Annotated in this window: 44 protein-coding genes, 1 tRNA gene and 2 pseudogenes (1 of these 47 running past the window's edge); 31 read left to right on the top strand and 16 right to left on the bottom strand. The window is 61.3% G+C overall.

Annotated elements, in window-relative coordinates:
* A protein-coding gene (pgaC, locus tag RGM2987_RS15405) for a poly-beta-1,6-N-acetyl-D-glucosamine synthase (protein WP_245142680.1) crosses the window boundary here: on the top strand, positions 1-972 show its 3' portion. It extends 384 nt beyond the left edge of the window; the window shows 972 of its 1,356 coding nt (coding positions 385-1,356); its start codon lies beyond the left edge, outside the window; the stop codon is at positions 970-972.
* On the top strand, positions 969-1,466 hold the full coding sequence (gene pgaD / locus RGM2987_RS15400; protein WP_245142677.1) for a poly-beta-1,6-N-acetyl-D-glucosamine biosynthesis protein PgaD: 498 nt from the start codon (positions 969-971) through the stop codon (positions 1,464-1,466). The genes pgaC and pgaD overlap by 4 nt, the downstream gene beginning before the upstream one ends.
* Positions 1,467-1,646: 180 nt before the next feature.
* Here pgaD and RGM2987_RS15395 read toward each other — a convergent pair whose 3' ends face one another.
* Positions 1,647-3,182, bottom strand: coding sequence for an FAD-dependent oxidoreductase (locus RGM2987_RS15395; RefSeq protein WP_245142675.1), 1,536 nt, complete (start codon positions 3,180-3,182; stop codon positions 1,647-1,649).
* Between the two features lie 138 nt (positions 3,183-3,320).
* Here RGM2987_RS15395 and RGM2987_RS15390 point away from each other — a divergent pair, with 138 nt between their 5' ends.
* The 9 genes from RGM2987_RS15390 (at position 3,321) to RGM2987_RS15350 (ending at position 11,466) form a co-directional block, all read left to right on the top strand.
* Positions 3,321-3,881, top strand: coding sequence for a YbhB/YbcL family Raf kinase inhibitor-like protein (locus RGM2987_RS15390; RefSeq protein ID WP_245142673.1), 561 nt, complete (start codon positions 3,321-3,323; stop codon positions 3,879-3,881).
* Positions 3,882-4,048: 167 nt separating this feature from the next.
* The gene (locus RGM2987_RS15385) at positions 4,049-4,222 is read left to right on the top strand and encodes a hypothetical protein (RefSeq protein WP_245142671.1); all 174 of its coding nucleotides are present in this window, start codon (positions 4,049-4,051) and stop codon (positions 4,220-4,222) included.
* A gap of 38 nt (positions 4,223-4,260) precedes the next feature.
* Entirely contained in the window at positions 4,261-5,574 is a 1,314-nt protein-coding gene (locus tag RGM2987_RS15380) for an MFS transporter (RefSeq protein WP_245142668.1), read from the top strand.
* A 563-nt stretch (positions 5,575-6,137) separates the two neighbouring features.
* Positions 6,138-6,584 carry an RDD family protein gene (locus RGM2987_RS15375; protein WP_245142665.1) on the top strand — a complete coding sequence of 149 codons (447 nt, stop codon included), beginning with the start codon at positions 6,138-6,140 and terminating at the stop codon, positions 6,582-6,584.
* Positions 6,585-6,927: 343 nt separating this feature from the next.
* Positions 6,928-8,598, top strand: coding sequence for a VWA domain-containing protein (locus RGM2987_RS15370; RefSeq protein WP_245142663.1), 1,671 nt, complete (start codon positions 6,928-6,930; stop codon positions 8,596-8,598).
* Between the two features lie 167 nt (positions 8,599-8,765).
* The gene (locus tag RGM2987_RS15365; RefSeq protein WP_245142661.1) at positions 8,766-9,338 is read left to right on the top strand and encodes an RNA polymerase sigma factor; all 573 of its coding nucleotides are present in this window, start codon (positions 8,766-8,768) and stop codon (positions 9,336-9,338) included.
* The gene (locus tag RGM2987_RS15360) at positions 9,335-9,970 is read left to right on the top strand and encodes a hypothetical protein (protein WP_245142659.1); all 636 of its coding nucleotides are present in this window, start codon (positions 9,335-9,337) and stop codon (positions 9,968-9,970) included. Before RGM2987_RS15365 ends, RGM2987_RS15360 begins: the two co-directional genes overlap by 4 nt.
* A gap of 260 nt (positions 9,971-10,230) precedes the next feature.
* On the top strand, positions 10,231-10,941 hold the full coding sequence (locus RGM2987_RS15355; RefSeq protein ID WP_245142656.1) for a hypothetical protein: 711 nt from the start codon (positions 10,231-10,233) through the stop codon (positions 10,939-10,941).
* Positions 10,942-11,100: 159 nt separating this feature from the next.
* Positions 11,101-11,466: a hypothetical protein gene (locus RGM2987_RS15350; protein WP_245142654.1), complete on the top strand. Its 366-nt coding sequence runs from the start codon at positions 11,101-11,103 to the stop codon at positions 11,464-11,466.
* A gap of 109 nt (positions 11,467-11,575) precedes the next feature.
* On the opposite strand, the gene RGM2987_RS15345 is transcribed toward RGM2987_RS15350, so the two are convergent.
* Positions 11,576-11,652, bottom strand: a tRNA-Arg gene (locus tag RGM2987_RS15345).
* Between the two features lie 350 nt (positions 11,653-12,002).
* Between RGM2987_RS15345 and gabD the strand changes: the two genes are divergently transcribed.
* The 3 genes from gabD (at position 12,003) to RGM2987_RS15330 (ending at position 16,248) form a co-directional block, all read left to right on the top strand.
* Positions 12,003-13,445, top strand: coding sequence for an NADP-dependent succinate-semialdehyde dehydrogenase (gene gabD, locus RGM2987_RS15340; RefSeq protein WP_245142651.1), 1,443 nt, complete (start codon positions 12,003-12,005; stop codon positions 13,443-13,445).
* Positions 13,446-13,619: 174 nt separating this feature from the next.
* Entirely contained in the window at positions 13,620-14,897 is a 1,278-nt protein-coding gene (gabT, locus tag RGM2987_RS15335) for a 4-aminobutyrate--2-oxoglutarate transaminase (protein WP_245142648.1), read from the top strand.
* Between the two features lie 133 nt (positions 14,898-15,030).
* Positions 15,031-16,248, top strand: coding sequence for an HDOD domain-containing protein (locus RGM2987_RS15330; protein WP_245142646.1), 1,218 nt, complete (start codon positions 15,031-15,033; stop codon positions 16,246-16,248).
* A gap of 49 nt (positions 16,249-16,297) precedes the next feature.
* Here the strand turns inward: RGM2987_RS15330 and RGM2987_RS15325 are convergent, their stop codons facing one another.
* Complete coding sequence (locus RGM2987_RS15325) at positions 16,298-17,287, bottom strand: sensor domain-containing diguanylate cyclase (RefSeq protein ID WP_245142643.1); 990 nt, start codon at positions 17,285-17,287, stop codon at positions 16,298-16,300.
* 328 nt (positions 17,288-17,615) lie between these two features.
* Positions 17,616-18,800 carry a delta-9 fatty acid desaturase DesA gene (gene desA, locus RGM2987_RS15320; protein WP_245142640.1) on the bottom strand — a complete coding sequence of 395 codons (1,185 nt, stop codon included), beginning with the start codon at positions 18,798-18,800 and terminating at the stop codon, positions 17,616-17,618.
* A gap of 145 nt (positions 18,801-18,945) precedes the next feature.
* Here desA and dibA point away from each other — a divergent pair, with 145 nt between their 5' ends.
* Positions 18,946-20,853 carry a phosphodiesterase DibA gene (gene dibA, locus RGM2987_RS15315; protein ID WP_245142637.1) on the top strand — a complete coding sequence of 636 codons (1,908 nt, stop codon included), beginning with the start codon at positions 18,946-18,948 and terminating at the stop codon, positions 20,851-20,853.
* A gap of 384 nt (positions 20,854-21,237) precedes the next feature.
* Here the strand turns inward: dibA and RGM2987_RS15310 are convergent, their stop codons facing one another.
* From RGM2987_RS15310 to RGM2987_RS15300, 3 genes are all read right to left on the bottom strand, one after another.
* Positions 21,238-22,656: a PAAR domain-containing protein gene (locus RGM2987_RS15310; protein WP_245142634.1), complete on the bottom strand. Its 1,419-nt coding sequence runs from the start codon at positions 22,654-22,656 to the stop codon at positions 21,238-21,240.
* On the bottom strand, positions 22,653-23,186 hold the full coding sequence (locus RGM2987_RS15305; protein ID WP_245142632.1) for a hypothetical protein: 534 nt from the start codon (positions 23,184-23,186) through the stop codon (positions 22,653-22,655). Before RGM2987_RS15305 ends, RGM2987_RS15310 begins: the two co-directional genes overlap by 4 nt.
* 384 nt (positions 23,187-23,570) lie before the next feature.
* Positions 23,571-23,954: a DUF6124 family protein gene (locus RGM2987_RS15300; protein ID WP_245142629.1), complete on the bottom strand. Its 384-nt coding sequence runs from the start codon at positions 23,952-23,954 to the stop codon at positions 23,571-23,573.
* Between the two features lie 492 nt (positions 23,955-24,446).
* Here RGM2987_RS15300 and oscA point away from each other — a divergent pair, with 492 nt between their 5' ends.
* The 8 genes from oscA to RGM2987_RS15260 all read left to right on the top strand — a co-directional run bounded on the left by oscA (position 24,447) and on the right by RGM2987_RS15260 (position 33,060).
* Positions 24,447-24,629, top strand: a complete 183-nt coding sequence (oscA, locus tag RGM2987_RS15295; RefSeq protein ID WP_042732574.1) for a sulfur starvation response protein OscA — start codon at positions 24,447-24,449, stop codon at positions 24,627-24,629.
* A gap of 125 nt (positions 24,630-24,754) precedes the next feature.
* A complete protein-coding gene (locus RGM2987_RS15290; RefSeq protein ID WP_245142626.1) occupies positions 24,755-25,768 on the top strand; it encodes a sulfate ABC transporter substrate-binding protein in 1,014 nt (337 codons plus the stop codon).
* A gap of 212 nt (positions 25,769-25,980) precedes the next feature.
* A complete protein-coding gene (gene cysT / locus RGM2987_RS15285; protein WP_013692011.1) occupies positions 25,981-26,799 on the top strand; it encodes a sulfate ABC transporter permease subunit CysT in 819 nt (272 codons plus the stop codon).
* 13 nt (positions 26,800-26,812) lie between these two features.
* Complete coding sequence (gene cysW / locus RGM2987_RS15280; RefSeq protein WP_245142624.1) at positions 26,813-27,682, top strand: sulfate ABC transporter permease subunit CysW; 870 nt, start codon at positions 26,813-26,815, stop codon at positions 27,680-27,682.
* A gap of 3 nt (positions 27,683-27,685) precedes the next feature.
* A complete protein-coding gene (locus RGM2987_RS15275; RefSeq protein WP_245142622.1) occupies positions 27,686-28,675 on the top strand; it encodes a sulfate ABC transporter ATP-binding protein in 990 nt (329 codons plus the stop codon).
* Between the two features lie 298 nt (positions 28,676-28,973).
* Positions 28,974-30,335 (top strand): cytochrome C, encoded by a 1,362-nt coding sequence (locus tag RGM2987_RS15270; protein ID WP_245142620.1) that lies wholly within the window; start codon positions 28,974-28,976, stop codon positions 30,333-30,335.
* On the top strand, positions 30,332-30,844 hold the full coding sequence (locus tag RGM2987_RS15265; RefSeq protein ID WP_245142617.1) for a sorbitol dehydrogenase: 513 nt from the start codon (positions 30,332-30,334) through the stop codon (positions 30,842-30,844). The genes RGM2987_RS15270 and RGM2987_RS15265 overlap by 4 nt, the downstream gene beginning before the upstream one ends.
* Positions 30,841-33,060, top strand: a complete 2,220-nt coding sequence (locus RGM2987_RS15260; protein WP_245142615.1) for a GMC family oxidoreductase — start codon at positions 30,841-30,843, stop codon at positions 33,058-33,060. The genes RGM2987_RS15265 and RGM2987_RS15260 overlap by 4 nt, the downstream gene beginning before the upstream one ends.
* Positions 33,061-33,186: 126 nt before the next feature.
* On the opposite strand, the gene RGM2987_RS15255 is transcribed toward RGM2987_RS15260, so the two are convergent.
* On the bottom strand, positions 33,187-33,711 hold the full coding sequence (locus RGM2987_RS15255; protein WP_245142612.1) for an Mpo1-like protein: 525 nt from the start codon (positions 33,709-33,711) through the stop codon (positions 33,187-33,189).
* A gap of 86 nt (positions 33,712-33,797) precedes the next feature.
* On the opposite strand from RGM2987_RS15255, the gene RGM2987_RS15250 reads away from it, so the two are divergent.
* From RGM2987_RS15250 to RGM2987_RS15240, 3 genes are all read left to right on the top strand, one after another.
* Positions 33,798-34,484, top strand: coding sequence for a Crp/Fnr family transcriptional regulator (locus RGM2987_RS15250; protein ID WP_245142610.1), 687 nt, complete (start codon positions 33,798-33,800; stop codon positions 34,482-34,484).
* A gap of 99 nt (positions 34,485-34,583) precedes the next feature.
* Entirely contained in the window at positions 34,584-34,832 is a 249-nt protein-coding gene (locus tag RGM2987_RS15245) for a helix-turn-helix transcriptional regulator (RefSeq protein ID WP_245142608.1), read from the top strand.
* Positions 34,825-36,063, top strand: coding sequence for a type II toxin-antitoxin system HipA family toxin (locus RGM2987_RS15240; protein ID WP_245142605.1), 1,239 nt, complete (start codon positions 34,825-34,827; stop codon positions 36,061-36,063). Before RGM2987_RS15245 ends, RGM2987_RS15240 begins: the two co-directional genes overlap by 8 nt.
* 129 nt (positions 36,064-36,192) lie before the next feature.
* Here RGM2987_RS15240 and RGM2987_RS15235 read toward each other — a convergent pair whose 3' ends face one another.
* Complete coding sequence (locus RGM2987_RS15235; protein WP_245142603.1) at positions 36,193-37,197, bottom strand: AraC family transcriptional regulator; 1,005 nt, start codon at positions 37,195-37,197, stop codon at positions 36,193-36,195.
* Between the two features lie 100 nt (positions 37,198-37,297).
* Here RGM2987_RS15235 and RGM2987_RS15230 point away from each other — a divergent pair, with 100 nt between their 5' ends.
* Together RGM2987_RS15230 and RGM2987_RS15225 are read left to right on the top strand one after the other, a co-directional pair.
* The gene (locus RGM2987_RS15230) at positions 37,298-38,371 is read left to right on the top strand and encodes a fatty acid desaturase (RefSeq protein ID WP_245142601.1); all 1,074 of its coding nucleotides are present in this window, start codon (positions 37,298-37,300) and stop codon (positions 38,369-38,371) included.
* A 210-nt stretch (positions 38,372-38,581) separates the two neighbouring features.
* Complete coding sequence (locus RGM2987_RS15225; RefSeq protein WP_245142598.1) at positions 38,582-40,462, top strand: methyl-accepting chemotaxis protein; 1,881 nt, start codon at positions 38,582-38,584, stop codon at positions 40,460-40,462.
* 177 nt (positions 40,463-40,639) lie between these two features.
* Here RGM2987_RS15225 and RGM2987_RS15220 read toward each other — a convergent pair whose 3' ends face one another.
* The 5 genes from RGM2987_RS15220 to RGM2987_RS15200 all read right to left on the bottom strand — a co-directional run bounded on the left by RGM2987_RS15220 (position 40,640) and on the right by RGM2987_RS15200 (position 47,762).
* Complete coding sequence (locus RGM2987_RS15220; protein WP_245142595.1) at positions 40,640-41,104, bottom strand: SRPBCC family protein; 465 nt, start codon at positions 41,102-41,104, stop codon at positions 40,640-40,642.
* A 32-nt stretch (positions 41,105-41,136) separates the two neighbouring features.
* Positions 41,137-44,670: a non-ribosomal peptide synthetase gene (locus RGM2987_RS15215; RefSeq protein WP_245142593.1), complete on the bottom strand. Its 3,534-nt coding sequence runs from the start codon at positions 44,668-44,670 to the stop codon at positions 41,137-41,139.
* Between the two features lie 10 nt (positions 44,671-44,680).
* Complete coding sequence (locus RGM2987_RS15210; RefSeq protein WP_245142590.1) at positions 44,681-45,613, bottom strand: diiron oxygenase; 933 nt, start codon at positions 45,611-45,613, stop codon at positions 44,681-44,683.
* A complete protein-coding gene (locus RGM2987_RS15205) occupies positions 45,610-46,386 on the bottom strand; it encodes a DUF3050 domain-containing protein (RefSeq protein ID WP_245142588.1) in 777 nt (258 codons plus the stop codon). Before RGM2987_RS15205 ends, RGM2987_RS15210 begins: the two co-directional genes overlap by 4 nt.
* A gap of 683 nt (positions 46,387-47,069) precedes the next feature.
* Positions 47,070-47,762, bottom strand: a complete 693-nt coding sequence (locus RGM2987_RS15200; protein WP_245142586.1) for a GntR family transcriptional regulator — start codon at positions 47,760-47,762, stop codon at positions 47,070-47,072.
* Between the two features lie 202 nt (positions 47,763-47,964).
* On the opposite strand from RGM2987_RS15200, the gene lapG reads away from it, so the two are divergent.
* The 3 genes and pseudogenes from lapG to RGM2987_RS15185 all read left to right on the top strand — a co-directional run bounded on the left by lapG (position 47,965) and on the right by RGM2987_RS15185 (position 51,540).
* The gene (gene lapG / locus RGM2987_RS15195; protein WP_245142584.1) at positions 47,965-48,657 is read left to right on the top strand and encodes a cysteine protease LapG; all 693 of its coding nucleotides are present in this window, start codon (positions 47,965-47,967) and stop codon (positions 48,655-48,657) included.
* A gap of 14 nt (positions 48,658-48,671) precedes the next feature.
* A complete protein-coding gene (gene lapD, locus RGM2987_RS15190) occupies positions 48,672-50,618 on the top strand; it encodes a cyclic di-GMP receptor LapD (protein ID WP_245142582.1) in 1,947 nt (648 codons plus the stop codon).
* A gap of 686 nt (positions 50,619-51,304) precedes the next feature.
* Positions 51,305-51,540: pseudogene (locus RGM2987_RS15185) on the top strand (hypothetical protein).
* A gap of 504 nt (positions 51,541-52,044) precedes the next feature.
* On the opposite strand, the gene RGM2987_RS15180 reads toward RGM2987_RS15185, so the two are convergent.
* Positions 52,045-52,383 carry a tryptophan synthase subunit beta gene (locus tag RGM2987_RS15180; protein ID WP_245142578.1) on the bottom strand — a complete coding sequence of 113 codons (339 nt, stop codon included), beginning with the start codon at positions 52,381-52,383 and terminating at the stop codon, positions 52,045-52,047.
* A gap of 174 nt (positions 52,384-52,557) precedes the next feature.
* Positions 52,558-57,671 (bottom strand): annotated as a pseudogene (locus tag RGM2987_RS15175) (LapA family giant adhesin); the annotation flags it as partial.

Genomic DNA, 57,671 nt, shown 5'->3' with positions numbered 1-57,671 from the left:
GACCCGCGCCTGCGCGTGCTGCACCTGGCGGAAAACCAGGGCAAGGCCGTGGCCCTGCGCATGGGCGCCATCGCCGCGCGCAGCGAATACCTGGTGTGCATCGACGGTGATGCGCTGCTGGCGCCCAATACCTGCGCTTATCTGGTCGCACCGATGCTCGACAACGCTCGCCTCGGCGCGGTGACCGGCAACCCGCGAATCCGCACCCGTTCGACCCTGGTGGGGCGGGTCCAGGTCGGCGAGTTTTCTTCGATCATCGGTCTGATCAAACGCACCCAGCGGGTGTTCGGGCGGATCTTCACAGTCTCCGGCGTGATCGTCGCGTTCCGCCGCACGGCGCTGCATCGGGTCGGCTACTGGAGCCCGGACATGATCACCGAAGACATCGACATCAGCTGGAAGCTGCAATTGGACCACTGGAGCATCTTCTACGAACCTCGGGCGTTGTGCTGGATCCTCATGCCCGAAACCCTGCGCGGCCTGTGGCGGCAGCGGTTGCGCTGGGCCCAGGGCGGCGCCGAGGTGCTGTTCAAGAACATCCGTGGCATCTGGCAATACCGTCATCGCTACCTGTGGCCGCTGTTGTTCGAATACTGCCTGTCCACCGGTTGGGCGTTCACCTTCCTGCTGTCGGTAATTTTCTGGGGCGCGGGCAAGTTCATCGAAATGCCCGCAGCCATTGCGGTCGACCATCTGATGCCGCCGGCCTTCACCGGATTGTTGTTGGCCATGGTGTGCCTGATGCAGTTCGCGGTGAGCATCCTGATCGACCGGCGCTACGAAAAGGGCTTGTGGCACATCATGTTCTGGGTGGTCTGGTATCCGCTGGTGTTCTGGCTGATCAGCCTGTTCACCACCCTGGTGAGCTTTCCCAAAGTGCTGTTCGGGCAGCACCAGAAACGCGCGCGCTGGATCAGCCCGGATCGCGGTATCAAGCCGCTCGATGATCAGGAAGAGGAAGTGATCGGATGAAAATTATCAGGACCCGGCAACGACCTTTTCTGGTGGTGGTCGATGTGTTGTTCACCGTGTTCGCATGGATCGGCTTGTTGTACTTGCTGATCAACGGCTTGTGGCCGTTGTTCGACAGTCATGCTGGCCCGCGGCTCGGTGGCTCGGCCTTCGAGACCCTCGGGACTTTGCAGATCTACGGCTGGGTGGCGCTGGTCAACGCGGTGGTGTTGATTGCCTGGGCGCGTTATCAGCAACGCAAGAGCCGCAGCTTCGCCCAGCGCCGACTGCCCGCGCCGGTGGTGGATGATCAAGGCTTGAGCGAAAGCTTCAAATTGACCGACGGGCGCCTGGATACCTTGCGCCAGCCCGGCTCGAAGATCATCCATAACAATCAGGAGGGCGACATCAGTCACGTGGTGCCGCATTTCCATGTGCTCAGTCCCGAAATGCAGCCCCCGCCGCTGGCGCGGTTGGAGCGTCCGCGAGTCATTCACCTTCCCGCGGATATGTAGGTGCGATCTTCGCGAGCAAGCCCGCTCCCACATTTGGATTTGCGCCGAACATGGCATTTGCAACGACACCCATCCCCTGTGGGAGCGGGCTTGCTCGCGAAGGCGATGTGTCGGTCAACACTGCCATCAACCGAGGCGACGCCATCGCGAGCAAGCTCGGCTCCCACAGGTTCTTGCCTGTCAGAAAGATGAGAAATCCCGGACCAACCGCCAGGCCTGATCCATCGGCAACGGTTGTTTCATGCGCTGGGCCAGTGCCGCCATGGCCCGTCCTTCATCGCAGGCCACGGCGGCAGCGACCAGGCCGTCGTTGCCCAACAGGGCGATAAAGGGCGGATGTTCGGGCGTGCCCTTGAATTGCACCTCGTCCCATTGTTCGGCATGACCCAGGTAGTCGTAGCGTTTGCCGAAGTGATAGGTCCAGAAAAACGGCACGTCCAGGTAATGCTCGTCGCCCCCGAGCATGTTCGCGGCGGCGATGCGCGCCTGTTGCTGGGCCAGGCGCCAGTGCTCGATTCGCCGGGGCTGGCCGTTGAGCGGGAAGGTCGCGATATCACCGACGGCCCATACGCCCTCGGTCACGCGCATGCCGGCGTCGGTCGTCAGCGATTGATCCGGTTCCCGTGGCAAGTCCGCAAACGGTTCGGTGGCCGGGCGCACGCCGATGCCGACGATCACCAGATCCGCGGCAAAGCGTTGGCCGTTATCCAGCACCACCGCTTCGACCTTGCCAGTGCCCTCTATCCGCGCCGCTTCGCCTTCGCAGTGATAAACCACGCCGTTAGCCCGATGCCGCGCCAAAATGGCCTGGCCGACGCTCTCGCCCAACTGTGCGGCGAATGGCACCGGATGGCGGGCCAGTACCGTCACGCTCAACTCGCGTTTGCGCAAGGCCGAGGCCGCTTCCATGGCGATGAAGCTGTCGCCGATGATGACCACGCGCTGTCCGGGGCGGGCGCTGCCGAGGATCCGTCGGGTGTGCGCTATCGAGCGCAGCACGAAGACCTGCGGCAAATCGATGCCAGGCAGGTCCGGCATCCTGGGCACTGCGCCGGTAGCAATGAGCAGCGCGTCGTAGCCCAGGTCCTGGCCGTCGGCGAGTCGGATTTTCCGAGCGTTGGGGTCCAGCCGCGTGACTTCGCCACGGACCCGTTCGATGCGTTGTCGGGTGAAATAACTTTCATCGCGCAGCGGCGGCGTCTCGTCGACTGCCATGTCGCCGGCCAACACATATTTGCTCAGCACCGTGCGGTCGTACCCGGCTTCGGCTTCACGGTCGACCAGTTGGATCCGTCCGCCAAAGCCTTTGTCGCGCAACGCCGCTGCACACGCGGTACCGGCCGCGCCCGCACCGATGATGACAAACGTGCGCGGATCGTCGGCCGGGGGGATTTTCTCGGCCGGTAGCGGTTGGTCATCGACCCAGACATCCTCGTCGCGTACCTCGACGTGATAGCGCAGCAGGCTGTCGAGGGCCGGGGGCTCGCACAGGGCGCCGTCTTCGGCGCGGAACCCGGCCTTGTGCCAAGGGCAGATCAGCCGTCCGTGACACACCGCGCCCTTGGCCAGTGGCGCGCCGGCGTGCGGGCATTTGCCTTGGAAGGCTCGCACTTGACCACCTGCACGCAGCAGTACGATGGAGGTGTCGTTGATGCTCACTTCAAGGCCGCGGTCGTCGCGCACATCAGCGAAGCGGGCGACTTTATGCATAGGCATGGTCGATCTCCGTCAGGCGTTTCCCGTTGGAGTCGGTGGTCTGGAACGAGGTTCAGCATAATTGTCACTGCAACCGGGTGGGCGCTGCGGCTATAGTTCGCAGGCCGTCCATGGCCTGATCCGCATAAGGTGCCCGGTATGACCCGATTGAACTCTCTCGCCCCCTGGCTGGCAGCCGTTGCCCTGGTGCTGTGTGCACAAGGGGCGGCCCAGGCCGAGGACCGTTTCACCCTCAACATCCCTGGTGTGTCGGACGACCGCCTGTTCACCGCTGCGGCTGCCAGTGACGCCAACAATTGTGGCGGCAAGAATATTTCCCCGGCCCTGAGCTGGAACGCCGGCCCGCCCGGTACGCTCAGCTATGCCATCGTCATGCTCGACCCGGACGGCCAGCGCGGCCAGGGCGTCGATCACTGGGTGCATTATGGGATCAAGGCCAGCACGCGGCAGATTCCGGCGGGCGCGGGCACCAAGTCCACGCTGGAAGGCATGAGCGGCATCAATAGCAAGGGCACCCACGGCTACATCGGCCCTTGCCCGCCTATTGGCGACAGCGCCCATCACTACCTGATCCAGCTTTTCGCCCTGGACCTGCCACCGGAAGCCTTTCCTGCCGACCTGACCCGCGCCCAGTTGATGGAAAAGATCAAAGGCCACGTATTGCGCAACAGCAGCGTCGTACGCCGTTATCACCGCTGAGTAACCGGTGAGTAGGGGGTAGGACACAAATCCTCCCTCCCCACAATCCCCCGTGGCGAGGGAGCTTGCTGCCGCTGGGTTGCGCAGCAACCCCAACCACAAAATTGGCATCAAGCGCCAAAAGCGAGCACTATCGAGCCCCTGTTCACTCATGCCGGAGGATGGCGATGACGCAGAAATTCGACGGCATCGCCCGCCTCCTTAACTGCCCGACCAAGGGCGACGAGATCCGCCGGGCCATTGCCCGGAGCCGTAAGGATTACCTGCCTGCGGACGCGGCCGAAGATGCCGAGCCAGGCCAACCACCGGCCGAGCCTGTGGACAACGACCGCGACGCCTGAGTCGCGGCCCTCTTTCAACTTCATCTGCCCATCTGCCCATGACTGCCAAAACCCATCTGCCAGGCGATCGATTCAGCCGCTCCGATTACAAGACCCTGGGCCTCGCCGCCCTGGGCGGCGCGCTGGAGATCTACGATTTCATCATCTTCGTCTTCTTCGCCCTGACCCTCAGCCAGTTGTTCTTCCCGCCCCAAATGCCCGATTGGCTGCGCTTGCTGCAAAGCTTCGGGATTTTCGCCACCGGTTACCTGGCTCGGCCATTGGGCGGCATACTCATGGCGCACTTCGCCGATCGCCTGGGGCGCAAGCGGGTGTTCAGCTTGAGCATCCTGATGATGGCCTTGCCTTGCCTGCTGATCGGTGTGATGCCGACTTACGCACAGATCGGTTATTTCGCCCCGTTGCTGCTGCTGGCGTTGCGCATCCTCCAGGGCGCGGCGGTAGGCGGCGAAGTGCCCAGCGCCTGGGTGTTCGTAGCCGAACATGCTCCATTGCATCACCGTGGCTACGCCCTGGGTTTTCTCCAGGCTGGCCTGACCTTTGGTTATTTGCTGGGCGCGCTGACCGCAACGGCGCTGGCGCGGATCTACACGCCTGAGGAAATCCTCGATTACGCCTGGCGCCTGCCTTTCCTGCTGGGTGGGGTGTTTGGTGTGATCGGCGTCTGGCTGCGCCGCTGGCTGAGCGAAACACCGATCTTCATGGCCCTGCACGCCAATCGCGAAGGCGCCGCTGAGCTGCCGTTGCGCACGGTTTTGCGCGATTACCGACACGCCTTGCTGCCGGCCGTCATCCTGACCTGTGTGCTGACCTCCGCCGTAGTGGTGTTCGTGGTCATCACCCCGACCGTGATGCAAAAAAGCTTCGGCATGAGCCCCAGCCACACCTTCGCCCTGAGCAGCCTGGGCATCGTCTTCCTGAACATCGGTTGCGTCCTGGCCGGCCTGATTGTCGACCGTATCGGCGCCTGGCGCACTGTCCTGCTCTACAGCCTGCTACTGCCGGTGGGCATCGCGTTGCTCTACGCCAGCCTGATCAGCGGCGGCGCCTGGCTGGGCCTGGCCTACGCCGTGGCCGGCCTTGGCTGCGGCGTGGTCGGCGCGGTGCCGTCGGTGATGGTCAACCTGTTCCCGCCGAAAATCCGCGTATCGGGCATCTCGTTCACCTACAACATCGCTTATGCACTGTGGGCGAGTATGACGCCGCTGGTGTTGATTGCGCTGGTGCCGTGGAGCCCCTGGGTGTGCGTGGGGTATTGCGTGGTGATGGGGGCTGTCGGGGTGGGGGCGGCGCTGTATTTTCCCCGCCGGGCCCTGCAATCAGTGCAGTCTTCGTTGGTTTGTGAGTCCTAAGGCCTGCTCGAAAGGCACAATGAGCCCGGCGAGCCGCTTCTTCAAAGACGCTCACGCAAAAAATCCACAAATCGCGGGTTCGCGCTGAGCGGCGCCGTTCTTGTCTGAGCACCGCGCTAATGGGACCAGTCATCATTAAGCACAGTGGTTCCCTGGCTAGCAGGGCAGCATGCGCAACCCGGAAACCACTGTCCTCGGATCGATTCGCTGCTGTTGCTGGTGACGTTGCCCTTGATTGTCACGTGGTGCTGTTCACCTTCCGGTTTATCGCCAGACATTGCGATGTCCCAGCAGCTTGAAGCCAGGTAATTATGACGGGCCGGAGGGCTTCGCCCATCGCCTACGGGGCCTGAGTGGCCGCGCGCTATGGCCCTTTCTATAGACGCTTCACACTCATGCTCGCTAACCCGCCGCCACTGAAATATGATGTCAAATGGCTACCCTGATGGGGTAGTGGGGTAGCCTCTGAGGTAAAGGCTGGCACTCCTCTTAAACAACAGTGGGGCGTCGCGTGCAACTGGCCGAACGTGCATAACTCTCAAAAAATATGGATAAATAGAGTCATGAGCAATGGAATTACAGAAGTCCCTGCGTATACCTACGATGTCGCCAGTCCACTCAAAAGATTTCTGGGGTACCTGGTCGATTTGTCAGTCGTTCTATTCATCTTTTTAATGACGCGCGCTTTGGGCTCTTTTTCGGAGCATTTCAACTCTGATATTGGCTTGAAGCTCTTCTGGGGCATTAAGTGCTTTTTGATTTTACTGGGCGTTCTGTACATCTTGTTTTGCGATGCGCTTCCCAATGGGCAGAGCATTGGCAAACGCGTTTGCCACACGTCTGTAGTTGGATTTCCCTACCCAACGCAGTGCACAATTTTTCAGTCGGTTCTGCGCAATTTTTTAAAGCTGTTCTTGGTGCTCAGCGTTCTTGAAAGCATTTTTGTGTTTTTCGGCCTACGCCGTCGTTTGAGCGATATGTTGGCTAAGACAATCGTTGTCAATTCCTGAAGGTATAAACTGGAGCATCCCGCTCCAGTTTGAACTCGAGATGTCGAGATGTCGGATTTTGAGCTTCTGACGGCGCTGAAGTGGCAAAACAGCAGCATCATCAAATTCACCGCAGTCGTACACGCGGTCCAATTCATTGCGGTTCTTGTCCTTGAACAGCGTTTTCCGGGGTGAAGGTATTTCGCGGTGGTGGAGGCCATGCTGAACTGCTCGTTGTATCAAGGAACCGCAGAAAAATGATGAGGAGGGTGGTGAACGGAAAAAAATTATCAAGCGTAACCCGAACCACGGACGTCTCTCGTCTGAGCTAGTGAACGGATCATCCACTCACGAGGTTCAGCCCATGTCCCGCCCGCTCCCATTCCTACGCCCCGCTGCCCAGGGCTTCGCCGTGACCCTGCTAGTGGCGCTGGCCGGTTGTAGCCAACCGTATGGAGAAACCGCCAAGCCGGGCGAGCCGGTAGCCGCGGCGCCCAGCTCTGAACTCAAGGGCGAAGTGGCTCATGTGGCCCAGCCTGCGCTCCAGCGCATGAGTGCGCCGGCCCCGATGGCCTCGTCAAAGTTGATGAGCGATACCGTCGCCGAGGATTACCGCTCCGAGCCGCGGGAGCAGTACGAAAAACTGCCGGACAACCCCATCCACAGTGTTGCCGAAACGCCGGTTTCCACCTTCAGCGTCGATGTCGACACCGGCAGCTATGCCAACGTGCGACGTTTCCTCAACCAGGGTAGCCTGCCGCCGGAAGGGGCTGTACGACTGGAGGAGATGGTCAATTACTTTCCTTACAGCTACGCGTTGCCCACCGACGGATCGCCCTTCGGCGTGACCACCGAGCTGGCGCCGTCGCCGTGGAACCCGCACACCCGTTTGCTGCGTATCGGTATCAAGGCCTCCGACCGAGCAGTGGCGGACCTCGCACCGGCCAACCTGGTATTCCTGGTGGACGTGTCCGGCTCGATGAATCGCCGCGAGGGCCTGCCGCTGGTCCAAAGCACGCTGAAGTTGCTGGTGGACCAATTACGCGACCAGGACCGGGTGTCGCTGGTGGTCTATGCTGGCGAGTCACGGGTGGTGCTCAAGCCTACCTCGGGTCGGGACAAGGAGAAGATCCGTCACGCCATCGATCAATTGACCGCCGGGGGTTCCACGGCTGGGGCCTCGGGCATCGAGCTGGCGTACCAGATGGCCCGGGAAAGTTATATCGATAAGGGCATCAACCGCATCCTGTTGGCCACCGACGGCGATTTCAACGTCGGCATCAGTGACTTCGACAGCCTCAAGCAAATGGCAGTGGACCAGCGTAAAAGCGGCGTATCGCTGACCACGTTGGGCTTCGGTGTGGACAACTACAACGAACACCTGATGGAGCAACTGGCCGATGCCGGCGACGGCAACTATGCCTATATCGATAACCTGCTCGAAGCGCGCAAGGTCCTGGTGGACCAACTCAGCTCGACCCTGGCGGTGGTGGCGCGGGATGTGAAGTTGCAGGTGGAGTTCAATCCTGCCCAAGTCAGCGAGTACCGCCTGCTGGGGTACGAGAATCGTGCGCTGAAGCGTGAGGATTTCAACAACGACAAGGTCGACGCGGGCGAGATCGGCGCCGGGCATACGGTGACGGCGCTGTACGAAATTGTTCCCAAGGGCGAAAAAGGCTGGTTGGAGCCGTTGCGCTACGCCAGTGCGCCCAAGCAGGACGGCAAGGCCGGGGAACTGGCAATGTTGCGAGTTCGCTATAAGTCAGTTGAGGGTGGCAGCAGTCGGCTGATCGAGCATCCGATTGCCAGCGCGCAGAGTGAAGGCACGGCCAGCGACGACCTGCGTTTCTCGGCCGCCGTCGCCGCCTTCGCCCAGCAGCTCAAGGGCGATGGGCGCTACACTGGCGAGATGAGCTTGAAGGACACTGCTCAATTGGCCCGCTCCGCCCGCGGCGACGACCCGTTCGGGCTGCGCGCCGAGTTTGTGCAGATGGTCGAGCTGGCCCAGAGCCTCAAGCCGGCGGCCAAGCACTGATCCCAAGCACAACGGGGATTAACTGTGGGAGCTGGCTTGCCTGCGAAGACGGAGTGTCAGGCGAAAAAGTTTCGTCTGACCTGCCGCTATCGCGGGCAAGCCCGTCTCCCACAGAGACCTCTGTAATCTGCGAGTTTGTGTTCACACGAAAGGAGTTCGTCCCCCAAATGCCCGCGCCGATGGATCCCCCCAGCGATGAATCATTGCTGGCGCGCTATCGCAATGGCGACGGCGCTGCTTTTGAAGCCCTGTACGCCCGTCATCGGCAGGGGCTTTACCGTTTCCTGGTGTCGCTGAGCAACAAGGCCGAGCTGGCCGAGGAGATCTTCCAGGACACTTGGCTCAGCCTGATCCGCAGTGCCAGCCAACCACAAGGACGGGCGAAGTTTCGTACGTGGTTGTTCCAGATTGCCCGCAATCGCTTGATCGATCACTGGCGCAAACACGGTGTCCACAACCCGTTGCATGACAGCTACGACGAGCAGCTTCACGTCCAGCCCGATGACACCGACAGCCCCGAGCAACAGCTGAGCCTGAGCCGCGACCAGGCGCGCCTGGACGCGGCTTTACAGGCGTTGCCCGAAGACCAGCGGGAGGTTTTCCTGCTGCGCCTGCACGGCGACCTGGACTTACCACAGATCGCCGCCTTGACCGGCGTCCCGCTGGAAACAGTGAAAAGCCGCTTGCGTTACGCCCAGCAGAAATTGCACCGCCTGCTGGCCGAGGAGGTACCCGCATGATCGATTCCCGACAAACTCCGGATCCGGCCGACGACGCGCTGATCGAGCATTTCCGTCAACACACCCGTGGCGAACCGCCCGCGTCTCTGGACGCCTTCGTCCTGGCTGCCGCCCGCCGCGAAGCCCCCGCGCCCAAGGCATGCCTGTGGCAACGCTGGCTCCAGGCTTGCCAACGGCCGCGTTGGCAAGTGGCATTCGCTACGGTGGCGGGTGTGGCGCTGATGATCGGCCTGGTGCTGCGCTCGCCACTGCCCCACGATGAGTCGCCCCACCACGAGCTGGCCGCGCCGGCCCCGCTGGATTATTCCGCCGACCGCCAGGCGCCGGTTATTGCCGCCGCGCCAGCACCCGCCATGCCGGCGCCCGCGCCGATGGCCCGCATGGCCCCTCAGGCCGAAATGGCCATCGCTCCGGACAGCCTCGCCGGCCAACTCCAGGCGGATAAGCCTGCGGCGAAAATGAGCAAACGCGCGCCCGTTACGCAACCGTCGCTGGAGAAGGAATTGGCGGAGGTCCTGCGCCTGCGCCAATCGGGCGAGGCCCGGGCGGCGGATGAAAAGCTGCTGGCGCTGCACAAGCGCTTTCCCAAGGAGGATTTGCCTGCGCGGTTGGAGGCGTTGAAGAAGCGCTGAGGGATCAGCGCATATAAGAAGCCCAGTCGGCACGTCAATGCTGCTTACTTAAGGACGTCAATGAGCCGGTGGCGAGGGAGCTTGCTCCCGCTGGGCTGCGCAGCAGCGCATCTGCTCCTGCGAGAGAGGCGGACCTGCTTGAGGTGGTAAGTTGCCATATCGATGGGGCGGGCAGGGTGGAGGCGTAAGCCGTCCGTCACCCATTGGCGTTACAAATGCAGGCGTAGCAGGATCATATGAGCGGAACTATACTCGCCAGCATGAAAAAGCTGATGCTCGAACTCGACGGAACCGACCCAAGCAAGCTCTCGATGACTCGCTTGACGGATTATCTGTGTGAGCTCGCTGAGCTTTTTGGCTCGCAAGATAATGTCCATTTTGACTCTGTCACCGAAGGCTGTGTCTGCCTGAATACATGGGTGGAGGATGAGAAATATCCCCAGGTGTTGAACAGGGTGCGCGAGGCCGCTCAGGGAATCGGTCCTAAGCGTGCAAGAAAAGCGTATCAGCAGCTATCCGCACTGATGGAGCAGGATCGAGTGGATGGTGTCCTGCAAGCGGCGGATGCGAACATTCTTCAATTTCCCAAAGCCAAGGCGGCACCTCCTCCAATGATTGTCATCAAACAAGGTACCGTCCAAGGCCGCTTGTATGTGGTAGGCGGGAAGGATGAGACGGTTCCTGTTCGGCTTGAGGGGGCTGGTGGCGAAACGCTTCTTTGTGAAGCCGATACGGCATTGGCTGAACAACTGGGCAAGCTGTTGTTCAAGCACGTCCGGGTTCACGGGAAGGGGGAGTGGGAAAGTCGACCGAATGGTGGCTGGCGGCTGCGGAAAATGTTCATTCAGTCTTACGAAAAGCTCGAAAAAACCTCTTTGCGTAGCGCTGTTACCCAGCTCAAAGAACTGGGTGGTATCACCTGGAGCGAGATGGATGATCCTCATGGAACGATTCAGAACCTAAGGGGGTGAGGTGCGTATAGTTCTTGATACTAACGTTCTCGTACAAGCCTTGGGGAATGCCAAGGACGGTATCCTCCTGGTTGATCCCGCCACAGGTCAGAATGTTGATAGGGCGGAAGCCAGAGCTGAAGCTTTAATCGACTGGTCGACGCAAGAGGCGGTACCGTCTTGATCCCAACTCCTGCGCTGGCTGAGTATCTGGTCGGCGTTGATCGGGATTTTCATCAGAGCCACCTTGATGTCATAAACGGCCTTTCATGTTTTGAAATCGTATTGTTTGATCAGATCGCAGCGGTTGAATGTGCTCGAATGGTTGATGACAACGAGCTGAAGGTGCTTGATCCGGCAGCAACGAAAGCCAAGTTACGTTTCGACCGACAGATCATTGCGACTGCTCTCGCAACCAACGCTGATGAAATCTGGACTCATGATGCGGGGCTTTATTCCAAGGCTCAGAAATGTGGGCTTGTGGTGCGATCTCTGGGAGATATCGAACCAGCCCCCGAGCAACTTGAGGTCGATCTCGACGCCTAAAATTCATTGAGGCGCAGGCACCGGGATTTTTGTTTTCCGCGCGGAGCGTGAAAAACGATCGCCCACAAAAAAGCCCCAGTCTCGCGACTTGGGGCTTTTTTGTTGTATATGGCGCACCAGGCGGGATTCGAACCCACGACCCCTGCCTTCGGAGGGCAGTACTCTATCCAGCTGAGCTACTGGTGCAACGCGGGCGCCATGATACTCATAAGCATAGCGGGCGTCCATGCTGCTGATTCGCCGGTGTTTTCCTGCGCTTGGGCGGGTGTGGGCTACGCTGATCAGAAAAAACAGGCAAATACGGGTTTTTTGTTCTTTTTTTCGAACAGCCTATTGTCCTTCACCCCCATCGGCCCTAGGATTCGTTTGAGATTTCAAACGCTCTTGTCTGGGTGCTGAACCGCACGTCTATGCTTGTTGTGCGTTATTTCTGTGCTTCAGCCCGGTGAATGATTTCCCTGACGGCAGCCCATAAGGCGCCTTTCTACAACTCTAATTCGCTCCGCGTGCGCGCGGTGCTGTTAAGGAAAGCCGACATGCAGCTTAAAGACACCCAGTTGTTCCGCCAGCAAGCCTTTATCGATGGCGCTTGGGTCGATGCGGACAACGGTCAGACGATCAAGGTCACCAACCCGGCAACGGGCGAAGTGCTGGGCACCGTGCCGAAGATGGGTGCAGCCGAAACCCGTCGTGCAATCGAAGCCGCCGACAAGGCGCTGCCGGCCTGGCGTGCGTTGACCGCCAAGGAGCGCGCCAACAAGCTGCGCCGCTGGTACGAATTGCTGATCGAGAACCAGGACGACCTGGGTCGCCTGATGACCCTGGAGCAGGGCAAGCCGCTGGCCGAAGCCAAGGGCGAAATCGCCTATGCAGCATCGTTCATCGAATGGTTCGCTGAAGAAGCCAAGCGCATCTACGGTGACGTGATTCCCGGCCACCAACCTGACAAGCGCCTGATCGTGATCAAGCAGCCGATCGGCGTGACCGCCGCCATTACCCCATGGAACTTCCCGGCTGCGATGATCACCCGCAAGGCCGGCCCGGCCCTGGCCGCAGGTTGCACCATGGTCATCAAGCCTGCGTCGCAAACCCCGTTCTCGGCCCTGGCCCTGGTGGAACTGGCGCACCGTGCCGGTATTCCGCAAGGCGTGCTGAGCGTGGTCACCGGCAGCGCCGGCGACATCGGCGGTGAGCTGACCAGCAATCCGATCGTGCGCAAGCTGTCGTTCACCGGCTCGACCGAGATCGGTCGCCAGTTGATGGCCGAATGCGCCAAGGACATCAAGAAAGTTTCCCTGGAACTGGGCGGCAACGCGCCGTTCATCGTGTTCGACGACGCGGACCTGGATAAGGCCGTCGAGGGCGCGATCATTTCCAAGTACCGCAACAACGGCCAGACCTGCGTCTGCGCCAACCGCCTGTACATCCAGGATTCGGTGTACGACGCGTTCGCCGAAAAACTCAAGGCGGCGGTGGCCAAGCTCAAGATCGGCAACGGTCTGGACGATGGCACCACCACCGGTCCGTTGATCGATGAGAAAGCCGTGGCCAAGGTCCAGGAACACATCGCCGATGCCGTCGGCAAAGGCGCGACCGTGCTGGCCGGTGGCAAGCCGATGGAAGGCAATTTCTTCGAGCCGACCATCCTGACCAACGTACCGAAAGATGCCGCCGTGGCGAAGGAAGAAACCTTCGGCCCGCTGGCGCCGCTGTTCCGCTTCAAAGACGAAGCCGAAGTGATCGCGATGTCTAACGACACCGAGTTCGGCCTGGCCTCGTACTTCTATGCCCGTGACCTGGGCCGTGTGTTCCGTGTGGCCGAGGCCCTGGAATACGGCATGGTCGGCGTCAACACCGGGTTGATTTCCAACGAAGTCGCGCCGTTCGGCGGCATCAAGGCCTCGGGCCTGGGCCGTGAGGGCTCCAAGTACGGCATCGAGGACTACCTGGAAATCAAATACCTCTGCCTGGGTATCTGATTCTGCTGCAAGCGCGAAGGGCACGAGAGCGCTGTCCCTTTGCGCCGTTTCAAAACGCAATTTCTCTGTGGCCGGGAACGCCGTGGCAGTCGATCATCGCATGCTGCCGCCGTTGACTTCCCGCCGTGTAATCCTTGAACCACGCCGACCGATGAGCGGCGAATGAGGACTTTAATGAGCAAGACTAACGCTGACCTGATGGCCCGCCGTACCGCCGCTGTTCCACGCGGTGTTGGCCAGATTCACCCGATCTTCGCCGAATCGGCAAAAAACGCCACGGTAACCGACGTCGAAGGTCGTGAATTCATCGACTTCGCCGGTGGCATCGCCGTATTGAACACCGGCCACGTGCACCCGAAAATCATTGCCGCCGTGACCGAGCAACTGAACAAGCTGACCCACACCTGCTTCCAGGTCCTGGCCTATGAGCCGTACGTGGAACTGTGCGAGAAAATCAACGCCAAGGTGCCGGGCGATTTCGCCAAGAAAACCCTGTTGGTCACCACCGGTTCCGAAGCGGTGGAAAACGCCGTGAAAATCGCCCGCGCCGCCACTGGCCGTGCCGGTGTGATCGCCTTCACCGGTGCCTACCACGGCCGCACCATGATGACCCTGGGCCTGACCGGTAAAGTCGTGCCGTACTCGGCGGGCATGGGCCTGATGCCGGGTGGCATCTTCCGTGCGCTGTACCCGAACGAACTGCACGGCGTGAGCATCGACGATTCCATCGCCAGCATCGAGCGCGTCTTCAAGAACGATGCCGAGCCCCGTGACATCGCCGCGATCATCATCGAGCCGGTACAGGGCGAGGGTGGTTTCTATGTGGCGCCGAAAGAATTCATGAAGCGCCTGCGGGCCCTGTGTGACCAGCACGGCATCCTGTTGATCGCTGACGAAGTGCAGACGGGCGCTGGCCGTACCGGCACCTTCTTCGCCATGGAGCAGATGGGCGTCGCTGCCGACCTGACCACGTTCGCCAAATCCATCGCTGGCGGTTTCCCGCTGGCCGGTGTCTGCGGCAAGGCCGAGTACATGGACGCTATCGCTCCTGGCGGCTTGGGCGGCACCTACGCCGGTAGCCCGATCGCTTGCGCAGCGGCGTTGGCGGTGATGGAAGTGTTCGAAGAAGAGCACCTGCTGGACCGCTGCAAGGCCGTCGGCGAGCGTCTGGTCACTGGCCTCAAGGGCATCCAGAAGAAATACCCGGTGATCGGTGAAGTGCGTGCGTTGGGTGCGATGATCGCCGTGGAGCTGTTCGAAAACGGTGACTCCCACAAGCCGAACGCCGCTGCGGTGGCTCAGGTCGTGGCCAAGGCGCGGGACAAAGGCTTGATCCTGCTGTCCTGCGGCACCTACGGTAACGTCCTGCGAGTGCTGGTGCCGCTGACCTCGCCGGACGAGCAACTGGACAAAGGCCTGGCGATCATCGAAGAGTGCTTCTCCGAGCTCTGAGACTGCGAGCTGATTCACAAAAAACCCGCCTCGGCGGGTTTTTTCATGTCTGCACGCTTTTCGCGTCGGTTTTGAACTGTCTTGAACGGCCGCCATTGTCTAAGGTGCAAGTATGGCAAGGGAGTGATGCTGTATGACCGCTGTGGATTTACCCGCTGTACCCCGTGTGCTGATCGCCGAGGCCGATCCGGAGTCCCGCGAGCTGCTTGAGCAGGTTCTGTCCAGCCTGCGCTGTGACGCCCGGGTGGACAGCTGTGGCGAGGGCCGACAGGCTTTGGATTTGCTCGCACACAACCCCTACGACCTGGTGATTGCCGATTGGGAATTGCCGGGCGTCGATGGCCTGAGCATCCTGCGCGGCCTGCGCCAGCAGCATCGGACCCCGGCGTTGCCGTTCATCCTGATGAGCCGACGCAACGACAGCGCCAGCGTGCGCGAGGTCTTGCCGTTGGCGCCGACGGCCTATTTGACCAAACCCTTGAATCGGGAAAACCTCACCCAGCGCCTGCAAGGCTTGTTGCTCAGTGGCAGTGAAGAGGCCGCCAACGAGGCGCCGGTCCCGGGGCCGGGGCTTAGCCTGTCGGCGTTTCTCGAGCGTCGACGCGATGTGTCCGAGGGCGCGCCGTTGATGACCGACGTGCAAGTGGCGATCAAACGGGCGCTCAACCCCGGCGGCCTGGACCTGAAGTTGCTGGAAGAAGAGCTGCGCACCGACCCGCAGATCACCGCCGTGCTGATCGCGGCGGCCAACAGCGCGGCCCAGCATCAAGGTGGCGGCCCGGTGCAGACCGTGGCCCAGGCACTTCACCACCTTGGCACCGGGCAGAGCATGAACCTGATCCTCGGCCTGACCCTCAAGCGCTGCGCCCGGCTCAGCGTGCCGTGCCTGGCGGACTATGCCGAGCGTTACTGGGAGCTGTCGCTGCACACCGCCGAATACGCCCGGAACATGGCGCGCTTGTTGGATCTGGAGCAGGAGCGCTGCTATTGCGCCGGGCTGCTGCATCGCCTGGGCGACCTGGCGTTGCTGCGTTGCCTGGAAGAGTGGAAGCAGGCTGGCGGTGAACTGGATGAGCCAGAGGAGGTAGGGGATTCGCTTGAGCAGTACGGCGCCGGTTTCGGCTCGGCGCTGCGCACGCGCTGGCGTTTGCCGTTGGAGCTGCGCGAGTTGATTGCGGCAGTCTATAGCCTCGGTGGCGGGGTTTATTCCCGTGAAGCGCTGGTGATGAACATGGCCGCGCAAATGGCGCACTTGCCTGCCCATGAAGGGCTGGAGGAGCTGGCCCGTGGGCGCACGGCGCGCTTGTTGAAGATTGGATTGCCGGAGTTGATGCGCTTGCGCGGGAAGTGAAGTGACCGCCTAACCCACAGGGGCCTGGCGTGTCTTCGGTTCTGACTGCTCAAGCCGCAATAATCCGATTCTTACCCTGGCGCTTGGCTTCATACATCGCGGCATCGGCGCGGGCGAACAGGCTGTCGAGGTTCTGGTCGTCGGCGGTGATGCTGGTCAGGCCCTGGCTGACGGTAATGCCAAAGCCTTGCTCGCCGCAGCGGAACGCCAGGCGCTGGATTTCACGCTGCAATCGTTCGGCCACCTGTAGGGCCATGTCCGGGGCGCAGCCGGGGAACACCGCAGCGAATTCTTCGCCACCGATCCGCCCGAACAGATCACCACGCCGGAGTACCGAGCGGCCGCTTTCGGCAATTTTCTGCAACACGGTATCGCCTTCCTGATGGCCGTAGGTATCGTTGACCACCTTGAAATCATCGATATCCAGCAACAGGAACGCCATCGGCGTGCCCTGCAAACGTGCCTGCTCGAATTCGCGATGGGCGCATTCGAAAAAGTGTCGGCGGTTGCTGCTTTGGGTCAGCACATCGGTGGTCGCCAGCCGCTGCAGTTCGCTTTCCAGGCGCTTCTTTTCAGTGATGTCCTCGGCGATGCCGACCACGATCACCGGTTGCCCTGGCTCGTCCTTGCGATTGATAAAGCATTTGTCGCTCAGCCAGCGGATCTGCCCGTCGGCGGCGATGATGCGGTATTCACGGTCCTCGACCGCGCCTTTGACCAGCACTTCGGCCAGGCTGCGTTCGGCGTATTCCAGGTCGTCGGGATAGATCGCATCGCGCCACTCGTTGAAATCGGCCAGGACCAGGCCGGCCGGGCGGCCAAAGATTCGCTCATAGGCGGGGCTGACATACAGCACCTGACGGGTTTCCCAGTTGAACGCCCACAGCACCGCATTGACGCTGACCAGCAAGGAACTGAACAGCTGCTCGCGCTCGCTCAGGCGCGCCACTTCGCCCTGGGCGTGCATCAGCGCCATGAGCGTTTGGGCCGCTTCAGGCCAGTGAGGTTGGGATGAATCCTGTAGGTTCTTGTCGACCATCGGCACAAATCTCAAAGAGCGTGCGCTGTTGTGAGTTCGCACGCGCTTTCTCCAAAGCCCGCCTGGATGGCGAAGTGCTCTTTGAGATAAAGGATCGCGGACGAAGTTCCTTTTCAGGCGACGAAGGGCGGGGTCGGATAGTCCTTCACGGGGAGCGCGGCGATGAACCCTGTGGCGAGGGAGCTTGCTGTGGCGAGGGAGCTTGCTCCCGCTGGGCCGCGAAGCGGCCCCAAGATTTTGCGGTTGCTGCGCAACCGAGCGGGAGCAAGCTCCCTCGCCACAAAAAATGCCACTCCATAGCAAATTGGTTTGCCATGGAGTTCTGCTGTCAGGCAGTAGCAGGCCGCAGCGAGTAGGTCTTGAGCTGATCAGCGAAGTCGCGCAGGGACTGGATGCCGCTGGCCTCGGCTTCGTGGACCCATTCCTTGATGGCGGCGAGCATGTCGTGGCCGTTGCTGCTGGTCTTGACCCAGATCTGCTGCAACGCCAGGCGTTTTTCGTAGATCACTTTCAGGGCCTGGCTGTGTTCCAGCATGTTCTGGATGCGCAGGTGGTGACGGTCGTCCAGCAGGCTGGTTTCCCGTGACAGCAGGCGTTTGGCCCGGTGGAACTGGTGGCGCACCGAGTGATCGACCTTTTCCAGCTCCTGCTTGACCAGCGGCGCGATGACCAGCCGGCGATACTGGGCCATGATCTGGAAACGGTTGTTGAGGATCGCCATGGCGGTGTCCATGTCCAGGTGGCCCTTGCCGGCGACCCGGTGGGCAATCGGTGCGACGCGTTGGACCTTGGCCAGGCGCAGGAAGCTGAACACCTGGATCCAGGCCCAGCCCAGGTCGAACTCCCACTTGCGCACCGACAGCTTGGCCGAGTTGGGATAGGTGTGGTGGTTGTTGTGCAGCTCTTCGCCGCCGATCAGGATGCCCCAGGGCACCAGGTTGGTCGCCGCGTCGCGGCATTCGAAGTTGCGATAGCCCACGGCATGGCCCAGGCCGTTGACCACGCCGGCGGCCCAGACCGGGATCCACATCATCTGGATGGCCCAGATGGTGATGCCGATGGTGCCGAACAGCAGCAGGTCGATCACGCCCATGATCGCCACGCCCAGCAGCGGGAAGCGGCTGTAGAGGTTGCGTTCGATCCAGTCTTCGGGGCAGTTCTTGCCGTAGATGCGCAGGGTCTCCGGGTTTTCCGCCTCGGCGCGATACAGCTCGGCGCCCTTGCGCAACACGGTGGACAAGCCTTTGACGACCGGGCTGTGGGGGTCATCGACGGTTTCGCACTTGGCGTGGTGCTTGCGGTGGATGGCGGTCCACTCGCGGGTGTTCTGCGCCGTGGTCAGCCACAGCCAGAAACGAAAGAAATGCTTGAGGCCGGCGTTCAGCTCCAGGGAGCGGTGGGCCGAGTAACGGTGTAGGTAGACTGTGACGGCAATGATCGTGACGTGGGTCATCAGCAGGGTGACTGCCACCAGCGACCAGGCTGACAAGCCAAGGAAACCTTCGTACCACATAGGCTGTTGGGCCCTCGATAAAGATAGAAACTGCCGATGCATTATCACCGGCCCCACAGATAAAACCAGTCGGCCTTTCAGATAAAAGTGGCAGGATGTTTCTTCCTCTATAATCCCGCCTATTTGTAGGGACATGGACGACCGAATGACTGCCCATCAACGCAGTGCCCTGAGTGCAACACTGCTATATCTCGTGCTATCAGTCATCTGGTTGCAGCTGGCTGGTTATTTATTGAGCAGTTTCTTCGATCAATCTGCCGACCGGCTTCGCTGGCAGCTGATCAACGGTTACGCCTGGGTGCTGGTCAGCGCCGGGCTGATCTTCCTGGCCTGGATGCGCAGAGCGCGATCTTCCGGGAATGAGGCGCCGAATGCCGATCGCGAGCGCCTGCGCCAGGCCGCCGCGGTCTTTGATTGCACCCGCGAGGGCGTCCTGGTGACGGATTGCAATGGCCTGATCGTGCACGTGAATCGGGCGTTCATGACCATTACCGGTTACGTTCGCGACGAAGTGCTGGGCCAGCGCCCGAGTCTGTTCAAGTCCGGTCGCCATGGGCCGGATTTTTATCGCGCCATGTTTGCCTCCCTGGGCAGCGCCGGGCAATGGAGCGGCGAGATCTGGAACCGGCGCAAAAGCGGCGAAATCTACCCGCAATGGCAAACGATCCGCGCCATCCACGACGACGGCGGCCAGGTCAGCCATTACGTCGCGGTGTTTTCCGACATCAGCGCGATCAAGCATTCCGAGCACGAACTGGCGCACCTGGCCCATCACGATCCGTTGACCGGGCTGCCCAACCGCCTGTTGTTTTCCGACCGGGCGGAACAGGCGCTGGCCTCGGCGCAGTCTCACAAGCGTGGCTGCGCGCTATTGCTGGTGGACCTGGATCACTTCAAGAACATCAATGACAGCCTGGGCCACACTGTGGGCGATGAGTTGCTCAAAAGCGTGGCCGAGCGCTTTCGCGAGCTCTTTGCGCCGGGCGTGACCCTGGCCCGGCTCGGCGGTGACGAGTTTGCGGTGCTGGTGGAAAATTGCTCCCAGCCGGGCCAGGCAGCGGTGTTGGCCCAACGTATCCTCGATGCGTTGAAAGCGCCGTTGCGCCTGGACGGCCATGCGCTGTTCATCAATGCCAGCATTGGCATCAGCCTGTTCCCCGGCGACGCCCGCAGCGCCGGGCAATTGCTGCGCAACGCCGACTCGGCCTTGTTCAAGGCCAAGAGCGCCGGCCGCGACGGCTACGCGTTGTACACCGAAGAACTCACTGCCCACGCCCAGCAGCGGGTCGAGATTGCCTTTGAACTGCGTCAGGCCCTCCAGCAACAGGAACTGCGCGTCCATTACCAGCCGGTACACGACCTGGCGACCAGCCGCTTGATTGGCGTCGAGGCGCTGGTGCGCTGGGAGCACCCCACGCGCGGGTTGGTTTCGCCGGCCGAGTTCATTCCCATCGCCGAGCGCACCGGGCTGATCGCCCAGATCGACGCCTGGGTCATGGACCAGGCGTGCCGCCAGATGTGCCAATGGCAAGAGGCCGGCGTGGCGTTGTCGTTCGTCGCGGTCAACGTCTCCAGCCGGCTGTTCGCCCACCGCGAGTTATACGATCAGGTCGCCCGAGTGCTGCACGACACCGGCCTGGACCCGGCATGCCTGGAACTGGAAGTCACCGAAAGCGCCGTGATGGAAGACCCGGAGGTGGCGCTGGAACAGATGCATCGTCTACGAGAATTGGGTGTGCGCCTGGCCATCGACGATTTCGGCACCGGCTATTCCTCACTGCTGCGGCTCAAGCGCCTGCCGGTGCAAAAACTCAAGATCGACCAGGGCTTCGTCGCCGGCCTGCCGTGGGATGAAGACGACGCCGCCATCGTCCGCGTCATCATCGCCCTGGCTCGCAGCATGGGCATGCAGGTACACGCCGAGGGTATCGAACAGCGGGAGCAGGCGGCGTTTTTGCTGGAACAGGCTTGTGAGCTGGGGCAGGGGTATTGGTTTGGACGGCCGGTGCCGGCGCAGCAATTGGATTGGGAGCATGCGCCGGCGGTTATTTGATTGGCGGTTTATCTAGATTTGACCAGCACGGCTACAACGCCCACCCACGCTAGGGTGATTGTCATCAATGTCGTATCGATAATTAAGAGCCGTTTTAGATAAGGTGGGAAATATTTGATGTCAACAGAGTCCGCATCCCCTATGCGGATATAGGCCTTCGGAAATATCACCATTCCGGCGATCTTGCTTACCAGCATCATTGTCCAGAGCCCACCACGGCTCCGCCAAGAGGGGCCCCAAAGATATATGAAACGGCTGTTTTTCAACGCTGCCATCATGTCGCCTAGATGGTAACGAATCAGATATGTCGTGAACATCAGACATATCAAGCTCAACGGGAATGGGGCGGCCGCGACGATGATTGCAATCCATAGGGGCCAAGTATCAATGCTTGTCATGGATTACAACTTCGAACATTTTCTCACCGGCGTATTCACCCACAGCACCGCCAGCGGTTGTGCCCGCCCACGCACCGATACCAACTACGACCGCGACACAAAGGACACCCCCGACCCCCGTTGAGGCGCCAAGCGCCAAGCAGAGCGGCCCACTGGCTGATAGACCTAGGTTTGCGCCCCTCACTCCAACAGCGGTGGACAGTGTGAATTTGCCAGTCTCAGTAACCTTAACCTTCTCACAGGCCTCTTCAGATCCCCCGTTACATACCTCCTGAATTGCCGCTAATGAAGATATCCCTCCAATACCAATGCCAATGAACCCCCCCGCTTTCATATACTTCGCGCCACGACTGACCGAATCTACATGCGTCGCATAACCCGGTATCTGCCCCGGCGCGCCTGCCTTGTTCCAGTGATGCACCAAGCTTTTGCTGGAAATGCCCAGCGCGGTTTTCAGCTTGGGGTGGTCGCCGAGGCTGGTCTGGCCGCGCAGGCGGGTGGAATTGAGCAGGTGCGCATCCAATTGGGCGAGCAGCAGCTTGCGCTCGGCGAAGAACTGCGGCGATCGGAGATGGCCGTGTTGGCGAAAGCTGTTCTGATGCAGGCGTTCCATGGCCTGGAGCGTGTCGCGCAGGCTGTTCAAGTGTTTTTCCATCATCACCGCGCTGACGCCGAGCCAGGTTGAGGTCTGGCCGGTGAAGCTGGCGATCTCGGCCGCGTGGCGGTGCATGAAATCGGCCTGTTCCGGTGTCAGGTCCTCAAGGGCCGCGTTCACCGTTTCGGCAGCGGCCATCACCTGGGCTTCCTCCCGGCTGCACTGCAGATTGTTCGGATCGCTCAGCACGATCATTGAACCTGCCTTGACCACACCCTGATGCGGGTTCAATGCCCGGAATTTACGCATCACCGCCGGGTCGGGCGTGTGGAATAGCGTGGCCTCCAGTGCTTCGCGGGTCACGCTTTTGGGGACGACGTAGAAACCCGGTTCCTGGGGTTCGACGCGATTGAATACCACCGGCGGCGGGCTGCTCGATGGGGCAAAGCCGGATGGGTGCGGCGTCGTGGGCGCGCGGGTGGCAGCCGGTGGGGTCGGTTGCGCGGCTCGGGTGGTTGGCGCAACGCAAGCTTCATTCCGGTAGGTGGCCGTGAACACCGAAGGGAGCAGTTGGGCGTTGCATGGGCATCCGCTGCGACTGTCCAGCGTACCCGCCATCTGCCGGCCCTCGTTGATCATGTGGGAGATGCCGCCCAGGATCCGGTAGATTTCCCCGTCTTTTCCACAAGTGACGCGATCGCCTTCGCAGGCGTGAAGGAGGCCGTCCAGGCTGAACCCCGGATCGCCATCGATGACTGTTCCGCCGCAGGTGGTTCTGTCGCCCAGGCCGATGTAGTAACCCACGTTCACCGGGCGTTTTCCTTGCGCGCAACCAGGCGTAGGCGACGGCCTTCTACGGGCTCGATGGCGGGCAGGAAATCCTCCGCCATCGGCACGCCTTTACGCAGGACGACAATCAGGGTTTTCTGCAGCGTGTTGATGATCTCGTCACCATTGCTGAGGCGGCTGCCGACCAGAGCGAAATTATTATTACGTTTACCGGCCCCGGTGACGATGCGCGCCATGCTGCCGTCGGGATACACGACCTTGTCGCCTTTGAGCGCGGTGCGTAGCTTGCGGCCATCCAGGGTGAGCTCCAGCCCCGATGACGCCTGCTGGACGGTGCCGCCGTCGCGGGTCTGGCTACCCTCGGTGGCCACTCGGTAGAGGGCAATGGGCGGATGGGCTTTGGCGTAGCCCTGATGCCGTTTAAGCAGCGCCGCGATTTCTTCGTCACAACCCTCCAGCAGGCGTTCGGGCTCAAAGTACAGATCGTCCAGGTGGCTCAGGCGTTCAGCGCAGGTTTCGTTGGTGTAGCGGGGCAGCAAGGATGCGGTCATTTTCATGGCTCTTATTCAGGGGAAGTCGTCCGCAGGGTTTTGGGCTGCGTTGCCCTGTTCCCAGGGGATCAATGAATAAAACGATGAGCCGCTGATGGGGGGCAATCCCGGCGTGGGGGCATTTGCAGCGAATAGGAAAGTTCGTAGGTCGAGTTGCGCTTTTTCCTACATTAGAGTGCATTTGTTAGGTGATTTTGGGGGGCGGGGTGTCAGGTGAGAGATCAGTTGCTGATACATCGCTTTCGTCGGATCGCCGCCCGGAGCAAGCCCGCTCCCACATTGGATGGGTGTTGAACTTGATATTCGGTTCGACACATAACCTGTGGGAGCGGGCTTGCTCGCGAAGGCGTCGGTTCAGCTTGCATCAATGTCGACAGGGGACCTCTATGTCTTGGCGCCTTGTGCCTCGCTGTGCTGGGTCTCCAGATGATCCATCGCTCGTTCGACCAGCAACTGGACGCCGTCAGCCATGCGACTGATCGCCAGGGCTACGCAGCGGCGTGACTCGTCCACGTCGTCAGCCAGGTCGGCGGCGATGGTGCTGATGGAGAGCAGGTCTTCGGAAGCATTGGCCAGCAGGGTTTCGGTGTCGATGTGGGGAGCGACGATGAACAGCTGGTTCTTGTCGGGTTCGGGCGGTGAGGCGGGCTTGGGGTTGAGGTAATAGTCGAGGGCGCGGGTGGCGGCGTCTTCGAGTTTCTTTTCTTCAAGGATTTCGACGCGGGATTTGTGATCGTTTTGCGGGGGATTCGGCGTAGGTTTGAACATGGGTAGGTTTCCTATTGGCTGGAGAACCGCCCTGAATCGCTTGCACGCAATGTAAGGGTGGCAGCTGTGTGCGAGTGTGCAAGACCGAGTCACCTACCCAAACTCGGCAGATCCGAAGATCTCCCGAACACAGCCGCCATAAAACACGGGCGCGAATGCGCCAAGAATGGCTGAAGCATTATGGGTTGGTGTTTTACTCGGACTTGCACGTCCGTGTCACCGTTTTTTGCGATGACAAAAAAGAGGTTAGCCGCGCACGAACGCCGCGCCTAGTTCATGAACAGCCCCACGTCTTGAAGGAAATATCCGAAGTATCGGCAGGCAAAGGTCCAGCAGTTCCACGTCCTACAGCACATTCCCAGGTAGATGAAATTTTGGTTATATAAAAATTCTTAAATAGTCTTTTTAAGAATATCCCGCTTTATCTAGTATTGCTCCCACGCCGCAAGCAGTGCCGCCCACTGCCAGGCATTCATTCAAAGGAGCAGCAGCATGAGCGCATCCCTACGCAGCGTTGACGGCCAGGACGAAGCAACCATTTTGCGCGAGATCCAGAGCGCGTTACGCGATCTACGCTTTGGGGCAGTGGAAATCACCGTGCACAACGCGCAGGTGGTCCAGATTGAACGCAAGGAAAAATTCCGTTTGCAGCAGCCGAGTCATAAGCCGGGTTGAAAGGATCGCAGCCTTCGGCAGCGCCTGCCGGGGGGCTTGATGTAAGCGCTGTCGCGGGCTGCGATCTACTAACCGCAACCGATTTCCAGAAGCCATAAGAAACCAGAATTCCAGGAGCTTTCACCATGTCGTCAATTCGTCGTTATGCCCTGGCCGCCCTGGCCAGCGCTGTTTTTGCCGGTTCCGCCGTCGCCAAGGATTACGAGCTGCTCAACGTGTCCTACGACCCGACCCGCGAGCTGTACCAGGATTACAACGCCGAATTCGCCAGTTTCTGGAAGAAAGCGCACCCGGACGACAGCGTGAAGATCCAGCAGTCCCACGGTGGCTCGGGCAAGCAAGGCCGGGCGGTGATCGACGGGCTGCGGGCCGATGTGGTGACCCTGGCGCTGGCCGGTGACATCGACGAAATCGCCAAGCTGGGTAAAAGCCTGCCGGCCGATTGGCAGACACGCCTGCCGCAGGCCAGCACGCCGTATACCTCGACCATCGTGTTCCTGGTGCGCAAGGGCAATCCAAAAGGCATCAAGGATTGGGGCGACCTGATCAAGAACGACGTGTCGGTCATCACCCCCAATCCCAAGACTTCCGGCGGCGCTCGCTGGAACTTCCTCGCAGCCTGGGCCTATGGCCTGAAAGCCAACGGCGGTGACGAAGGCAAGGCCAAGGAATACGTGCAGGCCTTGTTCAAGCACGTGCCGATCCTCGACACCGGCGCCCGTGGCTCGACCATTACCTTCGTCAACAACGGTCAGGGCGACGTGTTGCTGGCCTGGGAAAACGAAGCGTTCCTGGCGCTGAAAGAAGACGGTGGCGCCGATAAGTTCGACATTGTCGTGCCGTCGCTGTCGATCCTCGCCGAACCGCCGGTGGCGGTGGTGGACAAGAACGCCGAGAAGAAGGGCAACCTCGAGATCGCCGAAGCGTACCTCAAGCACCTGTACAGCCCGGCCGGACAGGAAATCGCCGCCAAGAACTTCTATCGTCCACGGGACAAGGACGTGGCGGCCAAGTACGCCCAGCAGTTCCCGAAACTGGAGCTGGTGACCATCGATAAAGACTTCGGCGGCTGGAAAAGTGCACAGCCGAAATTCTTCAACGATGGTGGGGTGTTCGACCAGATCTATCAGGCGCAGTAAGCTGAAACAGAACAACTGACGGTCAGCCAAGCGCAATTCATGTGGGAGCGGGCTTGCTCGCGAAGGCGGTAGCGCAGTCAATAACAGTATTGCCTGGCACACCGCTTTCGCGAGCAAGCCCGCTCCCACAGGTAAGCATCATGATGGGCTGACACTTGCTTAACAGGTCTCGATTTATTGGGACTTTTGCGCGTTTTCAACCAAGGACTTCTATGTCGCGTCGCATCTCACCCGTCATACCCGGCTTCGGGCTGACGCTGGGCTACACCCTGGTGTACCTCAGTCTGATTGTGCTCATACCGCTGGCGGCGATGTTCGTGCATGCCGCTCAACTCACCTGGGAACAGTTCTGGGCGATCATTTCGGCGCCACGGGTACTGGCTGCCTTGAAGCTCAGCTTCGGTACCGCGCTGTACGCCGCGATCATCAATGGCGTGATCGGTACGCTGCTGGCCTGGGTGCTGGTGCGCTACACCTTCCCTGGGCGCAAGATCATCGACGCGATGATCGACCTGCCGTTTGCCCTGCCCACCGCCGTCGCCGGCATCGCCCTGACGGCCTTGTACGCGCCGACCGGCCTGGTGGGCCAGTTCGCCACCGACCTGGGTTTCAAGATCGCCTACACTCCGCTGGGTATCACCCTGGCGCTGACCTTCGTGACGCTGCCGTTCGTGGTGCGCACGGTGCAGCCGGTGCTGGCCGATATTCCCCGTGAAGTCGAAGAGGCCGCCGCCTGTCTCGGTGCCAAGCCCTGGCAGGTGTTCCGCCACATCCTCGTCCCGGCATTGCTACCCGCCTGGTTGACCGGCTTCGCCCTGGCGTTTGCCCGTGGCGTGGGCGAGTACGGCTCGGTGATTTTCATCGCCGGCAACATGCCGATGAAAACCGAGATCCTGCCGCTGCTGATCATGGTCAAGCTCGACCAATACGACTACACCGGCGCCACCTCCATCGGCGTGCTGATGCTGGTGGTTTCCTTCGTTCTGTTGCTGCTGATCAATTTGCTGCAGCGGCGCATCGAAACCCCATAAGGAGGCGCGAAAAATGTCCCAATCGTCTATTTCCGCAGCCTCCACCAACGCGGCCCGTCGTGGCAGCGCAACGTCGCGGCGGGTGCTGATCGGCCTCGGCTGGCTGATTTTCGCGCTGTTCCTGTTGCTGCCCTTGTTCATCGTCGTGTCCCAGGGCCTGAAGCTTGGCCTGGGGGCGTTCTTCAGCGCGATCTTCGAACCCGATGCGTTGTCGGCGCTCAAGCTCACGGTGATTGCGGTGCTGATCTCGGTGCCGCTGAACCTGGTGTTCGGGGTCAGCGCGGCATGGTGCGTGAGCAAATATTCATTCCGTGGCAAGAGCATGCTGGTGACGCTGATCGACCTGCCGTTCTCGGTGTCGCCGGTGATTGCCGGCCTGGTCTACGTGTTGATGTTTGGCGCCCAGGGCCTGTTCGGGCCATGGCTGTCGGACCACGACATCCAGATCGTCTTCGCGCTGCCGGGCATCGTGCTGGCGACCATCTTTGTCACCGTGCCGTTCGTGGCCCGGGAGTTGATCCCGTTGATGCAGGAACAGGGGACCCAGGAAGAAGAAGCCGCGCGCCTGCTGGGTGCCAATGGCTGGCAGATGTTCTGGCACGTCACCGTGCCGAACATCAAGTGGGGGCTGATCTATGGCGTGGTGCTGTGTACCGCTCGGGCCATGGGTGAGTTTGGCGCGGTGTCGGTGGTGTCCGGGCACATTCGCGGGGTGACCAACACCCTGCCGCTGCATGTCGAGATCCTCTACAACGAATACAACCACGTGGCCGCGTTCGCCGTGGCGAGCCTGTTGCTGATCCTGGCGCTCTTCATCCTGCTGCTCAAGCAGTGGAGCGAAAACCGAATCAACCGCCTGCGCGCCAGCGCCGCGGAGGAATAAGTCATGTCGATCGAAGTCCGTAACGTCAGCAAGAACTTCAACGCCTTCAAGGCCCTGGACAACATCAGCCTGGACATCCAGAGCGGTGAGCTGGTGGCGCTGCTGGGCCCGTCGGGTTGCGGCAAGACTACTCTGCTGCGGATCATCGCCGGCCTCGAAACGCCGGACCAGGGCAATATCGTATTCCATGGCGAGGACGTGTCCGGCCATGACGTGCGTGATCGCAACGTCGGTTTCGTGTTCCAGCACTACGCCCTGTTTCGCCACATGACGGTGTTCGACAACGTCGCCTTCGGCCTGCGCATGAAACCCAAGGGCCAGCGCCCGAACGAAAGCCAGATCGCGACCAAGGTCCATGAGTTGTTGAACATGGTGCAACTGGATTGGCTCGCCGACCGCTACCCTGAGCAGCTTTCCGGTGGCCAGCGCCAGCGTATTGCCCTGGCCCGTGCATTGGCCGTGGAACCCAAGGTGCTGCTGCTGGACGAACCTTTCGGCGCCCTCGACGCCAAGGTCCGCAAGGAGCTGCGGCGCTGGCTGGCGCGGCTGCACGAGGACATCAACCTGACCTCGGTGTTCGTGACCCACGACCAGGAAGAGGCGATGGAAGTCGCCGACCGGATCGTGGTGATGAACAAGGGCGTGATCGAGCAGATCGGCTCGCCGGGCGATGTGTATGAGAACCCGGCCAGTGATTTCGTCTACCACTTCCTCGGTGATTCGAATCGCCTGCATTTGGGCGAGGACCGGCATGTGCTGTTCCGTCCGCACGAAGTTTCGCTGTCGCGCTCGGAGCTTGAAGACCACCACGCCGCCGAGGTGCGGGACATCCGTCCGCTGGGCGCCACCACCCGGGTCACCCTGAAGGTGGAAGGCCAGAGCGAGCTGATCGAGGCCGAAGTGGTGAAGGACCACGACAGTCTGGTGGGCCTGGCGAAGGGCGAGACGCTGTTCTTCAAGCCGAAGGTCTGGCAAAAAGTCGCCAACCTCTAAGGGCAAAAGCATCGCGAGCAAGCTCGCTCCCACAGTGGTCCGGTGGTGTTCGCCGACTCCCAGGCATACCTCGAACCCTGTGGGAGCGAGCCTGCTCCGGGCGGCGATCCGACGATGGCGTCCTCGCTATCACCGCAATCCAAATCCGAATAACCCCGCCCGGCCTTGCTTCGATCGGTTCTACGCTTTCGCCTTTTGCCAGCCAAAACCCTACCTAGACTCAGAGTTGCCAGGAGGCGAGTAAGAGTCCAATGACGGACCGGTGGTCTCTCCTGCGCCTGATGCAAGGAGAGACAGCATGAGATTGGAAGTCAGTCGGCATGGCCCGTTTGGCTGTGCGTTGTTAGGCGTCTTGCTGGCCCCGGCCGCCAGCGCCGCCCCTTCGTTATCCCCCCAGATACCCTTCGATGTCACGGTCACCCAACCGGTCTCCCTGTCCAGTCTGCAAGCCAATTTCGATGACTTGTCGTGGCAGACCTTCATCGCCCTGAGCTGGCCGGCGCTGGACAACGGCAACCCGGACACCGGCACCCCAATCGGCAAGCAGGACGCGGCGACCGTATGGGAAAGCTGGAAAGAGAGCTACCAGATATTCCGGGCCAAAGGCCAGGCGCCGCTGCCCTGGGGCGCCCCGGCGACCCTTCCCGAGGCCTGCAAGTCGCTCAAGCCCGGGCGTCTGTTGCAGCAGATGGGCAAGGTGCCCGATGTGCTGGATGAGTTTATCCAGCCCTTCGAGAGCGGCCCGCTGGTGGATCAGAACGGCAGCTACACGCGCAACGAAATCGTGGTCAACCAATCGATGTTCAACGACATCGTCGACAACGGTCTGTACAGCATTGAAGGTCAGCAGGCGTTTTTTGCCGCCAAGCCGACCAATGCCGTGGCGTTCAGCTGTGGCATCACCGAAAAGAAACAGGTCGGTGCGCTGATGGTGAAGGCGTCGTGGAAAGTGCTCGGCCCCAATGACCGGGCGCAGGATTTCCACACCGTCGATGCGCTGGTCTACACCCCGGGCAACAACGACCCGAGCCATGGGCCGATTGTCGAGGAGTCGTGCAGGGCCGAGCCGGTCGGGCTGGTGGGCCTGCACATCGTGCATAAGACCAACAGTGCGGCGCAGTGGGTCTGGTCGACCTTCGAGCATGTGAACAATGTGCCGGAAAAAACCACGCCCATGGCCCAGCGCACGGGCCCGTATCTGTTCTACAACGCGGCCAGCAAAAGCGACATCAACCAACCGCCGCCGCGCCCATGGAACCCGGCCGTGAAGGCGACGCCCTCGCAAATCGTGCGGGACATACCGCTGAGCGACGCCACCAAGACCTTGAACGCCAGCTACCAGGCGCTGTTGCGTACGGTCAATCCGCAGAGCGTGTGGGCGAACTACCAGTTGATCAGTACCCAGTGGCCGTCGGACCCGCAACCGAACTGCCAGATATCGGCCGCCAATCCCCTGGGCAACCCCGCGCCGCTGTTCCTGGCTAATGCCACCCTGGAAACCTACATCCAGGGCGCCACGCCCCAGGCGTCGTCCAGTTGCATGGCCTGTCACGGCAATGCAGCCACCCATGTCACCGAGTCCCCGCGTACCAGCTTCGCGGATTTCACCTATTTGCTCGAACGCGCACAGTCCACAGGCGCGACAAGGAGTCAGCCATGAGCAGTGATCTGGATAATTTCGTTGGCCTGTCATCAGCCCTGACCGGCATCCCCACTGATCGGCTGGCGCCCGCCATCGACCAGGTGGGGTTGCCGCCGATCTTTCTCGAATTCATCAGGCCGCGAATCACGCCTGAGGTGCTCAACGCGTTGCTGACCCAGTACGCCACGTTGGCCGGCGACCACGTACCACCGGACCAGATTGCCCAGGCGGTACTGATGAACGGCTCACGGCCAGCCGTCACCCAGGCCGCGCAAGCGGCGCGCTCGATCATGAAACTCTGGCTGCTGGGTGTCTGGTACCAGCCCTATGCCGCCGGCAGCTTCAAGTCGACCGACTCGACGGTGGTGTCCGACCAGGCATACATCCAGAGCTGGGCCTGGAAAATCGCCCAGGCCCACCCCATGGGCTACAGCGAGATGTTTTTCGGCTATTGGAACAGCACGCCGCCCAGCCTTGAGGATTACACCGGGGTGGCGGCGAACACGCAGCAAGGAGCCTCGTCATGAGCACCGAACAAACCGAGGTGATCATCGTTGGCGCGGGGCTGGCCGGCAGCATCATCGCTTATCAATTGGGCATGGCCGGGATCGACGTGCTGGTGCTCGAATCCGGGCCGGAGATCCCGGCCAACCGTGCCCAGTACCTGGAGCGTTTCTACACGGCCACGCTGAAAACCCCGGAGTCGCCTTATCCACCGGTGTCGAACCTGGACACGCCGCGTGATCCGAGCCAGGAAAACGCCCCTCGGGCGACCATCGCCGACCTGATCCTTGGCTGGAACGATCCCAAGGTCAGTTACCTGGTGCAGAAGGGCCCGCTGCCGTTCAACAGCACCTACGAACGGGTGGGCGGCGGGACGACCTGGCATTGGGTCGGGACGTGCCTGCGCATGGTGCCGAACGATTTTCGCCTGAAGACCAAGTACAACGTCGGGATGGACTGGCCGATCAGTTACGACGATCTGCAAAGTGCCTATTGCCGGGCCGAGGCGGAAATCGGTGTGTCGGCCAATGTCGCCGACCAGGCCTATCTGGGCATGACCTTTCCTGAAGGCTATGCCTTCCCGATGCACAGCATTCCGTTGTCGCTGGTCGATGGCAGTTTCGTCACGGCGGTGGCGGGGCAGACGTTCGACGGTTTGCCGCTGGTGGTCAGCCCGACCCCGGCCGGGCGCAACTCGCAACCTTACGCGGGGCGCCGGGTGTGCGCCGGCAATACCAACTGCACGCCGATCTGCCCGATCCAGGCCAAGTACGACGCGACCGTGACCATGAACAAGGCGTTGGCGACGGGCAAGGTCCGGGTGCTGTACCGGACAGTCGCCAGCAAGGTGACCGTGGGAGCGGACCGCAATATCAACGGCGTCGAGTTTATCCAGTATCAGCTGGGCGACGGGCCGATCACTGGCACCGGCGTGGCCGTGGGGCAGCGATATGTGATCGCCGCCCACGCCATCGAAACGCCTAAATTGCTGCTCAACTCCAAGAGCCCGGCCTGGCCCAACGGTGTCGCCAACACCAGCGGGCAAGTGGGGCGCAGCCTGTCCGATCATCCGATCTACCTGGCGTGGGGGCTGATGCCGGAGGGCAAGACGGTTTTCCCTTATCGTGGGCCGGTGTCCACGGCGGGCATCGAAAGCCTGCGCGACGGGGCCTTTCGCAGCCAACGGGCAGCGTGGCGCATCGAAATCGGCAACGAGGGCTGGAACTGGCCGGTTGGCGATCCCTACGTCACCGTGGCCGATTTCATCGACGGCGCCAACAATAGTTGCACCAACCCGCTGCCGGCGAAACAGACACCAGCGCCGCCCACTGAAGCGCTTTACGGCACGGCGTTGATTCAAAAACTCAACCTGTTGTTCACCCGTCAGTTCCGGATCGGGTTCCTGGTGGAACAGGTCGAGGAACACCCCGATCAATCGAACTGCTACATCGTGCCCTCGACCGAGTACACCGACCGGCTCAACATCCCCCGGCCGGAAATCCACTATGACCTGTCCGACTACACCAAGGAGGGCTTCAGGCAGGCAAAGATCCTGGCGAGCCACATCATCACCGAGCTGCTCGGTGCGGTGGAGCTGACCAAACCCATCAACCAGGGAACGTTCAGCTACAAGGGCGAAGACTACAGCTTCCAGGGCGCCGGGCACCTGATGGGCACCTATCGCATGGGGGACAATCCGGCGAACTCGGTGGTCGACAAATTCCAGCGCAGTTGGGACCACAAGAACCTGTTCCTGGTGGGCGACGGTGTTTTCCCCAGCACCGGGACCTCGAACCCGAGCCTGACGATTGCAGCGTTGTCGTTCCAGGCCGGGGATACGTTGTCCAATGACCTCCGGGCCGTGACGATGCAGGTCGCCGCGAACAAGGCCTGGCAGGGCACCGGCGTGCAGCTCGGCGGGCCGTTGCCGCGCCTGGTGCGCTACGTCAGTGGGCTGTGGTGCGCCAGCCCGCAGGGCGGCAATGTGGATGGCAACGGTGGTTCGAGGCACATCGACTATGACTCCTACGCGCTGCCCGGTGCGGCGGAAGGCGCGCTGGTCGGTCGTATCGGCAACAACGGGACGCCGTTCCTGGTCGGCGATCTGCGCCAGCTTCCGGAAAACCAGCAAGGGGAACTGCAGTTGTGCATCAACGATGACCTGACCGGCGCATACGGGAAGGGTCTGACCGACAACACCGGAGCGCTGACGGTGCGGGTCGAGTTCGGCACGGTGTGAAGCCCGGGAGGTAAGGTGCAGGCTCTTGTGGGAGCGGGCTTGCTCGCGAAGGCGTCTGATCGGCCGACATCGATGTTAACTGATCCACCGCTTTCGCGAGCAAGCCCGCTCCCACAAAGACGCCCCTCAGACCGTCGAACGCACCCCGCGCAATGCCACCGGCCCGGCACGCTCTTCAATGGCGCGCTTGAGCTCGCCTCGCAGCCCGAGCAGAAATCCTGCTTCGACCACCACGAACAACGGCCCGACAATCAACCCGGTGAGGTCATCGACAAACGCCGGTTTGCGGCCCTCGTAATAGTGCCCTACAAACTGGATCACCCAACCCACCACAAACATCCCCAGGCCACTGCCCAGCCACATCAGGGTGCTGTGCGCCGCCAGCACCTGGCCCGTCCACACTGCAAGGCCCAGCAGCACCGTCATCAGCACACCCAGGCGCAACTCCAGGCGCAGGTAGAACCAGGCACTGGCCGCCGCCACCAGCAGCGCCGGGGACACCAGGACCGCGCCCACCGGCCAGCCCGGGCGGGACAGCAGTACCGCGACCGCGACGAAAATCAGCGGAATGCCAATGAAATGGCTGGCGATGTTGCGTGGGTCGCGATGGTAGGCGGCGTATTGACTGAGATGATCAACGAGGTTTTTCATTGTTGTTCCTCCTGAGGTGATACCCGCATGATGCCCAGGTTCCATCAGGCGCTCTGTCAGCTAGCCGACACTTGTCCGGAGTCTCCATGAATTCCCATCCCTGGCACTCACATCTGATGGCCGGCCACTGGTTCAGCCATCTGCCGGTTGAATTACAGAATAGCCTGCTGGAAATGTCCCGGGTGCGCCGCCTGCCGCCCGGGCATCGGCTGTTCCAGCGCGGCGATCCGCCCTGCGGGATGTACGCGGTGTTGGAGGGCGCGGTGCGGGTCGGCGCGGTGAATGAACAGGGCAAGGAAGCGCTGCTGAGTGTGGTGGAAGCGCCTCACTGGTTCGGCGAAATCTGCCTGTTCGATGGGCAACCGCGGACCCACGATGCGGTGGGCGTAGGGCAATGCACGTTGCTGCATTTACCCCAGGCCCCGTTGCTGGAATTGTTGGAGACACAACCGATTTACTGGCGGCATCTGGCGTTGTTGATGAGCCACAAACTGCGCCTGGCTTTCATCAACCTCGAACACCAGAGCCTGATGCCCGCCCCGGCCCGCGTCGCCCACCGCCTGCTGCTGATCGCCGAGGGCTACGGCGAAATCGAACCGGCAAGGCGAGTGCTGCAGCTGCCCCAGGAACAACTGGCGCTGATGCTCTCGCTGTCACGCCAGACCACGAACCAGATCCTCAAGGACTTGCAGGCCCAGGGCATTCTTCACCTGGGCTACGGGGAGATCGAAATTCTCGACATGGAGCGGTTGCGGGCGTTGACCGCTCTCTGAAGCCTGGCGCCGTCCTGTGGCGCATTAAAAATGAATCAAATAGAGTGCATGTTAGCGCCATATGGTAGTTTTGCACTGTATACGATGCTGGAGCTTTGCATGGAAACCTTAGGCGAATTGATCAGACGGCTGCGCAAGGAACGAAAGCTTTCCCAGCAAGCGTTGGCTGCGCAATACGGCATGAGCCGCGCCACGATCTCAGGCATTGAAAATAACACCATCCCTGAAGTAGGAATCCGAAAGGTGGAAGCGATCCTCAATGGTTTTGGCTATGAGTTGACAGCCATCGCCCGGCCATCGAAGCGTCCCACACTCGACTCGTTGAAAAAGGGGTCTTTCCATGGCTGACGAGCAAGGTTTGGACCGACTACAGGTTTCAGTGGGCGAGACAGCTGTTGGCACTCTGGGGCGAGGCCAACGGCGCGCCGACTCTGTGTTCACCTATGGCGATAACGCGACTGAAGAGCTGTCCGTGTCGCTGACCATGCCGGCACGTCTTGAAAGCTACATCTGGGAATCAGGTGTACCGCCAATCTTTGAAATGAACCTGCCTGAAGGGGCCTTGCGTGATGAGCTGGTTCGGCGCTTCAGCAAAGCGGTACGTGGTTTCGATGACTTTGCCATGCTTGCGATTGTGGGCCCCCATCAATTGGGGCGCGTGGGTATCGGTCCTCACCGGAACGAGACTGAACCACCTGAAACCAGTCTGGCGGATCTGCTGGTGCACGATGGGGCCGAGGGGCTGTTCGAGGATCTAATGCACACCTACGGACAGTATTCAGGTGTGTCCGGCGTACAACCCAAGGTGCTGGTGCGCGACAGCGCGACGACAGTCGACCGTTTGACCCATCGGGGTTCTACCCATCTGATCAAGGCATTTCGTTCCGACGAGTTTCCGGAGTTGGCCGCCAATGAGTTTTTTTGCATGCGGGCCGCCCTGCACGCTGGGCTCGAGGTGCCGGAATTCGAATTGAGCGACCATGGCAAATTTCTGATCGTCAAACGCTTCGACTTACTCGCAGATGGACGTTACCTGGGCTTCGAGGACTTCTGTGTGCTCAACGGGTCGCCATCGAAGGCCAAGTACGACGGCTCATACGAAGGAGCGGCTCGACAGATCAAAGCATTCGTTTCGCCGCACTTGCTCAGCCACGCACTGGAGTCGCTGTTCAAGATAGTCGCGCTCTCGGCCGGTTTGAAAAATGGCGATGCGCATCTGAAAAATTTCGGCGTGCTTTATGATCACTGCGCAGCCGATGCGTCCATCAGACTTGCACCTGCCTATGACCTCGTCAGCACCGCCGTGTACATCCGTAATGACAACATGGCACTGTTGTTGGGCGGTTCGAAAGCGTGGCCCAAACACAAGATGCTGATGCGGTTCGGCCGTTCTGCCTGCAACCTGACCGAGGGGCGTTGCAACGAGTTGATAGAGCAAGTGATTCAGGGGATGGACCTTGCCATGACGGAGATGCGTCAGTACATGGGCGGCAACCAAAGGTTCCGGGCAACGGGGGAAGCCATGATCGAGGCTTGGACCATGGGGTTGGCGCGCAGCCTCAAGCCCTCGGGGGGCTGAACGACCGCTTTCGCGAGCAAGCCCGCTCCCACAAGGGATTTTCGGTGGCCACCCAATCTTCGTCTCACCGCAGAACCCCTGTGGGAGCGGGCTTGCTCGCGAAGAGGCCGCTACAGCCACCGCAAACCCCTAGCGCACCCCATCGCGAAACTGTCCCGGCGTCATGCCGGTCCAGCGTTTGAACGCGCGGCTGAAGCTGCTGGTATCGGCAAAGCCGAGCAGGTAGCTGACTTCGCTCAGCGAGCAGTTCGGGTCGCGCAGGTGCAGCAGCGCCAGGTTCTCGCGGCATTCATTGAGCAGCGCGTCGAAGCGGCAGCCTTCATCGGCCAGGTGCCGTTGCAGGCTGCGCAGGCTCAGGTGCATGGCCTTGGCGATGTGCTCGGCGCTGGGTTCGCCTTCGGGCAGTTGAGCCTCGATGGCCGCACGCACCTTGCGCTCCCAGGTCAACGGCTGGAGCTGGGCGAGGGTGCGCTTGAGCACCGTTTCGTTGTGTTCGGCCAGTTCCGGGTTGGCGTCGTCCAGGTGCCGGTCGAAATCAGCGAGGCCGAACTCCAGGTAATCCTGCGTGGCGGCGAAATGCACCGGTGAGCGGAACACTTTATGCCATGGGCTGGGATCGGCCGGCTCCGGGCGTCGCAGGTACACCGCCAAGGGCGCGTAGTCGCGTCCCAGGCGGTTGCGACAGGTGCGCACATAGATCGCGGCAAAGGCATCGATAGCTTCGAAGGCCGGCGCCGGCCGGTCCTCTGGCGCGTCGAGCGTGAAGCGGTAGCGGTCTTCGCTGCGGCTCAGTCGCAGGGTCAGCGCGTCACTGACGACCGGGTGATAGCGCACGATCCGCTCGAACACTTCCCGCAGGCTGCCGCTGGCGACCAGGGCATAACCCAGGGCATGGAAGGTGGTGGGGCTGACGAAGCGCGATACCCGCAGGCCGATCGCCGGGTCGCCGCTGGCCTGCACCGCCAGCGTCCACAGGCGCGTCGTTGCCGAGAGCGGATAGCGGGCGTTCGGGTCGTCCATCAACTGTGGATCGAGGCCGGCCTCCAGGCACAAGGCGTGGCTGTCCAGGCCCAGCGCATCGAGCTGTTTGCGCAGGGCGCGGGTCCAGCTGGCGAGTGAGGTCGGTTCAGTCATGACGATTGGCGCTTGCGGTCAACAGGTTGGCGTATACGGCTACCACCCCATGGGCAACGCCCGGCAGGATGAGCACATCGATAACTAGAGGATGTAAGCCATGCACGGCCGTTGCGCAAGTCCCGAGCGATTGAATGCAGCAGAACGATCCGCCCATATTCGCCAGGTGGTACTGGCCCGGGGCGAAGAACTGCGTCGGCGCTACCCGATCCTGCGGCACCAGGATGCACTGGGCGCGGGCATCCTGGCGTTCGCCCTGGCGGGGATGATCGGTTCGGCGCTGCTCTACATCAATGGTCATCTGGCCGGCTGGGCGTGCCTGCTGCTCAACGCTTTCTTTGCGTCCCTGACCCATGAACTGGAGCACGATCTGATCCACAGCATGTACTTTCGCAAGCAACGCCTGCCCCATAACCTGATGATGGGCCTGGTGTGGCTGGCGCGGCCGAGCACCATCAACCCGTGGATCCGCCGGCACCTGCACCTCAATCATCACAAGTTTTCCGGCAGCGAGGCTGACTTGGAAGAACGCGCCATCACCAACGGCGAGCCCTGGGGGCTGGCGCGGTTGCTGATGGTCGGTGACAACGTGATGTCGGCGTTCATCCGCCTGTTGCGGGCCAAGACCTGGACGCACAAGCGCAGCGTCCTCAAGCGCACTCTCAAGGTGTATTTCCCGCTGGCGCTGCTGCACTGGGGCGCTTGGTATGTGTTTCTCGGTTTTCACGGTGCCAACGGCATCGCCGGCCTGTTCGGCACCTCGATTGACTGGTCAGCGAACACGTTGGCGGCGATGCAGGTGATCGACATCGCGGCGGTGGTGATTATCGGCCCGAACGTGCTGCGCACTTTCTGCCTGCACTTCATCAGCTCGAACATGCATTACTACGGCGACATCGAGCCGGGCAATGTCATCCAGCAGACCCAGGTGCTCAATCCCTGGTGGCTGTGGCCGCTGCAAGCGTTCTGCTTCAACTTCGGCAGCAGCCATGGGATTCATCACTTTGTGGTGAAGGAACCATTCTATATCCGGCAACTGACGGTGCCGGTGGCGCACAAAGTGATGCGCGAGATGGGCGTGCGGTTCAACGATTTCGGCACTTTTGGCCGGGCCAACCGGTTTGTGGGCGAGGCTGTGGCGGCCAACGAGGAGGTGGAGACCGTGCGGGCTTGAGCGTTTCAGCAGGCGCCAGCTGCATTCCATGCCAGGCCTTGAGAGCTGTCCTCTCGTCGCCTGGCGTCACGCAAGCCTAATTTTTTCCGTTGGCTTGCCGACAGCTTCATAAGCGTGCACCAAAGTGGAGCGAGGTCAAAAGCCCCGTCTACGCTTTACCTGCAACCGCAACCGGAATGCACCCCCACTCCTGCATAAGAAGCCCCATCGATGAATCTAAAGTTCAGTCACAAAATCCTCCTGGCCGCCTCTGGTGTGGTGGTCCTGGCTTTTGCCCTGTTCACGCTCTACAACGACTATTTGCAGCGCAGCACCATCGGCAGCAGCCTCGAGTCTTCCATCGAGCAGTCCGGTGACCTGACGGCCAGCAGTATCCAGAACTGGATGAGCGGCCGCGTGCTGGTGCTGGAGAACCTCGGCCAGAACATCGCACACCAAGGCGCCAATGCCGATCTGGCGGGGCTGGTGGATCAGCCGGCGCTGACTTCGAACTTTCAATTCACCTACGTGGGCCAGGCCAACGGCACGTTCACCCAGCGCCCTGACGCCAAGATGCCTGACGGCTACGATCCGCGTCAGCGCCCCTGGTACAAACAGGCCGTGAGCGCCGACAAGACCATGCTGACCCCACCCTATTCGGCAGCCGTCGGTGGCCTGGTAGTAACCATCGCCTTGCCTGTGAAGAAGAACGGCGAGCTGCTCGGTGTGGTGGGCGGTGACCTGAGCCTGGAAACCCTGGTGAAAATCATCAACTCGGTGGATTTCGGTGGTATCGGCCATGCGTTCCTGGTCAGCGGCGACGGTCAGGTGATCGTCAGCCCGGACAAAGACCAGGTGATGAAGAACCTCAAGGACATCTACCCCAATACGCCGGTGCGCATCGGCAAGGGCATTCAGGAAGTCGAGCTGAACGGACAGGATCGGATCCTTTCGTTCACCCCGGTAACCGGCCTGCCGAACGCCGAGTGGTACATCGGCTTGTCCATCGACAAGGCCAAGGCCTACGCGCCACTGAGCCAGTTCCGTACGTCCGCGCTGATCGCGATGTTCATTGCGGTGGCGGCCATTGCGTTGCTGTTGAGCATGCTGATCCAAGTGTTGATGCGTCCGCTGACCACCATGGGCCGCGCCATGCAGGACATCGCCCAGGGTGAAGGTGACCTGACCCGGCGCCTGATGGTGCAGGGCAAGGACGAGTTCGCGGTGCTGGGCGGCTCGTTCAATCAGTTCGTCGAGCGGATCCATGCGTCGATTTCCGAAGTGTCTTCCGCCACCCGGCAGGTGCATGACCTGTCGCAGCGGGTGATGACCTCGTCCAACGCTTCGCTGGTCGGTTCGGATGAGCAGAGCGCGCGGACCAACAGCGTGGCGGCGGCCATTAACCAATTGGGCGCCGCGACCCAGGAAATCGCCCGCAATGCTGCCGACGCCTCGCAACACGCCAGCGGCGCCAGCGAACAGGCCGATGACGGTCGTCAGGTGGTGGAAAAAACCATCCACGCCATGACCGAGCTGTCGCAGAAAATCAGCCTGTCGTGCACCCAGATCGAAACCCTGAACGCCAGCACCGACAACATCGGGCACATCCTGGACGTGATCAAGGGCATCTCCCAGCAGACCAACCTGCTGGCCCTGAACGCCGCCATCGAAGCGGCCCGCGCCGGTGAGGCCGGGCGTGGTTTTGCGGTGGTGGCCGATGAAGTGCGCAACCTGGCGCATCGTACCCAGGAGTCGGCGGAAGAAATCCACAAAATGATCACCTCGCTGCAGGTCGGCTCGCGCGAGGCGGTGACCACCATGAACGCCAGCCAGGTCTCCAGCGAAGAAAGCGTGGAAGTGGCAAACCAGGCCGGCCTGCGGCTGGTCAGCGTGACCCAGCGCATTGGCGAGATCGACGGCATGAACCAGTCGGTGGCCGCGGCGACCGAAGAGCAGACCGCCGTGGTGGAAACCCTCAACATGGACGTCAGCCACATCAACTTGCTGAACCAGCAAAGCGTCGCCAACCTCAATGAAACGTTGAAGGATTGCGATGCCTTGTCGCAACAGGCCAATCGGCTGAAGCAGTTGGTGGACAGCTTCAAGATCTGATCCACCGCATCGCGAGCAGGCTCGCTCCCACAGGGGTTTGTGGTGGATCTGAATGTTGCAGCCACCCGAAAACCAGTGTGGGAGCGGGCTTGCTCGCGAAGGGGGCAGCACAGTCGACATCACTGCAACCTGACCCACCGCTTTCGCGAGCAAGCCCGCTCCCTCAGGGGGGTGGGATTAGGCGAACATCGCCTGCACATTCCCCATCGCCTCATCGGCAAAGCCTTGCAGGAAATCCCGGAACCCGGACGGTGTATGGGCGTCGGTGTGGTCGGCGATGATGGTCCAGGTGGCGCGGCAGCGGTTGTCGGCCAGGGGTTCGACGCGCATCGCCGCCCACAGGTTGTCGATGCCCAGGGTGTTGTAGATCAGGGTCCAGGTCATGTGCATGGCCTGGTCGTCACGGCTGTTGAGCTGTTCCACCACCAGGTTCTGCCCGTCGACGAAAAATTTCTTGCGCAGGGACCGCACGCCCTCGCCGGTCATTTCGATGCGCTCAAGCGCCGGGATGAAACGGTTGAATCCGCCAAAGTCGCCCACCAGTTCCCAGGCACGAGCCGCATCGGTCGATATCTGCACCGAGGCTTCGACGTGGCAGGCGTGTGGGTTCTTGATCAGGGTGTCGGGTTGAAATGCACTCATGGTCTTGCTCCTTGCTTTGGGGTTGAGGTACTTCAGATGAAGTCGATGGCTTTGAGGTAGTCGGCGCCACGACGCAGCAGCGCCGGGGATTTTTCCGGGTAGCGGGCGCCCATCTGCCGGACGCCGGTGCGGGCGTTGTCGTGGCGGATCAGCGAGATATCGCCGATGTCCTCCTCGAACCCGTTGAGGTAAAAACCCAGCACGCCAAACAACGCGTTGTCGGGATCGACCCGGTCCAACTGTCGTTGCCAGTCGGCGACGCTCACCAGGGAAAACTCCCGGCCGCTGTCACGGAACGACGCCACGTAGGCGTCCCAGCTCAAGGGTTCGGGGTTGTGCAGGTTGAACACCGCTTGCGTCGGCTGGTAGCGGCTGGCGTGGAAGGCAATGAAGCGGGCGAGGAAATCCACCGGCATCAGGTCGAAATTGAGCGACAGGTCCGGCACCTGGCCGAGCTGGATCGAGCCCTTGAGCATCAGCATCAAGCGGTTCTTGTGGGGTTGGCAGACCCCGGTCAGGCTGTTGAAACTGATGTTGCCGGGGCGGAACAGGTTGACCCACACGCCTTGATCCCGGGCCCGTTGCAGGATCCGTTCGCCAACCCATTTGGACAGGTTATAGCCGTTCTTGATGTAGATCGGCGGCGTCGGCGCGGCGGGTAGTTCAAGCACCTGCCCATCGACACCCAGGGCACTGGACGCCGACAGCGTGGAGACGAAGTTGAAGATCTTCTTGGTCCGCCCTTCACACAGGCGCAGGCATTCGAAGATCGGCTCCACGTTATCCCGCGCCAGGGACGGGTAGTCGAGCACGTGATTGACGTGGGCGGCGTTGTGCACCAGCGCGCCGAAGGTGCTGTCGATGCGGGTGTAGACCTCATCCGGCAAACCCAGTTGGGGTTGGGTGATATCGGCGGCGTAGACGCTGACCCGGCTCAGGTCCAAGTGAGTCAGGCGGTTGTCTTGCAGGGCCTGGGAAAAACGCTCCGCCGCGCTTTGCCCGCCAGACGCCCGCACCAGGCACGCAACCTCTGTGGCGCCCCAGTCCAGCAGCGCTTCGACGATGTGCACCCCCAGAAAGCTGTTGGCACCGGTCACCACCACCTTGTGCACATCGCCGCACTGGCTGATGGGCAGCGGCTCGATGTTGAGCGGCGCCTCGGCATCGATAAAGGCCTGCGGGCTCAGTACCGAGGCGTTGTCGTGCTCCGGGCCGTCGAGCAACTTCGCCAGGGTCAGCAGCGTGGGCGCTTCGATGAAGCGGTTGATCGACAGGCTGCGCCCGAAGGTCTGGCGCAGGCTCAGCAGCAGCTGCGACAGCAGGATCGAGTGCCCACCGAGATTGAAAAAACTCTCGTCGGTGGCGATGTCTTCCGGCGGCAACTCCAGCAGCTCGGCCCAGATCGCTTGCAGTTGGGTTTCCAATGGGGTTTGCGGCTGGCGTCGCTGGCTGGCGCTGTGCACCTGCACCGCAGTCGCCAGCAAAGCCCGGCGATCGACCTTCCCGTTGCTGGTGTAAGGCAGGTTGGGCAACTCTACATAGGCCGCGGGGTGCATGTAGCTGGGCAGGGTGTTCTGTACATGTTCGCGCAAGGCTTGAAGGGCTGCCTTTTGCTGGGGATGAACCAGAAACGCCAGGATCCTGCGCCGCTCGTCCACACCCACCGCCACCTGGCGGAACAACTGGCGTTCGCGCAGGCAATGCTCGATCTCTTCGGGCTCGACCCGGAAACCGCGGATCTTCACCTGGTTATCGCGCCGCCCGCTCAGCTCGATGCCGTTATCCGTCCACTGACCGATATCGCCGGTGCGATAGACCCGCAACGCCTGCCCGCCGGGCAGCGTCAGGTCGAGGTAGCGGCTGGCGCTGAGCAGCGGGTCGTTCAGGTAACCCAGGCCGACGCCCGGCCCGGCGATATACAACTCGCCGGGTGTGTCCTGAGGCACCGGTTGCAATTGTTCGTCCAGGATCAGCATCCGGCAATTGGCGATGGGCACGCCGAGGTTGCGGTTGTTGTCGCCGACGCCAAACTGCCGGGTGGTCGCCAGCACCGTGGTTTCGGTCGGGCCGTAGATGTTGTGGAACCGGCACTGTGGCGCGAGCCGTTCGATCACGAATGGTTCGCAGACATCGCCGCCGGTGATCAGGTGGGTCAGTCCCAACGGACTTTCCAACGGCATGACGCTGAGCAGCGCCGGCGGCAGAAAGGCGTGGGTGATCCGTTGCTGGTGAATCAGCGCGACCAATTGCTGTGGATCGCGACGCTGGTCTTCATCGGGCGCCACCAGCAGGGCGCCGTGGATGAAGGTCGGCAGGATATCCAGCAACGACGCATCAAAGTTGATGGTGGAAAACTGCAGCGCCCGGCTGTCGCGCTGCAAGCCGACGTAGTCGCCGTACCAGGCGCAGAAATGGCTCAGGTTGCGATGACTGAGCAGCACGCCTTTGGGGTGGCCGGTGGTGCCGGAGGTGTAGATCGCCACCGCCGGCTCGTCGATGTCCACGGTACGGCGTATCAGCGAGGCTGGAATGCCCGGTGTGGTCGCAGGCAGTCGACGTACGTCCAGGGTCGGCAGCGAAAGGTCGCCCAGGTCGCTACTGCCGTCGTGCAACAGCAGGCTGGCCTTGGCGTTCTCCAGGATGAAGCGCCGACGTTGCGCCGGGTGCTGCGGGTCCAGCGGCAGGTACACCGCCCCGCACCCCAGCACCGCGAGGATCGCCGCGTACAGGTGCGCGGATTTAGGCAAGCACAGCGCAATCACCTTCTGCGAGCTAGGCTTGTCGGTGCAAGGCCTGTGGGAACCGGACTTGCCCGCGATGAACGATGACTCGGTCTGGTTGGGTACCGCTGTGTCTATATCGCGGGCAAGCCTTGCTCCCACAGGTCTTGCTTGCTCAGAGTCTGCGTGTTCCAACCGCTCCAGCATCGCCTGCTGCACCCTGAGTGCCAGGCTGCGCAAGGCTTTGTAGTCGATCAGTTGTCCATCGACCCACAGGGCCGGGCGCTTCGCGTCATCGAGCATGCGCTGTTCGATGCTATGCAGCACCGGCACCTCGGCGGCGGCCAACAGCCAGGGCACGGTTGGCCGATTGAGACGATGCTCGAACGCCAGCGGCTCCAGCGCATCGAGCGCCAGCAGCGGGGTATCGACAGGCTCGGCTTGCATCGCAGGCCCTTGATCGAAGCAGCTGTCATCCCGCGATAACTGGCTGACCAGCCGCGCACCGCCCTCGACCACCGCCGCCAAGGCCCGCAGGCGCAACGACTGACCATTGCCGTCGCTTTGCGTGGCGATGAGCTCCTGGGCGAGTAGCCGCCGCGCAGCGGTGTGAAAAAACACCATCGGTTGTGGCAGAAATTCGCCGGGCACGTTGCGCATCGCCACGCGTATTTCAAGGCGGGAGCGGGCTTTAAGGGCAGGCCAAACCGTGCCGTCATCAATCAACAGGTCGACGGTGGTGGTCGATTGAAGGTCCACGACAACGTGGCCATGCTGTTCAAGTTCCCGGGCCAGTTCGGCCATGGCCTGGCTGGTGCCAGGCACTGCAATTTCGAGGCGTCTCATTGAAAGGTCCTCATGGGGTCAGGTAATCCGCGAGGGCGTCGCGCACGCAAGGGGAGGCGAGCATGGAACTGCCGCGAAAGAAGCGCGTGATATTGCCCACCAACGGGTGGAAGCGATTGATCGGATAAGCCAGTGCACTGGCGTCCTCGCGCAGCGCCTGGCGCACCGATTCGTCGACCGGCAGGTGGGCGATCAATTCGAAGTCGAACGCCTGTTGCAGGTCGCTCGCCAGGTACTGGACGATGAATCCAGGCATCAGGCGCGCAATCGCCTCGCGATCCGCTTCGGGCGCGCTGCGCCAGTACATCTGCACCAGCCGCGTCCAGAACCCGGAATGCCGCCCTTCGTCGAGCAGGTGATCGGCCATCAGGCCCTTGATCGACGCCTTGACCGAGTCGTCGCGGGCGAAGGCCGCCACTTCGTTGGTCACGGTGTTCTCGGCGATGGCGATGCAGATCAGCTCCACCGCGCTGAGCAAATGCTCTGGCGCGCGCGCCATGGTCGCCGGTATCGCGCGGCTGAGTTCGATCTGTTGTGGCAACGGGATCGGCTCGATGCCGGTCATGTCGATGGTCTGCTGCATGAAGTCCATCGCCACCAGTGCGTGATAGTCCTCGTCCACCACCACCGTCATTGCGTCGTAGCGACAGGCGAACGGGAACTCGATGCCGAAGCGGTTCTTGGCGATGCGGCGGGCGGTGTGGTCCACCAGTTCAGTCTCGAAAATCACCACGTCGTTGATGAACTTGTAGAGGCTTTGCACCAGGGCAAAATCGCGCAGTTGCGGACAGTGCGTGAGGAACGTCTGGCTGTGCACCATGGGCTGGCGGCTCATGGGGAAGATCAATTTGTCGTCGTCCTCGACCCGGCGCCGTGGCCGGGTGCGGATGGTGGCGCGGCTTTCCCAGGTGTCGGCGAAAGACTGATAGGGGATAGCGTTCATGGCGTCACCTGCGCGACCGGTTGGGTCATGCTCTGGCGCAGGCCATCCCACAGCGCCGCGCGACTGTGGACGGCGGCGAGGGCTGCGGCGAGCACTTCGGTCTCGCGCTGCGGGTCGCCATTGATCAGCCGGGCCAGGAGTTTTTCGGCCGCCGGGCCATGGTCTTCGGAATCGACCTCGATGTGCCGTTGCAGGTAGTAGCGGAAGGTCGGGGCCTGATCCAGGCCAATGCCCCAGGCGTCCAGCATGCGCTGGAACATCTGCGGGATGACGCTCTCGCGACCATGCACGAACGCGGCGGCGACGCTGTGGGCCGGGGCGTGCAGGGCAGTGTGCAGGGTTTGGCGGACGAAGCGTGCCGCCGCCGGCTCGACCTCGACGCTGTCCAGCGCGGTCTCGGGGCTGACGCCTTCCTGCTGCAGGGTGATGAATTGCTCAATGGCGCTGGTGTCCGCGCCGACTTCGCGCATGGCGTCCAGATACAGCTCGAAGTGGCTGCAATAGCCTGCGCCGGGGCGGTCGTCGGACTCTTCGCCGAGCACGATTTCATTGATCAGGCGTGCCGCGTGCGGGTCGGCCGGCGGCAGCCAGGGCAGGTGGACACAGGTGAGTTCGCGTTGCAGGCGTTTGGTCAGGGACATGAAGTCCCACACGGCAAATACGTGGCTTTCCATGAAGCGGCGTAGCAGATCAATTGATGTAATTTCGGAAAAAACCGGGTGCTGGCCTAGTTCTTGTTTTTTCAGAGATAGTTGTTCTTTAGTTGGCTGCATTGGAACGTCCTCATCAATGATGTTTTGCTCGGAAAGTGCCCGATCTTTATCAGCGCGAACGGGCGCCTGAACCGAAATCCATAAATTGCCAGAGTGACTCAAGTGTTCGCTTTGATAGCGATTGTCGGTCTGAAGCGCCTGATTGCAGGCTGTATCGTTACCGGATGCCGTTGATAACAACTCGGCGAATAAAAAACTAATACACAAAACAACTAGGCGGCAAGCGGATTTTTAATTATTTAAAGTGTTGTTTTTATTAGGCGCGAAGTTGCTCACTAAAACTTGTTGGATAAGTTTTATTCAGGCGAAGAAACTCCTTCCGATTTATAAGTATCAGAATCGAATAGTTCGAGTGAATGCCTCACTCGGAGCACTTCAAGGGACTGGGGAATCAGGAAATTTATGTTTAAGGGAGAGACGTCGGTCGGACCTCCGAACACCTCGCCGGTTGGACGACGCTCCTTGCGTATTGGCTTCGATTCGCCTGGTTGCAGCCAGGCGCTGACTTCTTCAGGTCTGTTTTTTGAATCGACAAACGCAAGAGTGAGCCCAAATCGATGGCAGTGCCATTGACCTGAGGGGCCGACGAGTCGCAGACACAGCCGGGCCGCGCGGGGCAGGCGAGAAAGGACTGGGAAGGATATGTAAGAAGTTTTTACGCCGACTGGACTGTCGGCGTTTGCTCAGCGACTCGATTGCTGTTCCAGATACCGGCGCATGGTGGCCGAGGCTTTTTCCAGATGCAGCTCCAGCAAGCCAACGGCTTTGTCGATGTCTTTGTCCGCAGCGGCCTGGAGCAGGGCGCGATGATCGTCCTGGCTCAACTTGCCCAGCCCCATGGAGGACAGGTGAAAGCGCAGGAAACGCTCCTCTTCGTTGAGTTCGCGCTCGACCAGGTCCAATAGCTTGCGGTTGGGCGCCTTGCGATAGAGCGCCATGTGGAACTGTCGGTTGAGCCTGCCGATTTCAGCGAGTTCGGTTTGCGCTTCCAGTTGTTCGATGTAGCCGGCAGCCTGCTCCAGGTCAACGGCATCGAGCAGCGGGATCGACAGGCGCAGGGCAAAAGCTTCCAGCACCGTGCGTAGTTGGTACGTCTCGACGGCGTTGGTGGTGATCAGCGGAGCCACCACCGCCCCCTTGTGCTGGACCACATTGAGCAATGACTGGGCTTCGAGTTGGCGCAAGGCTTCGCGCACCGGCATGCGGCTCACCCCGAACAGATCGGCCAGTTCCTGCTGGCGCAGGGCAGTACCGCTAGGCAGGCGTCCATCGAGGATGGCCTCGCGCAGCGCCCCTTCGATGATCGAACGTGCCTGATCGGCGGGGATTGGACCGTCGACCTGGATAGTGCTGAGCGGTTTAGGCTTCTGTGTCACGACAACGTACCCTGACTGGAGATCCTGAATTGGATCCATGCCAACCTTAGTGACAGATTATCCGGCCGTCAAAATCTCGCGGCCTCGGTTCCTGGACTAAAGTTTAGCGTGCCTTTGGTGATTGCACCTTGCCATTGTCTTTTACCGGGCCAGGCTTCACCATCCAACGAATTTCCAACGGCCCTTTTCGGACGTATTTCCCTTGGCTGCACCTTTCCCTGTCCTCAGGTCCTTGCGCTGGCTGTGTTCGGCATTGCTGCTGGCCGGCCTCATGCTGGGCGGCTTGCGGGCGGACTGGGACTTCGCGCAGATCAGCCGACGGGCACAAGCCTTGTATGGGCCGTTGGGCGAGGGGCAGCAACGGATCGACGCCTGGCAACACCTGTTGGCGACCCAGAAACAACTCCCGGAGCTGGAACAGCTCAAGGTGGTGAACCTGTTCTTCAACAAACAGGTGCGCTACGTGGAAGACATCGACCTGTGGCATGAGGTCGATTACTGGGAAACCCCGATCCAGGCCTTGTGGAAGGGTGCCGGGGATTGCGAGGACTACGCCATCGCCAAGTATTTCAGCCTGCGTCATCTCGGGGTGTCCAGTGACAAGCTGCGCATTACCTACGTCAAGGCGTTGCGGCAGAACCGGGCGCACATGGTGCTCACTTACTACGCCACGCCCGAGGCGATGCCCCTGGTACTCGACAGCCTGATTGACGGCATCCAGCCGGCCAGCCAGCGAACCGACCTGTTGCCGGTCTACTCTTTCAATGCCGAAGGGCTGTGGCTGCCGGGTGCCAAGGGCAACAAAAAAGTCGGTGATACCAAGCGCCTGTCCCGGTGGCAGGATGTGTTGAAAAAAATGCAGGCCGAAGGTTTTCCGGTCGAGACGACTAACTAGGAGCGCACGCTCAGATGTCCTTGTTCAAACAGCTGTTGATCGCTATCTGTCTGTTCCTGGTGGTTGCCTTCAGCGGCAGCTTCATGGTCAGCCTCGAGAGCTCGCGGGCCCAGTACGTCAACCAGTTGCGCTCCCATGCCCAGGACGCGGCCACGGCGCTGGCGCTGTCGCTGACGCCCAATATCGATGATCCGGCGATGGTGGAGCTGATGGTCAGCTCGATCTTCGACAGCGGCTACTACGCCAGCATCCGCGTGGTCGACGTGGCCACCGACAAGACCCTGGTCGAGCGCACCGGCACCCCGGACGCGGGCAGTGTGCCGCAATGGTTCGTTTCGCTCATCGGCCTGGAGCCGGCCGGTGGCGATGCCATCGTCAGCCGTGGCTGGGAGCAGGCCGCGCGGGTAGAGGTGGTCAGCCACCCGATGTTCGCCCTCGCCAAGCTGTGGCAGAGCGCACTGGGCAGCCTGGGCTGGTTGTTGCTGTGCGGCGCCGTCAGCGCGGTGCTGGGGGCCTTGTTGCTGCGTCGCCAGCTCAAGCCGTTGGATTACATGGTGCACCAGTCTCACGCCATTGCCCGCCGTGAGTTCCTGAGCCTGCCGGAGCTGCCGCGTACCCCTGAACTGCGCCGTGTGGTGCAGGCGATGAACCAGATGGTCGAGAAGCTCAAGGCGTTGTTCCAGGAGCAGGCCGAGCGCAGCGAGAAACTGCGGGTGGAGTCTTATCAGGACAACCTCACGGGCCTGGCTAACCGGCGCTATTTCGAGATGCAACTCAATGCCCGGGTGAGCAATCCGGAGCAGGCCAGTTCCGGTTACCTGCTGCTGTTGCGAGTCAAGGACCTGGCCGGTTTGAACCAGCGCCTGGGCGGCCAGCGCACCGACCAGTTGCTGATCGCTGTTGGCGAACAACTGCTGCGCGAAAGTGCCCGGTATCCGGAAACCCAGAATCTGGTGACGCGCATTCGCGGTGGTGAATTCGCCGTGCTGGCGCCGGGTCTGGTACGCGAAGAAGCGCTGCAACTGGCGCAGAACCTTGAAAGCGCACTGGCGAGCCTGCACGCCACCGGTGCGACCGATGTGGCCTCGGTGGCCTCCATCGGCTTGGCACCGTTCGTCCATGGCGACTCGCCACAAGCGGTGCTTCAGCTCGCCGACCAGGCCCTGGCCCAGGCCGAAAGCCAGGGCGAACCGGGTTGGGCCTGCCTGGACCATAGCGCGGTGGCTCGCGTCGGCGACGACCATCATGCCTGGCACACGTTGCTCGACCAAGCCCTGAGCCAGCAGCGTTTCGAGCTGTACTTCCAGCCGGTAGTGGCGGCTCAGGACACCGACATGGTGCTGCATTACAAAGTCTTGTCGCGGCTGCTCGACGAGCAGGGCCAGACCATTCCCGCCGGGCGCTTCCTGCCTTGGCTGGAGCGCTTTGGCTGGACGGCGCGGCTGGACCGCCTGATGCTCGAACAGGTGCTCAGGCAAATGGCCGGGCACGATCAATCCCTGGCATTGAACCTGTCTTCCGCCACCCTGGCCGACCCACAGGCGTTGAACAAAATCTTTGAAATCCTGCGGGCTCATTCCAACCTCGGGCCGCGCCTGACCCTGGAGATCGGTGAAGAACAATTACCGGAGCAAGCGGTGCTGGAGCAATTGACCCGGCAGCTACGGGAGTTGGGTTTCTCATTGAGCCTGCAGCGCTTTGGTGGGCGTTTCAGCATGATCGGCAACTTGTCGCGGTTGGGGTTGGCCTATCTGAAAATCGACGGCGGCTATATCCGCGCCATTGACCAGGAAAGCGACAAGCGTCTTTTCATCGAAGCGATCCAGCGTGCGGCCCACAGTATTGACCTGCCGTTGATTGCTGAGCGGGTAGAAACCGAAGGTGAGCTGGCGGTGATTCGGGAGATGGGATTGTTTGGGGTGCAGGGGCAGTTGGTTGGAGAGCCTCGGCGCTGGGCGTAAGGCTTGGGTCCCTTGTGGGAGAAAAGCTTGCTCGCGATGAGGCCGTTTCAGACCACCCCCGTGGCGAGGGAGCTTGCTCCCGCTCGGCTGCATAGCAGTCGCAAACCGGGCCATGCGGTTTGTCTGGATAAATCCAGGGGCCTGCTTCGCAGCCCAGCGGGAGCAAGCTCCCTCGCCACGTTGGCTTTGTGTCGAGTCGAAATGAGCGATCAACCCACAGGGGATCTGTTGACGAATGGGAAAATTGTGCCCTGGCTCAAACCCTCTGTGGGAGCGGGCTTGCTCGCGAAGGCGATGGATCAGTCGATATTGATGCTGGCTGACATACCGCTTTCGCGAGCAAGCCCGCTCCCACAAGGAGGGTGTGTTGTCGAGGATGTTGTGATCGACACAAGTCCAATGGGGGAGTGAGTCTGCTCGCGAAGGGCCCACCCCGGACACCCGAGCATCTCGCAGACTCATGCCCTCGTACCGTCCTAGGAGATTTCCCTCAAGTTGTAGCGAAGTTGGTGAACTTGTCGGGCGTCAGGCTCGCCGCTAGTCTGGGTTTGTCATCGAAAAAAACGATGACACGGGCGTGCAAGTCCGGAATATCTGTTTAGGGCGAAACGGCCCATGCCATTCAGCGATCTCATTTGGATTCGCTGTGTAGCAACGGCTCCTTACTAGTCGTTTAGGAGTTTCCAATGACAACAGCGAAAACGAAACGCACTTCACACAGTTCCGATACCCTCGACGAAGCCGCCGAACGCGCCCTCGACTATTACCTCAATCCCAAACCCAGCGAAGAAGCATACGGCCAGGCGTCAACCGCCCAACTCTTCATGGTCGCCCCGGACATCGACACCGAACCCTGCTGGCCAATGTGCATCTGTTGGTGGAACGGGCAATGGATCGGCTGGAAAGTCAGGCGGCGGGCTGACGTGTCTGTGGCGGTTTGATGATTGCTATCGCGAGCAGGCTCGCCCCCACAAAGGGCCGTATTCGGTCAGTCGCCACCGATCAAATGTGGGAGCGAGCTTGCTCGCGATGGTGTCAGCCCAGACATCCCATAACCCGTGGCGAGGGAGCTTGCTCCCGCTCGGCTGCGCAGCAGTCGTAAACCGGGCCATGCGGTTTGCTTGAAGAAATGCAGGGGCCTGCTTCGCAGGCCAGCGGGAGCAAGCTCCCTCGCCACCTTGGATTTGTGTTGAGTCGAAACTTGAGATCAGCCACAGCCCCCTATGGGAGCTGGCTTGCTCGCGAAGGCGTCGGCGCAGCCAACATCATGGGAAACTGATCCACCGCTTTCGCGAGCAAGCCCACACACACAAGGAATGTGGGTTGTCGAGGATGTTGTGATCGACACAAAGCCCACTGTGGGAGCGAGCCTGCTCCGGGCGGCGATCCGACGGTGAGGTCAGCCCGAACACCGATGAGTCCAGGGCTAGATCAACCCCTTCTCATCATCATCGATCAAGCGGCTCAGCCCACCCAATGCTTCCCGCGCCTGGTTGCGATCCATCAGTTTGGCCTGGGCGGCGGCTGGCAGGTCGGTGACGCGGATCACGCCTTTGCTGGTCAGGACCTGGATCAGGTCGTCGAGGACCCGGATCATTTCCAGGTCGCTCTGCTTGAGCTGCTTGAGGCTGTTTTCTACCGCCTGGTTGGCGAACCAATCCTGGATTTCATGATTGTCGGCCGGCAAGGTTTCGGTGGCCTCGGTATAGGCGGTGGCTTCCACGCGCACCAGCAGGCCTTGTGCATCACGTTGCACATAAAACATCGGGCATCCCTCATTTAGAAAGCGGCGTCATGCCGGGCAGCATAGGCCAACTCTGCGGGAGTATGAACACTTATTGTGGCGAGGGAGCTTGCTCCCGCTGGGGCGCGAAGCGGCCCTGTTTTCGGGGCCGCCTGGCTAGCCAGCGGGAGCAAGCGCCCTCACCACAGGTCAGGTTCAGCTGTTGTTGTGATCGATCTTGATGGTCGGATCACTGCCGGCGATCAGCGAGTTCAGGTTGACGTTCGACCAGTTGTTGCCTTCGAGCTTGATCGTCACGTCCGGCGTCGCCGCTGCGTTGCCGGTGTTGAACTGACCGGCACTGCTGACTTGCAGCGACGACACGCCATCGACCGTGCTGATCTTCAGGAAGTGGTCGATGGTGCTGCCGCTCTCGCCCTGCAACAGATCCCGCAGGTCGATCCGGTCGCCATCAGCGGCCTTGAAGTCCTTGATCACATCAGTACCCGTGTCGCCGGACTTCCAGACAAAGGTGTCGCCACCCAAACCACCGATAAGGGTGTCATTACCCAGGCCGCCGATCAGCGTGTCGTTGCCCGTGCCGCCAAGCAGGATGTCATTGCCTTTGCCACCGTCGAGCAAGTCATTGCCGCCCTGGCCGAAGATAATGTCATTGCCGCCACCGCCCAACAGCGTGTCGTTGCCATCGTGGGCACCGGACACATCGAACGCGGTGTAGTGCTCGGTGATGTACTGGTGCACGTTGCTGGTGGTGACCTTGCTGACGTCCACGCCGTTCTGCTGGGCGACGAACGCCTGGAGGGCCTGGTAGCCCTCGCCGGCCACGCCATTGAAGCTCACCAGGTCGCCGAACAGGATGTCGTTGCCGTCACCTCCGTTGACCGTGTCGGCGCCTGGCATTGTCGCTTCGGTGTGGCCGATGATCGAGTTCGCCAGGTTGTTCGGGTCGATGTTGGTCTGTGGTGTCTGATCCGAATCGTATGGCTTGAGATCGTTCAGGGACACTCCGTTGTTCAGGCCAATGGCTTCGACGTTGCTCAAGCTTTTCAGCAGCGTAAAGCTGGCAGTCGAACCCGCTGCCGCCGATCCACCGTCGCTCAGGTAGGAGAATTCGAACGTGCCGTTGCCTTCGGCATGCACGGTGCCAACATAGTTGTCATTCCAGTTCTTGCCGCTTTTGGTCGACAGGTACATCTCACCGTCTTCGTAGATGGTGTACTTGTGCGTGCTGTCGATCGTCTGGGTGTAGAACTTGCCGATGGTGTAGTTGGCCGCGCTCAGGACGTCATCGAGCTTGACGTTGCCGTACAGCGTCGGGTTCGTCTGTTCGCCTGCCTGGTAAAGGTTCGGCTGGCCATCGGTGATGAAGTACGTCAGGTTCTTCGCACCGGTATTGGTCAAGGCCTGGGTGCTGTTGAAGAAGTTCGCCGTGGTCTTGAACACGTCTTCGTAGTTGGTGTTGCCGCCGGAGACCATCGAGTCGAGTACGTTCTTGAGCAGCGTCAACGCGTTCGGGTCGTTAAGGTTCACCGCAACGGACTTGTTCACCTGGGTGTCGAAATCCGCCAGGAAGATGTTCACCGTCCCGGAGTTGCTGCCCAGGCTTTGCTTGAGCGTATTGAATACCGAGGTCAGCGAGTTCTTGGCCGCGGTGACGGACGAGGAGCTCATGCTCCCGGAGCTGTCGACCATGAAGGCGATGTTGTAGTTGACGCCCGGCACCACGGTCAGGCCGCCGATGTCGGCGACGACGATGTCGTTGCCATCGGTGCCGGTCACGTTGTCGCTGCCGGATGTGCCGGTCACGGCGTTGTAGGTCGCCGGGTACACGGTGACCGGGATCTGCGCGGTGCTGATGGCCGAGCCGCCGAGGGCTTCGGTGGCGGTCGACGTCACAGTGACGTTGAACTGGCCGTTGTAGTAGGTCGGAGGGGTCAGGGTCAGGCTGCCCAGGTTCCAGCCGGTGACGGAGGCTTCGCCGTTGCTGCCCACGGTCGTGGTATGACCCGCGCCGTCGCTCAACACCGTGCCTTCAGGGATGCCGCCGACTTTCACGCTCAGGCTTTCGGAGCCGTCGGTGTCGGTCAGGCCGGTGGTGATCTTCGACAGATGGACGCTGGTGCCTTCGGCGCCTTCGTTGAGCTTGAAGCCGTCGTAATATCCTTCGCCATTGGTGCCATGCAGGTCGGAAACAGTCACGCCGGCATTCGCCAGGTCCGCCACGCCGGTGTATAGCGGCACGCCGGCACTGCTCAAATCGACAGGCGTGCTGCCGTTGACCGACAGGTTCACGTCGTAGCTGCCCGGGCCGGTCTGGTTGTGGTGGTAGATGTCCAGGGTGTAGTAGCCGCTGGTGGTCGGCGTGAACGAGCCGTTCAACTTGCCGCCCGCGCCCCAGGTAATCGCCGCCACGTCCTTGCCACCGACGGTCACCAGCAGGCTGTCGTCGCCTGTACCGCTGAAGGTGTAGGTCTTGCCCGCTTCAAGGTACATCAGGCCCGAGGTTTTCGACGCGGTGCCGGGGTTCACGTTGCTGTCGGACTGCACGTTGGTCACGGTGCCGCTGCTGTTCGGCGTGCCGGCGGCATCGATCACCGATTTGAGCGTACCGGACGGCGCGCCGCTGCCATCTGTGCCCAGGCCAGACAGGCCGGTCCAGACTTCCTTGATCAGCCCGGTGGAGGTCACGGCATTGCCGGCCACGTTGAGGCTCGGCGCATCGGCGACCGGGGTAATGTCAATCTTCACGGTACCGGCATTGCCCAGCGTCTGGCCGTCGGTCGGCTGGAAGCTGATCTGGGCGTAGTCGGCCTTCTGGTCGCCCACGCCGGCCGGGTTGCCATTGGCGCCGGATTCATTGGCGTCAGGGGTGAAGCGCAGCTTGCCGGCGTCGATGTCCGCTTTGGTGAAGGTCTGGTTGTTGGCCACGTCCTTCCAGGTTGCACCGTCCAGGTACTGCAGCTTGCCGTCAGCCGGCAGGCCGGTGATTTTCACGCCCAGGCTGGCGGCGGAACTGTCCGCGTCACTCACACCGAAGGTCGACCAGCCGAGCACCAGCGAGGTGTCTTCGGTACCGGTCACTGCGCCGCCGGCAGCCACCGGAGCGTCGTTGACCCCGACCACGTTCACCGTAGTGGTGGCGGTATTGGAGTAGCTGGTGCCATCGGTCACCGTCACGGTGATGATGCGCGGTACGGTGCTCGGGTCTTCGCTGGTGTTGATGAACGTGATGTTCTTGATCTGCTGCATGTAGTCAGCCAGCGTCGCGTTGCCCGACAGGGTCAGCGTGACCGTGCCGTTGGTGCTGTTGGCGTTGATGCTGATGCCATTGACGCTGTTGCCCAGATTCAGCGCATCGCCGGGCTGACGGTTGGTCAGCACGATGGTTGCGCCGGTCAGCAGGGTGCTGTCCGGGTCGGTGATTTTCAGGTCCGTGTCGCCAATGGACACACCTGGGCCGGCGGTGCCTTCAGTGAAGGTCACCTGGTAATCGGCGCCGGTCTTGCCGCTGGAATTGTTGGCGTCCAGATCAAGGACCGGCGCGGCATCGTTGTCGATGATCGAGGTGCTGACGCTACCATTGGTGCCGCTGACCGCCAGGTGCTCGAAGTTGCCACCGGTGGCCGAATCGACCTTGACCACGAAGTTTTCGGTGCCTTCGGTGATCTTGTCGTCCAGCGTCGCCACGTTGAAGGTGGCACTGGTGGCGTTGGCCGGGATCTTCACGGTGTAGACACCGGTGAAGTCCGAACCATCGGCGGCGGTACCGCTATAGACGATCTTGACCGTGACCTCGGTTTGCGCCGGGTTCGTCAGGCTGACCGTGTACGTGGCGGTCTGGCCCTCGGTGACTGAGGTGCTGCCGCTGATGCTGACGGTGGTGTTGTCAACGGTATCGGTGACTGTGGTTACCGCAGGCGTGGTGCTTGGCACCAGGTTCTCGAAGTTACCGCCGGTGACGGTCTTGATGGTCGCCGCGACGTTGCCGGCGTCCAGGTAGACGTCGTCTTTGGGTGCATCGACGATGACCGTGCCGGTGGTTTTGCCGGCGTCGATGTGGATGACCGCGCCGTTGCTCAAGGTAACGGTGACAGGCGTACCGGCCGCATTGGTCAAGGTGGCGGTGTAGGTGATCTGACCGCCTTCGGCCACTGTACCGGTGGCGCTGAGGCTGAGGCCGGTATTGTCCTGGGTATCGGTGACGGTGGTGTCAGCCGATTTGCCGTCGATGGCGAGTTTTTCGTAGTTGCCACCCTTGGCGTCGTCGATCTTGACGCTAAGGTTATCGCCGCCCGCCAATGCATCGTTCGGGGTGACGAAGTTAACGCTGCCCGAGCTTGCACCAACCGGGATGGTGATGGTTTGGCCGTTGGACAGAGTCACAACCAGAGGGGCACCAGTGACTGGGGCGTTGACGGACGCGGTGTAGACGACGGTGCCGCCTTCGGCAACGGTCGACGAGGCCGTCAGGCTCACAGTCGAAGTGTCAATGGTGTCAGTGACGTCAGTGACCGCAGGCGTGGTGCTCGGAACCAGGTTCTCGAAGTTGCCGCCGGTGGCGTGGTCGATGGAGACCTCGACCTTGCCGGCGTCTTTGTAGACGTCGTCTTTTGGAGCGTCAACGGTGACGGTGCCAGTGGTTTTGCCCGCGTCGATGTGGATGACCGCGCCGTTGCTCAAAGTAACGGTCACAGGCGTACCGGCAGCGTTGGTCAAGGTCGCGGTGTAAACGATCGAACCGCCTTCAGCGACGGTATCGGTTGCGCTCAACGTCAGACCGGTAGTGTCCTGGGTATCGGTGACGGTGGTGTCAGCAGGCTTGCCGTCGATTTCCAGTTTTTCGTAGTTGCCGCCCTTGGCGTCGTCGATCTTGACGCTCAGGTTATCGCCGCCCGCCAACGCATCGTTCGGGGTGACGAAGTTCACGCTGCCCGAGCTTGCACCAACCGGAATGGTGATGCTCTGACCGTTCGAAAGGGTGACAACCAGTGGAGCGCCGGTGACTGGAGCGTTGACCGACGCGGTGTAGACGACGGTGCCGCCTTCGGCAACGGTCGACGTGGCCGTCAGGCTCACAGTCGAAGTGTCGATGGTGTCGGTGACGTCCGTAACGGCTGGAGTCGTGCTCGGAACCAGGTGCTCGAAGTTGCCGCCGGTGGCGTTGTCGATGCTGACTTCAACTTTGCCGGCATCTTTGTAGACGTCGTCTTTAGGCGCATCAACAGTAACGGTGCCGGTGGTAGCGCCGGCAGCGATATTGATGACCGCGCCGTTGCTCAAAGTAACGGTCACAGGTGTACCGGCAGCGT

It is taken from the genome of Pseudomonas sp. RGM2987 (assembly GCF_022952855.1).
Classification (GTDB): Bacteria; Pseudomonadota; Gammaproteobacteria; order Pseudomonadales; family Pseudomonadaceae; genus Aquipseudomonas.
The sequence above is the reverse complement of the archived record's forward strand: the minus strand, read 5'-3'. Positions and strand labels throughout refer to the sequence as shown.

Excerpts from the sequence above, each read along its gene's own strand:
- pgaD (WP_245142677.1), top strand. The coding sequence starts at position 969 with ATGAAAATTATCAGGACCCGGCAACGACCTTTTCTGGTGGTGGTCGAT.
- RGM2987_RS15395 (WP_245142675.1), bottom strand. The coding sequence starts at position 3,182 with ATGCCTATGCATAAAGTCGCCCGCTTCGCTGATGTGCGCGACGACCGC.
- RGM2987_RS15390 (WP_245142673.1), top strand. The coding sequence starts at position 3,321 with ATGACCCGATTGAACTCTCTCGCCCCCTGGCTGGCAGCCGTTGCCCTG.
- RGM2987_RS15385 (WP_245142671.1), top strand. The coding sequence starts at position 4,049 with ATGACGCAGAAATTCGACGGCATCGCCCGCCTCCTTAACTGCCCGACC.
- RGM2987_RS15380 (WP_245142668.1), top strand. The coding sequence starts at position 4,261 with ATGACTGCCAAAACCCATCTGCCAGGCGATCGATTCAGCCGCTCCGAT.
- RGM2987_RS15375 (WP_245142665.1), top strand. The coding sequence starts at position 6,138 with ATGAGCAATGGAATTACAGAAGTCCCTGCGTATACCTACGATGTCGCC.
- RGM2987_RS15370 (WP_245142663.1), top strand. The coding sequence starts at position 6,928 with ATGTCCCGCCCGCTCCCATTCCTACGCCCCGCTGCCCAGGGCTTCGCC.
- RGM2987_RS15365 (WP_245142661.1), top strand. The coding sequence starts at position 8,766 with ATGCCCGCGCCGATGGATCCCCCCAGCGATGAATCATTGCTGGCGCGC.
- RGM2987_RS15360 (WP_245142659.1), top strand. The coding sequence starts at position 9,335 with ATGATCGATTCCCGACAAACTCCGGATCCGGCCGACGACGCGCTGATC.
- RGM2987_RS15355 (WP_245142656.1), top strand. The coding sequence starts at position 10,231 with ATGAAAAAGCTGATGCTCGAACTCGACGGAACCGACCCAAGCAAGCTC.
- gabD (WP_245142651.1), top strand. The coding sequence starts at position 12,003 with ATGCAGCTTAAAGACACCCAGTTGTTCCGCCAGCAAGCCTTTATCGAT.
- gabT (WP_245142648.1), top strand. The coding sequence starts at position 13,620 with ATGAGCAAGACTAACGCTGACCTGATGGCCCGCCGTACCGCCGCTGTT.
- RGM2987_RS15330 (WP_245142646.1), top strand. The coding sequence starts at position 15,031 with ATGACCGCTGTGGATTTACCCGCTGTACCCCGTGTGCTGATCGCCGAG.
- RGM2987_RS15325 (WP_245142643.1), bottom strand. The coding sequence starts at position 17,287 with ATGGTCGACAAGAACCTACAGGATTCATCCCAACCTCACTGGCCTGAA.
- desA (WP_245142640.1), bottom strand. The coding sequence starts at position 18,800 with ATGTGGTACGAAGGTTTCCTTGGCTTGTCAGCCTGGTCGCTGGTGGCA.
- dibA (WP_245142637.1), top strand. The coding sequence starts at position 18,946 with ATGACTGCCCATCAACGCAGTGCCCTGAGTGCAACACTGCTATATCTC.
- RGM2987_RS15305 (WP_245142632.1), bottom strand. The coding sequence starts at position 23,186 with ATGACCGCATCCTTGCTGCCCCGCTACACCAACGAAACCTGCGCTGAA.
- RGM2987_RS15300 (WP_245142629.1), bottom strand. The coding sequence starts at position 23,954 with ATGTTCAAACCTACGCCGAATCCCCCGCAAAACGATCACAAATCCCGC.
- oscA (WP_042732574.1), top strand. The coding sequence starts at position 24,447 with ATGAGCGCATCCCTACGCAGCGTTGACGGCCAGGACGAAGCAACCATT.
- RGM2987_RS15290 (WP_245142626.1), top strand. The coding sequence starts at position 24,755 with ATGTCGTCAATTCGTCGTTATGCCCTGGCCGCCCTGGCCAGCGCTGTT.
- cysT (WP_013692011.1), top strand. The coding sequence starts at position 25,981 with ATGTCGCGTCGCATCTCACCCGTCATACCCGGCTTCGGGCTGACGCTG.
- cysW (WP_245142624.1), top strand. The coding sequence starts at position 26,813 with ATGTCCCAATCGTCTATTTCCGCAGCCTCCACCAACGCGGCCCGTCGT.
- RGM2987_RS15275 (WP_245142622.1), top strand. The coding sequence starts at position 27,686 with ATGTCGATCGAAGTCCGTAACGTCAGCAAGAACTTCAACGCCTTCAAG.
- RGM2987_RS15270 (WP_245142620.1), top strand. The coding sequence starts at position 28,974 with ATGAGATTGGAAGTCAGTCGGCATGGCCCGTTTGGCTGTGCGTTGTTA.
- RGM2987_RS15265 (WP_245142617.1), top strand. The coding sequence starts at position 30,332 with ATGAGCAGTGATCTGGATAATTTCGTTGGCCTGTCATCAGCCCTGACC.
- RGM2987_RS15260 (WP_245142615.1), top strand. The coding sequence starts at position 30,841 with ATGAGCACCGAACAAACCGAGGTGATCATCGTTGGCGCGGGGCTGGCC.
- RGM2987_RS15255 (WP_245142612.1), bottom strand. The coding sequence starts at position 33,711 with ATGAAAAACCTCGTTGATCATCTCAGTCAATACGCCGCCTACCATCGC.
- RGM2987_RS15250 (WP_245142610.1), top strand. The coding sequence starts at position 33,798 with ATGAATTCCCATCCCTGGCACTCACATCTGATGGCCGGCCACTGGTTC.
- RGM2987_RS15245 (WP_245142608.1), top strand. The coding sequence starts at position 34,584 with ATGGAAACCTTAGGCGAATTGATCAGACGGCTGCGCAAGGAACGAAAG.
- RGM2987_RS15240 (WP_245142605.1), top strand. The coding sequence starts at position 34,825 with ATGGCTGACGAGCAAGGTTTGGACCGACTACAGGTTTCAGTGGGCGAG.
- RGM2987_RS15235 (WP_245142603.1), bottom strand. The coding sequence starts at position 37,197 with ATGACTGAACCGACCTCACTCGCCAGCTGGACCCGCGCCCTGCGCAAA.
- RGM2987_RS15230 (WP_245142601.1), top strand. The coding sequence starts at position 37,298 with ATGCACGGCCGTTGCGCAAGTCCCGAGCGATTGAATGCAGCAGAACGA.
- RGM2987_RS15225 (WP_245142598.1), top strand. The coding sequence starts at position 38,582 with ATGAATCTAAAGTTCAGTCACAAAATCCTCCTGGCCGCCTCTGGTGTG.
- RGM2987_RS15220 (WP_245142595.1), bottom strand. The coding sequence starts at position 41,104 with ATGAGTGCATTTCAACCCGACACCCTGATCAAGAACCCACACGCCTGC.
- RGM2987_RS15215 (WP_245142593.1), bottom strand. The coding sequence starts at position 44,670 with ATGAGACGCCTCGAAATTGCAGTGCCTGGCACCAGCCAGGCCATGGCC.
- RGM2987_RS15210 (WP_245142590.1), bottom strand. The coding sequence starts at position 45,613 with ATGAACGCTATCCCCTATCAGTCTTTCGCCGACACCTGGGAAAGCCGC.
- RGM2987_RS15205 (WP_245142588.1), bottom strand. The coding sequence starts at position 46,386 with ATGCAGCCAACTAAAGAACAACTATCTCTGAAAAAACAAGAACTAGGC.
- lapD (WP_245142582.1), top strand. The coding sequence starts at position 48,672 with ATGTCCTTGTTCAAACAGCTGTTGATCGCTATCTGTCTGTTCCTGGTG.
- RGM2987_RS15180 (WP_245142578.1), bottom strand. The coding sequence starts at position 52,383 with ATGTTTTATGTGCAACGTGATGCACAAGGCCTGCTGGTGCGCGTGGAA.